This is a genomic window from Gilliamella sp. X-46 (genome assembly GCF_057063525.1).
The window spans coordinates 1-57,671 of the sequence record NZ_JBXSQH010000012.1 but is presented as its reverse complement, the minus strand read 5'-3'; the positions used below and the strand labels follow the sequence as shown (position 1 = coordinate 57,671).

Here is a 57,671-nt window from a genome sequence, read left to right as displayed (position 1 = left end):
ACCTTTATCTTGTAGTACGCCTAGCGGTGTGATTAGTTTATGTAATTCTGGCATGCCAATGGCTTTGGGGCCTTGATAGCGTACAACAACTACGCAGTCTTTATCTAATTTGCCCGCTTTATATTCAGCATCTAAATCGTATTGGCTATTGAAAACAACGGCTGGGGCTTCGATAATTTGGTGCTCTGGCGCGATAGCCGATGTTTTCATTACCGCTCGCCCAAGGTTGCCTGACATGACTTTTAGCCCACCATGTGAGTTAAATGGTTTGTGTATTGAAGCAATGACGTTTTCGTCTAATGATTTGGTTGGACCTTCGCGGAAAACAAGTTGGCCATTTTCTAATATTGGCTCTTTGGTATAGCGGCTTAGGCCGTGTCCTGCAACTGTTTCAACATCTTCATGTAGTAAACCACCTGCCAATAATTCCCTCACTAATAAAGCTGTGCCACCAGCTGCTTGGAAGTAGTTGATGTCGGCTGGACCATTTGGGTAAATTCGGCAAAGTAGTGGTACGGCGGTTGATAGGTCTGATATATCATCCCAATTAATAATAATTCCTGCCGCTTTTGCCATCGCCACTATGTGCATAGTTAAATTGGTTGACCCACCAGTTGCGAGTAATGCAACGAGTCCATTCACGATGACCTTTTCGTCCACCATTTTGCCAACAGGCATGTAGTTACCTGATTGTTGAGTTAGGCGAGTAATTTGTTTGGCTGCTGCGTTGGTTAATTCAAAGCGTAACGCTGTTTCTGGCTGAACAAATGCAGCACCGGGTAAATGTAACCCCATCAATTCAATTACCATTTGGTTACTGTTGGCGGTGCCATAAAAGGTACAAGTTCCGCTTGTGTGATACGAGGCTGATTCTGATTCTAACAAATCTTCACGCGTTGCTTTACCTTCTGAATAAAGCTGGCGAATTCGGACTTTTTCTTTATTCGCTAATCCTGATGGCATGGGTCCTGCAGGTATGAAAATGGCAGGTAAATGTCCAAAGGTTAATGCGCCGACAAATAATCCCGGTACGATTTTGTCGCAAATGCCAAGGTATAAAGCGCCATCAAACATATTGTGTGAAAGACCAACTGCAACAGACATGGCAATGATGTCTCGGCTCATTAATGACAGCTCCATTCCGGGTTCACCTTGGGTAACCCCATCGCACATTGCAGGTACCCCTCCCGCCATTTGTCCAACCGCGCCCACTTCGTGAAGCACTTTGCGGATTTGTTCAGGGTAAAATTCGTAAGGTTTGTGCGCTGAAAGCATGTCGTTGTAAGAGCTGATGATGCCAATGTTGCTTTTTAGTATATTTTTTAGATCGTTTTTGTCATCAATACAACAAGCGGCAAAACCATGGGCCAAATTACTACAAGGCAAACTGGCGCGGGTGACTTTGTTGCTTATTGCCCTTTCTATTTTTTGTAAATAAGCTTCGCGTGATGCTTTTGAACGTTCAATAATTCGTTTTGTTACAGCTTGGACAGTTGAATTCACATTGACCTCTTCTTTGTTTTCTTTGTTCGCTTAAGTTTTATTTTATTTGTTTTTTTTTAGCAATGGCATGTTGCGCGTATTACTTGCTCAGTATCATGCACAACGTCTTTTAATGGTTGTTCAATGTTGATGTTGTAGACATCTTTCTCATCGGCTGTTGGCTCTTCAAGTGTATCAAATTGCGATTGAAGCATGCCTGTTTTTTGGTAGTGGCCTGTGCGTTTCGCTAGGCGTTCAGCGATGACATCGAAACTGCCTTTTAAATAAATAAAATGTACGTTTTCATTTTCACCACGGATAATATCCCGATATTTTCGCTTTAACGCCGAGCAGAGAATAATCGAAACATCGTTAACATTGCTCATGGCAAATGCGGCATTGCTGATTAAGTTAAGCCAAGGCATTCGATCTTCATCATTTAAAGGTGTGCCACTGCGCATTTTTAAAATATTGGCTTTAGGATGTAAAAAATCGCCATCTAAAAACGCGGCATCTAAGTTATAAGCCACTTGTTTGGCTACCGCTGATTTACCACAACCCGATACACCCATTAATACAAAAACTTGTTTGTTTTTTTTCGTCATTGCAGTTCCTTCGTATACTTTTGGCTGTTACGGGTAACATTTTTGCACGTTAATCTTTTTTTGCAATTGAAAAAAGTTTTTTTTGTGATCTGGATCAGATTTTATTTTTAATTCTTAAATAGATAGTGTTTTATCAATTATGATTGATGCCTCGTATTATCCATTTGAGGCTGATGTTTCTTTAGTTTTATATGGCTCATCGAGTATTCCTAAAAAAATGGTTAAGCAATCGATTCCTTTATTTAATCTCCTAATTTTACAAAGGCAATTTTGTTTGATTTAAGTAATAAGAAATAATTTGTACTGCCTAGATTCATAGTAAGCATTGAAATCACAATCAAGTATGGCTTACTATGAACGGTTTTATTCTTTATTTAGTGATATCTCCCATAATTTGTTTAAATGTTGAAAAAGAACAAAACCCCTTCGCATTAGTTGGGCAGTTTGTCATGGTTAGCGTAACTTTTTGTGGTGGATTATTACGATTTAATGGTGATAAATTGCGAATTTGTTCAGTGGATTGGTAAAAGTATTCTATTTTCATTAAATTCTCACCACTACGATTGTCGCGCCATTTTTGAAATACGACTTTACCTCCTATCGGTGTGGTTTCAAATTGATTAGGTAAGTTATAGGATTGAATTTGCATAGCGGAAAATAACGAAGCAATATTGGAATCGTGCCCCACTAAAAGAGTGAATTTAGCTGTCTCTCCATTGTCAGTAAAAGCGTGATTAATATAATTAACTAAATTTGCAGAAACATGTTTTGCCACGGTAGGTGAGCCAAATAGTACGGTATTATAATTCTCTTTAATAGCAACAAGTTGTTTAAACTGTTGCTCATCTTTTATTTTACCCCAAGCAACTTTTTTTAAAGGTGTCCCTTCATAATATTGTAAAATGAAGGCATCGGCAATGGATGTGCCGGTACGCAGTGGCCCAGTAATACCTGGTTCTTTTCCTTTTTCTATTATTAACTCTGTTGGTAAATCAATAAAGTCACACTGTTTGTCAGTGATGCAATTAGTTGATTTTCGATAATCAATTATCTTAGCCATATTTTGATATGCGTTGTTAAGTTTTTTATTTAAACCTGTAATACCATTTACATCCGCATTTTGGTTAATTGAAGCAATAGCAGTTTGCTTAAATTCAACACTATCATCTCTAATTACAGGGGAAAATAAGGGATCCATCTGACCAAGTTTTTCTTTATGAATGATCGGTAAAATACATCCGGGGTAGGCACCAACAATAAAAAATTGCCCTGTTGCAATCGTTCGTTGAAGACTATTTGTATAAATATAAACATCTTTTTCGTTTGGACAGTTATCGGCGGTTAATAATTTATTATCGGCTAACCACTGACTAAAATAGTGGCCAAAATAGCTTTCTAACGCTCCTCCTCGTGTCGTTAAATAACTGGCTGGCGTATCCCACTGTGGCCATTGATTGGGTGTGATTTTTCCTAGAGTACTTGTTGGACTAGCTAACGGAGCACGTAAACCATGGCGACTAAAAACCACGACTTGCTCTAGGGTGTAATCTTCATGATTATCTGTTGCATATGTTGAAAATGATACAATACATGCTAAACCGAATATCCCTTTTAATACTGTTTTTTTCATATGTTTTCCTCTGAATTATATAGATGATGATTTTATTGATGAAATGCTTAATTTTTTCTTTTTTATGATAATTGTTGTCAGCACAATGTTTTATAAGAATAAAAACTGGTTCTCGGTATTCGAGTTTTAATTGGATTATGCAAGAACGGGTTTCTTTATTTTTTGTAAAAAGATAATCCTTGATAAGAAGAAAAGAAATGAAATTTTATGCTATAAGTGATGGTGCTCACAAATTTTACCCTTTATGAGCAAGATAGTTGAAATTTACAGTCATTTAAACTAGAAACATAATGGGGTTTATGCTGAATTAAGTATGGTGAGTGAATTAGGCTTTTTTAATATAGATAATTGTATCGATTATTTTGTTTCGAGCGAAGGTATTGCATTGTTTTTTAATAATGCTTAAAACGCTCGAAACTAAAACTGCCAATAAATTATGATGCATTAGCTGTCTTTTTTACTCGTTCAACAAACATCATCACCACAAAAGCAATAACCGTTAAATAGATGATGTAAGCCCCATAAGTTGCTAACATATCAATTAGTGAACGCCCTCGCATGGCAAAATCACGGAAAAATCGAAATAGCCAAACTAATGGAAATGCGTGGCTAATGTAGTATGTCCAAATTGGCATAATACCCACTGCCATTGTTGATCCTCCCATAATAAACCCAGGCGGAACTAAAAAGATCATTCTGCTCGCGCCTTCGCCCGGATTATTTGTTGTCCAAGAAAGTAAAAAGGCTAACCAACCAAAGGCAAGTCCTGTCATAAATACACTCGGCACAAAAGCAAAATAGTTACCTTCAAAACGTAGTTGCCCAAATATTACTAGTATAGCGGTAATCAGGGTTAATGCGGTTGTGTAAAATAGCGCATAAGGAATCGTTCTTGCTAATAAAGATAAGAAGCCTCTTTCTATGGCCATTTGCCACATACCAGTAACTTTTAATCGGCCAATAATCATCAATGAAGTTAACCCGTAAGTTAATGATGAGAAAAAGTAAACAAAATAAATAATTGTCGAAATTGTCGATGAACTTGCCGGATTAAACAGGTAACGTGTTTTTAGTTGCATGGGTGATAAGGTTGCTTCAATGCCTTCTTTACCAAGCCCTAATGCAGCAATTTTACCAACACTCAGTTCGGCACCTAATTCAGGAATATATTCGTTAAGGCTTTGTAGTACTTTGGCATTTTGTGCATCATTGGTGTCATCAGCAAAATAACCTAGGCGGACGGTTTGATCGCCTTTTTTTAGGCTTTTTTCTAAGCCTTTAGGAATATATAAAACACCTAAATTACGGTCGTGTGAAACTAACGTTATCGGGTTTACTGGCGATCTTATCACTTCCGTTACTTCAATATAAGGTGACGTATTGACTTTACTAATTAATTCGGTCGAATAATTTGATCCGTCAAGATCAATCACCGCAATTTTACCTTCAAATACGGCTCCGTGACTTAATACGATTGAAAATACCAGTGAAATAATTGCCGCTAAGCCAAGTGAAACTTTATAATAAGGGATAAAGTGACCTGACAACATGGCGTCAAGTTCTTCGAGCATAGATTTAATGATGTTTTGCATCATTGATCCACCTCAAGTGTCATTCCGGTTAATAATTTTGGAATCGATTCTATATAAATTCTAACTTGATAAGAGGTTAGATCGGCTTGGCCGCGTTCTCGTGTCATACGTAAATCGGCAAATGATGGCGCAGCGGTGGCAAAGCGGACTTTACCTTTTACTTCTTTATTCAGCGCAATCACATTAGCGGTGACAGTTGTGTCAGGTTGATAATCATTTATCATTTTTTCATTCACATAAATGTCGATATATTTACGGTTTGTCTCTAACAATACTGCGGGGGCGCCGTTTGGTACTATTTCGCCATCTTCAAACATCAGTTTTAATATTTTTCCATCTTCAGGTGCTCTTAACGTTAGTCGTTCATAATTGAGTTGTAACTGTTTTAATTCAGCTTCACCTTGCGCAAGTTGTGCTTTAAGCTGTGCTAATTGATTTTGGCGATTTTGGAGTTTTTGCCGAGCAATTAAGATGGACTTTAATGTCATGCCGGTTGCATTTTGTGTTTGTTCAAATTGGCTTATTTGTTCTGGTGTTGCACCAATCATTAAAGTCGATAATTGACTTTCAATTTGCACAACTTGCATTTTGGCATTAATAAATGCATTACGTGCATTATCAAGTTGTGACTGTGAGTTGCCACCTGTTTTTCGTAATTGGGTTTGGCGATCAAATTCCGTCTTCGCTAAATTTTGAGCAGATTTTGCTGCTTCTAAATTGGCTTGTACTTCTTCAATTTTGCGCCAAGTTGTTAATTCTGAAAGGTTAGTCTCGTTTTCCGTAATTTCAATGGTTGCTTGTTCTTGATTGACTGCTGCTTTTTGGCTATCAACTAAAGCTTGTAAGCGATCGATAGCCAGCTTGGTATCGATATCTTCTAATTGCATTAACCGATCACCTTTTTTTACCATTTGTGACTCTTGCACAAATCGTTGGGTGACTTTTCCGCCGACATTTTGAAAGGCAATATTAATTTCGTCAGCCGTTAATACGCCAGATTTAATGCTTTTGGCAACAGATACCGCATCATTTCTTGAACCTACAAAAATTAAAAATGAGCCAAACATTAGCAGAAGTAAAAAGATAACAGGAATTTTGACATTTTTTTTCATATATAGCTTATTTTCCATTTATTTAGTCAGCTAACTATTTAAGTAAAAAGAATGACTTTAATGATTAAAGTCCGTTATTTTCGTAATAATTTGCGCAACATTGCGATTAAAGACTCTTGCTCTTGCGAGTTTAGCACCTGCGCAAAAGCGCGAATCGATTTAAGGTGGTTGGGTAATGCCTCTTGAATCAGCCTTTCACCTGCATCTGTTAAAGTGATTAGGCGAGAACGTCCATCTTCACCACTTTTTGTCATCGAGATTAAAGGCTCTGGAGATGCCAGCATTCGCTTAACCATGACAGATACCGTCGCCGGTGTTACGCCAATGCGCAAAGCAAGATCGCTGGCACAGGTTTCACCTTCTGAAAACAGTGACATCAATAAGGCAAATTTCCCCTCAGAAACGCCGTAATCTTTATCTAATTGTGCATAGATATTCGCGCGAATGAGATCGGCGGTTGTGATTAAACTTAAAACCAGATCAACACCAGAAACTTCAACAATATCATTATTAAATCTTTGTGCACGTGCTAAGGTTTCACGTGAAGGAAGCTTTCTTGAATTGTAATTCAATTATCATTACTCAATTTATTTAGTCGGCTAATTATAATCGTTTAATTATTGTTGGCAACTTTTTTAACGGTTTTTTGTCGATTTGCTGGGTAATTAAGTCGGGTATTTTGATAGGCATTTTTGATTTTTATCTATTTTTAAACAAGCCTTAACTTCAAATTATGACTTCAACAATCACTCTTACTACTAAAGTGGTAATCCTTGAGGGTAGTTATATTCTGTACCAAGTTTCATACAATGTTATCAAAATAAAATTAAATCATTAAATTAAAATAAAATTGGAGTTTTTTGTATGAGTAAAACCAATCTCGTTATTATTGGTAATGGGATGGTTGGGCATCGTTTTGTTGAAGAGTTAATCGATAAAATGCAGTCCAATCAATTCAATATTACTATTTTTTGTGAAGAGCCGCGTCTTGCCTATGATCGGGTGCATCTTTCTTCTTATTTTTCTGGGCATACTGCCGAAGCGCTTTCTTTGGTTCGCGAAGGATTATACAAAGAGAATAATATTAAGGTTTTACTTAATGAACGGGTTATTTTAATCAATCGTCAGCGTAAGGAGGTGCATTCTCAACAAGGGCGAATTGTTGCTTATGATAAATTGATTATTGCGACTGGATCTTATCCTTGGGTGCCGCCGATTAAAGGTGCTGAGGGCTTGGATTGTTTTGTTTACCGTACGATTGAAGATCTTGATGCTATTCGAGAATGTGCGAAGCGTTGTAAAAAAGGTGCTGTTGTGGGCGGTGGGTTGCTAGGGCTTGAAGCTGCTGGCGCTTTGAAGAACTTAGGTATGGAAACGCACGTGGTTGAGTTTGCCCCAGTGCTTATGGCTGAACAGCTTGATGTGCAAGGCGGAGAACAATTACGTCGTAAAATTGAGGAGATGGGGGTCGGGGTTCACACCAGTAAAAATACCCAAGAAATAATTCATACGCCTGAAGGTAAAATCATGCAATTTGCAGATGGTTCTTCACTTGAAATCGATTTTATTGTTTTTTCAACCGGTATTAGAGCAAACGATAAATTAGCTCAACAATGCGAGTTAGAAATCGGCCCTCGTGGTGGGATTGTAATTAATGATTATTGCCAAACATCAGATTCTAATATTTATGCTATTGGTGAATGCGCTTGTTGGCAAAGCAAGGTTTTTGGTTTGGTTGCACCCGGCTATAAAATGGCTCAGATTGCTTTAGCACATTTAATGGGTCAAGCCGATAAATTTGAAGGCGCCGATATGAGCGCCAAGCTAAAACTGATGGGTGTTGATGTTGGCAGTATTGGTGATGCTAAAGCGAAAACAGTGGGGAGTCGTAGCTATGTTTACTTAGATGAGACAACGCCAGTTTATAAAAAATTGGTTGTTTCGAGTGATAATAAAAAGCTCTTGGGTGCGGTATTGGTCGGCGATACGTCGGATTATAGTAATTTATTACAATTAATGCTTAATGATATGGATCTCCCCGAACACCCAGATACGTTGATACTACCAGCACATGCAGGCGCAAAGCCGACTATGGGTGTTGATGCGCTTCCCGATTCAGCACAAATTTGTTCTTGTTTTGATGTGACTAAAGAAAAAATTATCCATGCGATTAATGCAGGTTGTCATACAGTTGCAGCCATTAAGGCAGAAACAAAAGCCGGAACGGGATGTGGTGGCTGTATCCCACTTGTTACGCAAATTCTTAATTTGGAATTAGCTAAACAAGGGATTGAGGTCAGTGATGCCTTATGTGAACATTTTAAATACTCGCGCCAAGAGTTATATCATTTAATTCGTGTTGAGGGCTTAAAGTCATTTGATGAAGTGATTAAAAAACATGGTAATGGCTACGGTTGTGAGGTTTGTAAACCCACGGTTGGATCGTTATTAGCTTCATGTTGGAATGATTATATTCTTAAAGATAATTTGATTCCTTTGCAAGATAGTAATGATATTTTCTTAGGTAATATTCAAAAAAATGGCACTTATTCTGTGATTCCCCGTAGTGCAGGTGGCGAAATTACACCAGAAGGATTAATTGCCATTGGTCAAATCGCTAAAAAATATCAACTCTATTCTAAAATTACCGGATCACAGCGTATTGGTCTATTTGGCGCACAAAAAGATGATCTGCCGGCTATTTGGAAGGAGCTTGTTGAGGCGGGTTTTGAGAGTGGCTATGCTTATGCTAAAGCGTTAAGAATGGCAAAAACCTGTGTGGGTAGTACTTGGTGTCGATTTGGTGTAGGCGATAGTGTGGGGTTGGGGGTAGAACTTGAAAACCGCTATAAAGGTATTCGTGCACCACATAAATTTAAACTGGGTGTATCTGGTTGTACGCGTGAATGTGCCGAAGCTCAAGGTAAAGATATTGGGGTGATTGCCACTGAAAAGGGATGGAATCTTTATGTCTGTGGTAACGGGGGAATGAAGCCTCGTCACGCCGATTTACTTGCTGCGGATCTCGATAAAAACACACTAATTCAATTTATTGACCGTTTTTTGATGTTCTATATTCGTACTGCAGATAAATTACAACGAACTTCTGTTTGGCTTGAAAATCTAGAAGGTGGTATTGATTATTTACGCAGTGTCATTATAGACGATAAGTTAGGTGTTAATGCAGAGCTAGAAAGTGAGATGGCGCGCTTACGTAAATTAATGGTATGCGAATGGAAAGAAACGGTTGAAAATAATGCAAACCAAATTCGATTTGCGCACTTTATTAACAGCAGCAAACGTGATGAGAATGTCCAAATTGTACCTGAACGCGATCAGCATCGACCAGCTACAGCCGAAGAACGTAAAGTAATGTTAGGGGAATAATATGAGTCAATGGATAACTATTTGTAAACTTGATGATATTTTGCCAGGCACTGGCGTTTGTGCTCTTGTCGGTAATGATCATGTTGCTATCTTCCGTCCTTATAATAATGCTGAGCTTTATGCGATTAGTAATATTGATCCTTTTGCTAAGGCAAGTGTTTTATCTCGTGGCATTATTGCGGAGCATGAAAATCAGTTATGGGTGGCAAGCCCGCTGAAAAAACAACGTTTTCGTTTAAAAGATGGCTATTGTTTTGAAGATGAACAATACTCGATCGCTCATTATGAAGTCATCGTCAATGATGATGGGATGGTACAAGTAAAGTCGCACTAAACCTATTTTTAAAAGGATAAAGTTGTTATGTATACTGAAACGATTAATAAATGTGCAGCCAATGCTGCGCGCATTGTTCGTTTGGCAAAAACGAATCCATTTGGTTTTTGGGTAAGTTCTGCTATGGCTGGGGCTTATGTAGGGCTTGGTATTATTTTAATTTTTACTCTAGGAAATCTCGTTGATCCTGCAATGAGACCGTTAGTTATGGGAGCAACGTTTGGTATTGCATTAACGTTGGTTGTTATAGCCGGATCGGAATTATTTACTGGGCATACCATGTTTTTAACGCTTGGTGTTAAATGCAAAAAAATTACCCATGGCCAAATGTGGTTGGTATTACCGCAAACATGGTTAGGTAATTTATTAGGATCAATTTTTGTAGCTGCATTGTATTGTTATGCTGCAACACCTTTATTATCCACAGATACCAGCTTGGTTCACGCCGCAGCTTTAGCCAAAACATCGGCTACGGCGTCCGCATTATTTTTTAGAGGCGTGTTATGTAACTGGTTAGTTTGTTTAGCAATTTGGATGGCTAATCGAGTTGAAGGCTCGGCAAAATTTATTGCTATCTGGTGGTGTTTATTAGCATTTATCGCTTGTGGTTATGAACACTCGGTTGCAAATATGACCTTATTTGCACTTTCGTGGTTTGGTCATCATAGTGATGCTTACACATTAACAGGAATTGGTTATAATTTGTTATGGGTCTCATTAGGAAATCTTGTTTCTGGTGCGTTATTTATGGGGCTAGGATACTGGTATTCAACGCCGAAAGCAGAGCGCCCAGCATAACGATTTAATTAACGAGATGTTATTACCATAATCAACCTAGGGGGGGAATGATAGTGAATAATTCCCCTTCTTTTAAAAAGCGCTAAATTGTTTAGTCTTCTATTTTGTTTTCATTGCTATTAGTGATACAAAATAACGGTGCGATTAAAAATAGGATAAGCAATAACATTCTATTATTAGAGGCTAGGTGTTGATAAATTTTTAAACAGAGAGTGTTCTATTTTGAGGTGCTATGGATTATTTTCCCCTATTTTGTAAGTTAGAAAACCGTGATTGCTTATTAGTCGGTGGTGGTGAAGTCGCTGAACGTAAAGCGCGATTATTGCTTGAAGCAGGTGCTCGCCTGACGGTAAATGCGCAAACATTTAATGAACAATTTATGTGTTGGCATGAGCAAAAGCAACTTACCCTAGCTCAAGGGGAATTTGATGCTGAATTACTTGATAATAAGTGGTTAGTCATTGCTGCGACAGATTGCCAAGAGACTAATCAAAAAGTAAGTATGGAGGCTGAAAAACGATGTATTTTTTGTAATGTTGTAGATGCTCCTAAAGCGGCAAGTTTTATTATGCCTTCGATTATTGATCGTTCTCCTATTATGGTTGCCGTCTCTTCGGAAGGACATGCCCCTGTTTTGGCCAGATTATTGCGCGAAAAACTAGAATCTATATTACCCCAACATTTAGGTAAATTAGCTAAATATGCCGGTTATTTACGCGATAAAGTTAAACTAACCTACCAAACAATGACAGAGCGACGTCGTTTTTGGGAAAGACTGTTTTCGCATGATAGATTAGCTCAAGCGCTTGCTAATAGTGATTCTGATGATGTTGAAAAACTCACGAATGAGTTATTTGATACATCACTTGATGCTCGTGGTGAAGTCGTTTTAGTTGGCGCTGGGCCTGGTGATGCGGGATTATTGACACTAAAAGGATTACAACAGATCCAACAAGCGGATATTATTGTCTATGATCGATTGGTCTCAGATGACATTATGAATCTTGCTCGTCGAGATGCTAAGCGTGTATTTGTTGGTAAACGCGCAGGATTTCATTGTGTACCGCAAGAGCAAATAAACCAGATTCTTTTACAACAAGCGCAAAAAGGTAAGCGTGTTGTACGCCTAAAAGGCGGAGACCCCTTTATTTTTGGTCGTGGCGGTGAAGAACTTGAAACATTATTTAATGCTGATATTCCTTTTTCTGTCGTCCCGGGAATTACAGCCGCTTCGGGTTGCTCTGCCTATAGCGGAATCCCATTAACGCATCGAGATTATGCCCATAGTGTGCGTTTAATCACTGGTCATTTAAAGGATGGTAGTCATCTTGATTGGCAAAGCCTAGCAGCTGAAAAACAAACGTTAGTGTTTTACATGGGATTGTCACAAGCTGAAAATATTGAAAAACAATTAATTAAGCATGGTATGAATGCAAATACGCCGGTAGCCATTGTTGAAGAAGGCACTACGACAAATCAAAAAGTAGTATCGGGCTTATTATGTGATTTAGCGCAATTATCTTTGCGGGCTGGTAGCCCAAGTTTAATTATTATTGGACCTGTTGTGGCATTACGTGAAAAACTGAGTTGGTTTTCTGAACATTAATTGGAATAGGCAGGTCAGTTTTAGTTGTGCACAATTCTACGATTGTATTTTTTCGCCACTTATAAAAGGTTCAGTTATTCACTTTAAAAAATGGCTAATGAAATGAATCATTAGCCAATGAGTAAAGTATCTATCAATTTAATATGGGCATGATGCCTGCTAAATAATAAGACAAAATATCAGGTCGGGGTATCGACATCATCCCAATCCGCATTTTCAAAGCAAGTTAACCAATTTAATGCATAATGGCGTTCTTGAATAACATCACTTATAATCGATGCGGGGGGGTGCTTATCATTCATTCGAAAATCTGTGGTTATCCAATGTAAGCGGTAGTGCAAATCTAAAGCATCTAACAATTCACTAACAGGTCTTAAGGTCACTGTAGAAATGTCTTGCCCACTATGTTGCATTCCTTCGTCAACTAGCGATGAAACATTACAGATCGTATCAGCAAAAGGGAGCTCAGATTGCCAATTGATTGCCCATTGTAAAGGTAATAATGCTTCGTATTTCCAAGACATATCGATGACATCTTGCTCCGTTGGCTGCTCGCTATAAATAAAGTCACGTTCATTATTTGATAAAGCTGCAAACCCCGTTGGGCAACGCTCTTTAAATTCCATCGGATTAATCGGATCATTTTCTCGAAAGCTTTCGGCTTGAATGCCTGTTAACATTATCGCTAAAGCACGTTTAGCTACTTCTTCAGGTGTTCTAAGTATTACTTCGGATTCGGCAATAACCGGTGGTAAATGTGTCGGCGTATGCAATCCCAATTTGGCTAAATACTGCTCAGTTTTTGTTTTGCGCTTTAATGCTTCTGGTGGGTAAGGGATAACTGCATCTAAATCAATATCACCATCGGGATATTGCAATACTTCTCCATCAGGATTACGAATAGTGCCATCCGGCATCAATATAATGGCATTTGCCTGCCAGCCCCAAGTGGTAAACTCACTGAAATTATCTTCTTCAATCTCAAAGGCAAATTGATGTTTAACTCGTTGGATATGGCGATACAAAGCATAACGATGTGAATTCATCTGCCCATCTCCCGCTTGCATGACATAACCGATAAAACCATCAAGGTGTTTCATCAACTCAGAATCATCTAATCCGCGATGATATAAACGTTCACAAGGGAAATCAATGGCTGGTGGATGAGTGACTGTAGAATAAGCATTAATCAATATTGGCATTTCAAATATTCCTATTTCAGATTTTGTGTGTTTTATGGTTATAAATAGCGGATATCTTTTCGTCCAATTCTATTATAAGTCATCGTATCTTTCTAGCTTTGAATGCCATGCTTCATTTTTGTGTGTTGTGATTACCTTATTAAAGGCAAAGTATGAAGATTTATCTATTTTTATTTTTCAATGAATAATTTTATTCCTTACCTTGTAAATACCATACTGTCATTTCCATTCGGGATTTAAAATTAAGTTTTTTGAATATACTTTTGATATGTACTTTAACTGTGCTTTCTACGATACCAAGTTCTTTGGCGATCAGTTTGTTTGATAATCCTTGAACTAATAAATTAAAAATTTCATTCTCTCTTGGTGTTAACAAGCTGACATCATGTATTTGCTTTGTGGTTGGTTGTACATTATGACGCATGTAATTAAGGATGATATGTGAAATAGCATTATCCATAATGAGCTTGCCGACCGAAATATCTTTTAGTGATGTTAAAAAGTCCTCTGGCTCCATATCTTTTAATAAATAGCCATCAGCACCGGTTTTTAGTGCGGTGATAATATCTTCTTTCGCATCTGATACCGTAAATATAATGATACGGCTAGAGATGTTTCTTTCTCGTAAATAGCGTAATATTTCTAGTCCATTAATATCTTGCATATTGATATCGAGCAGAATAATATCAGGATCAAGCTCTTCTGCTAGTTTTATGCCTTTTATACCAGAGCCTGTTTCACCCACAACTTCAAAATGGTTTACTGTATTAATTAACTGTTTTACACCATTTCTTAACATTGGGTGATCATCAATAAGAAGTATTGAACTGTTTATTTGTTCCATTTTTTTCTCATCTGCAATGGAATGGTTTTGTTCGCTTTGAATGTTACCACAATTTGTGTTCCTTGGTTGGGGTTACTATCTATTGCTAAATTACCATTTAGTATTTCGACTCTATCACGCATAATAATTAGACCATAATGATTATCTTTTTTTAAATCGTTTTGTAAACCAATGCCGTCATCTTTTATGCAAATAGAGATGATTTGGTTATCATCTATTTTTAAACTCACTGTGACATGTGAAGCTTTAGCATGTTTGTATATATTATTAAGCCCTTCCCGAATTACTTGTAATAAATGAAAAGTATATTTACTATTGATAATATTAAGTGGCAAGTGGTATTCAAACTGAATATTGAATTGTAATTTTTGATTAAATTCTTCAATTAATTCTATTAAGCTTGCATAAAAGCCTGTTTGATTAAGGCGTAAGTGAAAAGAGGTAATCAATTCTCTTAACTGAGAATAGCTGATATTGATCTCTTTGCGCATAGTTGCTAATAAATCAATACTGTTTTGAGATGTTAAATCTGACTGCATTTGTAAGCAGCTAAGGTGTATTTTTAAACAAGATAGTGATTGAGCGATGGAGTCATGTAGCTCTCTGGCCATTGCTGAGCGTTCTTTCATTAATAAATATTGCTTTTGTTGTTCTGTTTTTCTTTCTAGCTTCATTGCAGTGGTCATTTGCTCAATTAGTCCCATAATTAAGTTTTCTTGCTCATCGGTTAATATGATCTCTTCTGACTGTAAAGCGAATAATATCCCATATTTTTCGTCATCCTCTTGAAGATACCAATGACGTTGAAAACCATTTTTTTGATCAGGTTTTGATGAGATCAAACATGCACTGCAAGTGGGATTTTGGCAATAGGATAATTTTTGCTCATTATCATAACTGATTTGTTGGTAATGCTTAGGATCATCGGATTCATAAAAGCGAATTTGAAATTGAGTTAATGGGACTAATTCTTCCAGCTCGCGTAATATTTTTAAAAAACGTTCACATAATGGTTCTGAAGTATGTAGTTGCTTGGTTGCTTGATATTGAAAGGAAACGATCTTATTGGTTTGTTGTAGTTTAGCGGTTTTTTCCGCAACTTGTTGTTCTAGCAATAAATATTGTGACTCGATCTGAGTTGACATTTTATTGAAAGCCAGTCCTAATAGATCAAATTCATTCTTTTGGGCTCTAATATCAAAACGTACCTTAAAATTGTGGTTCGAAATAGCTTCGGCCATATCAATTAGTTTTTTCCATGGAGCAAGAAGACAGTAACGTAAATAGTAGATCTGAGCGATAAGAAATAGAGCAATGATAACAATAAATAATTGTTGTATTTGGGAAATATGTTGAATTTTTTTCTCGGTATTTTGATCAATTTTATGCACTAAATCATTAATACGAACAACATAATTTTCAATGTCATTTTTTATATCATCCATTTTTTGTGCTTGCTTTATTTTAGTTGTAAGTCGAGTTTGCCAATCAGTTTCTAACTGATTAAATTCATTAATTAAGCCGTAGCGTTTTAAGAGCATGAGATGCTGCTTGGATGAAGAAATATCCATAAAAATGTTCAAGTGGCTATAGTCTTTTTCATTAATGGGAATCATGGTAAGCAGTTGGTAGTTCTTCATTCTTAGTAAACCTAATTGATTAACCATATATGTCCCACCTTTTGCATCATTGGCTACCTGAATTGAGAACGATAAGGCGACTAAAGCAATAGTGCCTAAAAAAAACATTAATAGCGTTAAACGATTAATAATTGATGCGCTGTAGCCAATTTTTCTTTTCGACATATAAACACTCAACATTATTTTATAATTTTATTTTAGATAAATAGTAATTTATGATTATTGTAGCCTGAAAAGAGTATACCTCTGATCTTTTTTGCAACTTTTTGCGATCTTTTGGCAAACAGCGCTTGCAACGAGGATAAATTTTGCGTAAAATTCACGCCCTATAAGATTAATCGTGCAGACATATATGTTTAATCAAGTAATCGTCTGCTTTTTATTGCGGAGTTAAGTATGTACGCAGTTTTCCAAAGTGGTGGTAAACAACACCGAGTTAGCGAAGGACAAGTCGTTCGCTTGGAAAAAATTGAAGTCGAAACAGGTGCAGAAGTTGTTTTCGATAAAGTTTTAATGGTAGCAAATGGTGAAGACATCAAAGTTGGTGCTCCGTTTGTTGAAGGTGCAACAATTAAAGCAGAAATTGTTGAGCACGGTCGTGGTGACAAAGTGAAAATTGTTAAATTCCGTCGTCGTAAACACTATCGTAAACAACAAGGTCACCGTCAGTGGTTCACTGATGTGAAGATCACTGCAATCGCTTAATAGGAGTATTGAACAATGGCACATAAGAAGGCTGGTGGTTCATCACGTAATGGTCGTGATTCCCAAAGTAAACGTTTAGGTGTTAAACGTTATGGTAGTCAAGAAGTTCTTGCTGGTAATATTTTAGTTCGTCAACGTGGAACTCAATTCCACCCAGGAACTAATGTAGGTTGTGGTCGTGACCATACTCTATTTGCCTTAATCGATGGACAAGTAAAGTTTGAAGTTAAAGGACCTAAAAACCGTCGTTATGTTAGCGTAGTTGCTAATAGCTAATTTAAAAGCGGTTCAAAAGTTATAGAAGCCTCACAGTTATTGTGGGGCTTTTTTCATTTCTTGAAATTTATATAAAATTGATGGCGATATGATAAAACGGCAAAATGTTAAATTAGGTTTTGCACTTGCCATGTTAACTGCAGTGATGTGGGGCATTGTGCCAATTGCAATTAAATATGCGCTAGTGGTTGTTGATCCATTGACATTAGCTTGGTCGCGATTGGCTATTTCTGCTCTTGGTATTACTATCTGGCTGGCTTATAAAAGGCAATTCCCTAATTTAATGATGTTTAAAAAACGTCGTCGCTTTATTTTATTGATGATTGCTGGGTTTGGGTTGTTGGGTAATTTTGCATTATTTGCAAGTGCTGTTCAGTATCTTTCTGCCACAACCTCTCAGGTAGTTGCGCAAACTGGCATTGTGATATTTATGATTTCAAGTGCTTTTATTTTTAAAGAGCGACTAAGACCGACTCAGATTATTGGTATTTTAGTATTACTTACAGGGCTTGCACTATTTTTTAATAAAAATATTGTCGACCTTTTTTCTAATATGTCTGCGTATGGTATTGGTGTTTGGTTTGGCTTATTGGCTTCGGTATCGTGGGCTTGTTATGCACTTGCTCAAAAAGTGCTATTACGAAAATTGCGTGCAGAACAATTACTTTGGTTAATCTACCTTATTTGCACTGTATTTTTGTTACCTTTTACCTCACCAAGTAAAATGGCAAATGCTGATGCAACCCAACTATTTGCTATCATATTTTGTGGTTTGAATACCATTATTGCCTACGGGGCGTTAGTGATGGCAATGGAGCGGTGGCAAGCTGCACAAGTGAGTGCAATAACAACCTTAACACCATTATTTGCACTGATCTTTTCAGATTTGTTCGCATTGATTTGGCCTGAAAAGTTTGCTATGCAATATTTAAATATTTTAGGTTATATTGGCGCAGTGTCTGTTGTTGCGGGCGCAATGTTTGCGACCATTGGGCATTACCTTTGGCATCCAAGAAAAGGCTGGCTAATTAACCGCAATAAAGGGGAAGAATAATGAAATTTGTTGATGAAGCATCAATTCGAGTTGAAGCAGGAGATGGTGGCAACGGTTGTGTGGGTTTTCGCAGAGAAAAGTATATACCCAAAGGTGGCCCTGATGGTGGCGATGGTGGTGATGGTGGTGATGTCTTTTTTATTGCTGATGAGAATTTAAATACACTTGTTGATTTCCAGTTTGAAAAAAATTATCGCGCAGAACGAGGTCAAAATGGACAAGGTTCTGATTGTACAGGAAAACGCGGTCGAGATATTACCGTTAAAGTACCTGTGGGAACACGCATCACGGATAAATATACTGGTGAAATTATTGGTGATTTAACGCATCATCAACAAAAAGTGTTAGTTGCCAAAGGCGGATTTCACGGTTTAGGTAATGCGCGTTTTAAATCTTCAGTGAATCGTGCACCAAGGCAAAAAACCGATGGTACTCCAGGTGAAAAACGTGATGTATTATTAGAGTTATTATTGCTTGCTGATGTTGGCATGTTAGGCTTGCCTAATGCCGGTAAGTCAACATTTATTCGTGCAGTTTCGGCTGCTAAACCGAAAGTTGCCGATTATCCATTTACGACTTTAGTGCCTAGTTTGGGGGTTGTTCGAATGGATAATGAGCAAAGTTTTGTTGTTGCTGATATCCCTGGTTTGATAGAGGGGGCATCAGATGGAGCAGGACTTGGTATTCGTTTTTTAAAACACCTTGAGCGTTGTCGTGTTTTAGTTCATTTAATTGATATGGCACCAGTGGATGAATCAGATCCGATAGAAAATGCTAAAGTAATTATTCAAGAAGTTCAACAATACAGCGAAAAATTAGCGAATAAACCGCGCTGGTTAGTATTTAATAAAATGGATGTATTAGGGCCCGAGGAAAGCGCTAAACGCGCGGCTGAAATTGCTAAGGCGCTTGACTGGCAGGATAAATATTATGTTATTTCTGCCATTAATCAAGAAGGCGTAAAAGCGTTATGCTGGGATTTAATGGAATATATCAATGCTCATCCACGTGAAGCCGAACAAGAAGAATCATCACCTGAAACAGTTGAATTTATGTGGGATGATTATCATCAACAAGCAATGGAAGAAGCTTTTGAGGATGACGATGATTTTGATGATTGGGATGAAAGTGATGAAGAGGGCGTAGAGTTTATTTATCAAAAATAATTAGTATTACGGTCTTTTTATCTGAATTTAGCTATTGTGTAAAATTGTTTTATAAAAGCAGAAAAGCAATCTTCTGCTTATTTTTGTTATTTTTTATCGAGTTGAATATAAAACTAGTTTTATGAAATAAGTGAGTAAGGTATTTATTTTCATTTAATTTAAGAAAGCCTAAAAAATGCTTGCTTTTATTAATGAGAATAATTATCATTATTGTGTACTTTGTTAGAGCCTAAACAGCTTCTGAAAAAGTATGACATTGCTCACATTGCTTCCAATGTTTGCCAGACTAGCATCGCTAAGCTGGCTTTTTTATTTTTGGATTATTCACAACTATTTTAATTTTCAAGTACTAGCTATTTGCTAATTCATTGTTGATGTCAAATAAAATGAGTAATGCTGCGCTGCCACCAAACTCTTTGGGGGCTTGGTGAAAACAAATGATGTGAGGGTGTTGTGCGAGCCACATTGGTGTTTGTTTTTTTAAGATATTCTTTCCATGCCCATACATAATACATGCGCAATGTGCTCTTTCACGCAAACATGCGGCGATAAGGGCTGCAATCTCTTTTTTAGCCTCTTGCTGAGTGAGTCCATGTAAATCTAAAAAAAACTCTGGCTCATAAAATCCACGGCGTAATTTTTTCACTTCATAGGGATCAGCATTTTCTCGACTATAGCTGATAGGATCTTGTTGCAATAGAGGTTGATAATTATCGGAAAAATAAAACTCAGCATGCGTTTTTTCATGTTGTAGTTTTTGTTTTTCCATTATTTTTTTTGAGCGTTTCATCGGTTTATGAATAACGGTATCTTGTTTTAGCTTTTTGGTATTACCAATACTACTTTTAAACAAGTTTATGTCATCTTGGTCTAAATTAAATTTATTTGGCATTAATTTTCACTCTGGGTAAACTTTTTCTTTAAATTCACACAAATCTTCTATAACACAAGAACCACATCTAGGCTTCCTGGCAATGCAAGTATAACGGCCGTGTAATATTAGCCAATGGTGGCAATTTATTTTATATTCTTTTGGTACGACCTTCAGCAATTTTTCTTCAACTGCCTCGACAGTTTTACCTGGTGCAAAACCTGTACGGTTACTTACTCTAAATATATGGGTGTCGACGGCAATGGTTGGCCAACCAAAAGCGGTGTTTAGTACAACATTAGCTGTTTTTCTGCCCACACCTGGTAACTCAATAAGTGAATCGAAATTTTCTGGTACTTCGCCTTGATATTTATCTACTAAAATTTGACATGTTTTTATAATATTTTCAGCTTTACTGTTATAAAGCCCAATGGTACGAATATAACTTTTTAATTGATCAACGCCAAGTGCTAAAATTTGTTGTGCTGTATTGGCTACAGCAAACAGTGGTTTTGTTGCTTTGTTGACACTTACATCTGTTGCTTGAGCAGATAGAACAACAGCAATAAGTAATTCAAATGGCGTTTGGTATACAAGCTCAGTAGTTGGATCTTTAATATGATCTTTTAGCCTGTCTAAAATTTGAATTCGAGTTGATTGTTTCACAAAATAATTAATATCCCAAAATAGTTTGTTTGGTATTATATACTGTATTTGTAGTTTATCTGTAAGTTAAATTTAGTTGTTATAGACGTTTTAGTTTTGGCTATTAACGATATATGTAGATTGTAATTTTACAAAATAACTAATTTTTATTCACTCAAATACATAAATCGTCTGCTTTTTAGCATGGGCTTTTTGTGATAAGCTAGCCCACTATTTTAATTTCATAATACAAGGTTTGTTATAAAAATGTCGTTACCAATGATTGTTACCTTTGCTGTGTACATTTTAGGGATGATTGCGATCGGTTTTTTTGCGTTTCGTGCAACGCAAAACTTTGGTGATTATATTCTAGGTGGACGCCGTATTGGTAGTGTTGTCACAGCACTTTCAGCAGGTGCTTCGGACATGAGTGGTTGGTTATTAATGGGGCTTCCTGGTGCGGTTTTTTTGTTTGGTATATCACAAAGCTGGATTGCCATTGGTTTGATAATTGGCGCGTATCTCAATTGGTTACTGATTGCTGGAAGGTTGCGTGTTTTTACCGAAATCAACCATAATTCTTTAACATTACCCGATTATTTTGCTCGTCGATTTGATGATAAAAGTTCTTTACTTCGCATTATTTCTGCGGTGATTATTCTTATCTTTTTTACTATTTATTGTGCGTCCGGTGTGGTTGCTGGCGCAAAATTATTCGAAAGTACATTTGGTATGAGTTATGGTTGGGCGATGTTAGCAGGTGCTGGTGCAACAATTGCTTATACTTTTATTGGCGGCTTTTTAGCTGTAAGTTGGACTGATACTATTCAAGCAAGTTTAATGATGTTTGCACTTATTTTAACACCCACTATGGTTATGGTGAATGCTGGAGGTTTTTCTGATGCGATGACATATATTGAATCGCTTAATCCTAATTACACCAACTTATTTGCTCACATGGATTTTATCGCTATTATTTCATTGTTAGGTTGGGGACTTGGTTATTTTGGTCAACCACATATTTTAGCCAGATTTATGGCGGCTGATTCACATGAAGTTATGAAAAATGCACGTCGAATTAGTATGACTTGGATGGTTTTATGTTTAGCCGGAGCCATTACGGTTGGCTTTTTTGGTATTGCTTTTTTTTCCAATCATCCAGAATTTGTCTATTTGGTTAATAATGGCAAACATGAACGCATTTTTATTGAGCTTTCAAAGTTATTATTTAATCCTTGGATTGCAGGTGTATTGCTTGCAGCTATATTAGCAGCGGTAATGAGCACATTAAGTTGCCAACTATTAGTCTGTTCAAGCGCTATAACGGAAGATTTCTACCGCGCCTTTTTTAGACCAAAAGCAAAGCAAAAAGAACTTGTTTGGGTTGGGCGTATAATGGTGTTATTAGTTTCAGTTATTGCGATTTTATTAGCCATTAATCCAAATAACAGCGTACTTGATTTGGTCAGCCATGCTTGGGCTGGATTTGGTGCAGCATTTGGTCCAATTATTGTTTTTTCTGTATTTTGGTCACGCATGACACGTAATGGCGCATTAGCTGGTATGATAATTGGTGCAGTAACCGTATTGCTTTGGATTAATTTTAATTGGTTTAATCTATACTCTCTTATTCCTGGTTTTTTATTTGCTTCAATTGCGATTGTCGTGTTTAGCTTATGCGATAAAAAACCTAATGAAATAGTAGAAGATCATTTTAAACAAGCGTATAAACGTTATCATAATAAAACAGTATAAATTTCATTAAAGTAGAATATAAACGTAATAAATTTTAATAGGTAAAATATATGACAAAAAATGTGATCAAACAACTGCAAGAGCGTGGACTGATTGCGCAGCTTACTGATGAAAAAGCACTAATAGAACAAATTGAACAAAATCCTATTGCGCTTTATTGTGGTTTTGATCCAACAGCCGATAGCTTACATCTTGGGCATTTGGTACCGTTGCTTTGTTTAAAGCGTTTTCAATTAGCTGGACATAAACCTGTAGCTTTAGTCGGTGGAGCAACAGGATTAATTGGTGATCCAAGTTTTAAAGCCGTTGAGCGAAAACTCAATACTGAAGAGACAGTTGTTGAGTGGAGTGAAAAAATTAAACAACAAGTTTCACCATTTTTAGATTTTAATTGTGGTGAAAATGCGGCAATTGTTGCTAATAACTACGATTGGTTTAGTGGTATGAATGTGCTGACGTTTTTACGTGATGTTGGTAAGTATTTTTCAGTTAATTCCATGATCAACAAAGAGTCAGTAAAACAGCGTATTGATCGTGATGAAGTGGGTATCTCATTTACTGAGTTTTCTTATAGTCTATTACAGTCGTATGATTTTGCTTGTTTAAATAAATCGCATGATGTTGTTTTACAAATAGGTGGATCTGATCAGTGGGGAAATATTACCGCGGGTATAGATTTGACGCGTCGATTACATCAAAAACAGGTTTATGGTCTAACCGTGCCATTAATCACTAAATCAGATGGGACTAAATTTGGTAAAACTGAAAGTGGTGCCGTATGGCTTGATCCTAAAAAGACAAGTCCGTATAAATTTTATCAATTCTGGATTAATACTGCAGATGCGGATGTTTATCGATTCTTAAAATTCTTTACATTTATGCCGTTAAGTGAAATTGACGCATTGGAAGAAGAAGATAAAAATAGTGGTGTTGCGCCAAGAGCTCAATATGTACTTGCAGAACAAGTTACTCGTCTAGTTCATGGTGAAGATGGACTCATTGCAGCAAAACGTATTACAGAAAGCTTATTTTCTGGTAAGTTAACGGATTTATCTGAGGCAGATTTTGAGCAGTTAGCCCAAGATGGTATGCCGACGTTAGTTGTTGAAAGTGACGTTGATTTACAGCAAGCAATCGTTAATGCGCAGTTTGCACCGTCAAGAGGTCAAGCAAGAACGATGATTGAATCTAATGCCATTTCAGTTAATGGTGAGCGAAACACGACAACAGATTACCGTTTTGCTGATAGAGATAAACTTTTTAATCGTTATACTTTACTTCGTCGTGGTAAAAAATATTACTGTCTGCTAATTTGGAATTAATTTTATGAAAAATATTTTATCGATTCAGTCACATGTAGTCTTTGGTCATGCTGGAAATAGCGCAGCAGAATTTCCTATGCGTCGATTAGGTGTAAATGTTTGGCCTTTAAACACTGTACAATTTTCTAATCATACTCAATATCGTCAATGGACTGGAACGGTAATGTCTGCATCTCATTTAACTGAGATTGTTGATGGAATCAATGAAATTGATGAATTGAAGCGTTGTGATGCGGTATTAAGTGGCTATATGGGATCACCGGAACAAGGTAATGCCATTATCGAGATTGTTAAAAAGGTAAAAGCCGTTAATCCAAATGCGATTTATCTTTGCGATCCGGTAATGGGACATCCTGAAAAAGGTTGCTTTGTTGCACCAGGTGTCTCAGATGTTTTATGTAATACCGCTTTACCAATGGCAGATATGATGGCACCTAACATTTTAGAACTTGAAGAGATTAATGGTAAACAACGTATTAATAATGTTGCCGAAGCTATATTAGCTTGTCGGGAATTATGTAAAAAAGGTCCGCAAACTATTTTAGTTAAACATTTAAGCCGTGCTGGATATAAAAAAGATCGTTTTGAAATGTTGCTTGTGACTAAAGACGAAGCATGGCATATTGACCGACCTCTCGTTGATTTTGGTGTAAGGCAGCCGGTTGGTGTTGGTGATATGACAAGTGGACTATTTTTAACAAATATTTTACTTGGAAAACCATTGGTTGAGGCCTTTGAACATACTACTTCAGCCGTATATGCTGTTATGCTTGAAACCTTAAAGCAAGATGAATATGAACTACAATTAGTTGCTGCTCAGAATGAAATAGAAAAGCCTACACAGTGGTTTAATGCGAAAAAAATTGATTAATTATTAAAATATGTAAAAATATGTAAAGATAAAATTAACTAACGATTAGCATTGAGTTTATGAGGGGATAATGGACGATATTTCATTAGGAGTAATGCTCGCGGATTTGCGAGAACAAATGGGATTAACTCAAGATGATATTGCCAATAAAATTCATGTGCGAAAAACGGTGATTGATTATATCGAAAAGGACCAATTGCCTCATGCCCCCCTTGTTTTTGTCAAAGGCTATATTCGTTCTTATGCAGAAATTGTTGGCTTATCAGTAGATCAGTATCAACCTTATCTCGATCAATTAACCAAACAATCTAAGTCCCAACAAAAAAAAATTCAAACGCAAACGTTTGTAACGAGAAAAACAAGAAAGGCTCCTCTTATTTTTATTGGTATATTTATTCTTCTTGGTGCACTTGGTATAACTTTATATTATGTTAATAAAGACAATAAAAACCATTTTGTTGAAGTAAGTCATTATATTTCACCATCTCCTTCCAATCATGTTAATAGTTAGCAAATTTTCTTATTCTCATACAGACATTTGCTTTAAATCTTGTTAAGATTGCCAGCTAGTTATTTTGTTATATAATCAGGCATGTTATGAGTCATCAAGATTCACCTATTATTAGACGAGAATCTACTCGAATTTATGTTGGCAAAGTGCCCATCGGTGGAGGAGCGCCTATTGCTGTCCAATCGATGACAAATACTCGTACTACAGATGTAGAAAAAACGGTAGCTCAAATTCAAGCACTTGAACGTGTTGGCGTGGATATTGTGCGTGTTTCTATTCCAACAATGGATGCGGCCGAAGCGTTTAAATTAATTAAACAGCAAGCCAAAGTACCACTCATTGCCGATATTCATTTTGATTATCGTATTGCTTTAAAAGTGGCTGAATATGGGGTTGATTGTTTAAGAATTAATCCTGGCAATATAGGTAATGAATCAAGGATCCGTGCGGTTGTTGATTGTGCCAAAGATAGAAATATTCCAATACGCATTGGTGTTAACTCAGGATCACTTGAAAAAGATATCCAAGAAAAATATGGTGAACCGACACCACAAGCGATTGTCGAATCAGCTATGCGCCATGTTGATATACTTGATCGGCTTGATTTTGATCAATTTAAAGTTAGTGTTAAAGCCTCAGATGTGTTTACTGCAGTTGAAGCTTATCGATTGTTAGCTAAACAAATTAAGCAGCCATTGCACTTAGGCATAACTGAGGCCGGTGGCGTGCGGAGTGGTGCGATTAAATCGGCAATTGGGTTAGGTTTATTGTTATCAGAAGGTATTGGCGATACACTTCGAGTATCTTTAGCTGCTGACCCAACTGAAGAAGTGAAAGTTGGATTTGATATTTTAAAATCGTTACGTATACGGTCTCGTGGTATTAACTTTATTGCGTGCCCAACCTGCTCCCGTCAAGAGTTTGATGTGATTAATACTGTCAATACGCTAGAACAGCGGTTAGAAGATATTATCACACCAATGGATGTGTCTATTATAGGGTGTGTCGTTAACGGCCCTGGTGAGGCGTTAGCTTCAACCATGGGTGTTGCTGGTGGTCATAATAAAAGCGGTTTTTATGAAGATGGTGTTCGCATTGGCCGTATTGATAATGAACAAATGATTGATGAACTAGAAGCTAAAATTCGTGCTAAAGCATTAGTCTTGAAAAACAGAATTGCAGTAACTGAATTATAATTTTATTAAATAGCGAATAAATAAATGACAGAGAAAAAAATCCAATCTATACGAGGGATGAATGATTTACTCCCAACAGACAGTGCAAGTTGGCAACAGATCGAAAAAATTGTCAAAGGTGTTTTAAACAGCTATGGCTATAACGAAATTAGAACGCCAATTGTTGAAGATACTGCGCTATTTAAACGAGCTGTTGGTGAAGTCACCGATATTGTTGAAAAAGAGATGTATACTTTCAACGATCGTAATGACGAAAGTATTACCCTACGCCCAGAAATTACTGCCGGTTGTGTTCGTGCTGGCATTGAACATGGTCTTTTTTACAATCAAGAACAGCGCCTTTGGTACTTAGGGCCCGCTTTTCGCTATGAAAAACCACAAAAAGGGCGTTATCGTCAATTCCATCAATTTGGTGTTGAAGTTTTTGGACTTGAAGGGCCAAATATTGATGCTGAACTTATCCTTTTAACTGCACGTTTTTGGAAAGCTTTAGGTATTGAAAAACACACTTCTTTAGAACTCAACTCTATTGGTTCACTAGAAGCAAGAGCTAATTATCGAAATGCTTTAGTTGCTTTTCTTGAGCAACATAAAGACAAATTGGATGAAGACTGCTTGCGTAGAATGTATACTAATCCATTACGTGTTCTTGATTCAAAAAATCCAGTTGTACAAGAGCTACTTAATCGGGCACCAAAATTGTTTGATTATTTAGATGAAGAATCTAAACAACATTTTGAAGGTTTATGCCGTTTATTGGATAATGCTGGAATAAAATATAATATTAATCAAAGATTAGTCCGTGGTTTAGATTACTATAATCGTACGGTTTTTGAATGGGTAACCAGTAGTTTAGGTGCGCAGGGTACCGTGTGTGGTGGTGGTCGTTATGATGGGTTAGTTAGTCAACTGGGTGGACAACCAACCCCAGCAGTTGGTTTTGCAATGGGTGTTGAGCGTTTAGTTTTATTGGTTCAAGCAGTTAATCCATCTATAAATTGTGATAATTCGATAGATGTTTATATGATTTCATCTGGCGATGAAAAGACCATTTCAGCTGCACAAAATATTGCAGAGCAGTTACGAGATGGTTTACCTAACTGGAGAATCATGACAAATTACGGTAGTAGCAATTTTAAGAAACAATTTACCAAGGCTGATAAATTAGGTGCTAAAATAGCTGTCATTATTGGTGAAAATGAACTAGCTAATCAGTCTGTAACGATTAAAAATTTACAAACAGGCGAACAAGTTGAAGTTGCACAAAAAGAAGTCGTCCAAACTTGTTTGTCGATAAAGTAAAAGAAATAGGAGAAAAACGTGAGTTATCAGTTATCGAGTGAAGAACAACTTGAAGAGATAAAGGGCTTTTTTGCTAAAACATGGAAAATTATGGTTGCGGTCCTTGTGATCGGATTATTGGCTTTTTATGGCTGGCGTTATTGGCAATCATATAAAGCTGAAAAGGCGATAGAATATTCAGATAAGTATGAACAACTAATTGCTCAATTAGATAATACTAAAACAGATTCTGTTAATGAACTCGTCTCTTTTGCTAAAGACAACGACACAATTTACGGTGTGTTTGCTAATTTACGTGCGGCTAAATTTTATGTTGAAGCCTTAAAAGACTACTCTGGTGCACAAGTATTATTGGTTGATGCATTAAAGAAAACCAGCTCAGAACCAATTAAAACAATTATCAACATTCGTATTGCACGTTTACAGTATCAACAAGGTCAATATCAAGAAAGCTTAACAACACTAAATCGTGTTGCTAATGAAAATTGGAGCGCAGTAATTAATGATCTCCGTGGCGATATATTGGTTAAAATGACGCGTTATGTTGAAGCGATTGATGCTTATAACGTGGCTTTAACTTCTTCCCCAACTCAAGATTTAGAAGAAAGCATTAAAATGAAGCTGAATCAAGCTGAATATTTAAAAGCAAAGCAACAAGCAGAACAAGAAGCCCAAGCAACCAAAGAAAAGGCAGAACAAGAAGTTCAAGCAGCTAAACAAAAAGCCGATCAAGAGGCGAAAGCAAAACAAGCTGAAACAGAAGGAAGTAACAATTAATTTATCCTGCTATAAGGGTTATACTATGAAGTTATCAAAATATCTTTTTACTGGTGTTTTTATGTTTTCACTTGCCGGGTGTTCTTTATTCGGCGGGGAAGAAGAAATAGTTCAAGTTTCCCCGTCCCCAACGGTAAACAACCAATTTCCTATTCAACAAGTGTGGCGAAATAGCACTGCAGGCAATACTCATATCTATTCATTATTAGGTCCGATTAATTATGATAATGCTATTTATGCAGCAAGTCGTAGTGGCCAAGTTAAAGCCATTGATTTATCGAGTGGTAACACATTGTGGGATGTAAACTTATCACAAAGTACACTTTTTAGCAGTAAAACAGCACTATTTTCTGGTGGTGTAAGTGCTGATGATAAATATGTCTATGTGGGCAGTGAGCGTGCTGTTGTGTATGCATTAGATCGTCATGACGGTAAAACAGTGTGGGAAAAAACAGTAAAAGGCGAGGTGCTTGCTCGACCTGTACCATCTGAAGACAAATTAATCATCCATACTGCAAGTGGTATTCTTCAAGGTCTTAATCGTGATACAGGCGACAATTTGTGGGATGTAGCCTTCGAAGTTCCCGCACTGTCGCTAAGAGGCAACTCTACACCGACTATCGCTCATGGTGCAGCTATTGTTGGCGATGATAATGGTCGAGTAAATGCTTACTACATTAATGACGGTCAATTAATTTGGCAACAACGTATTTCACAACCATCGGGCTCTACTGAAATTGCAAAATTAAATGATGTTGATTCTACACCTGTAGTTGAAGGTAATTTAGTTTATTCCGTTGGTTATAATGGCAGCGTCGTTGCGCTTAATTTAAGTAACGGTCAACCAGTTTGGCATAAAGAGCTTGGCTCTATTCATAGCTTTGCTGTTGATACTAATCGATTATTTGTTATTGACCAAAACGACAACGTTCAAGCTATTGCTAAGAATGGTGGCAGTGAACTTTGGACACAATCAAACTTTGCGCATCGTCAGTTAACCGATCCTGTTATTTATCAAGGTTATGTTGTGTTTGGTGATTTTGAAGGTTACTTATATTGGTTAAATGCTGAAAATGGTGAACTTGTAGCAAAAACACAAGTGAGTAGTAGTGGATTAATATCTAAACCATTAGTAGTAGACAATAAAATTATTGTTCAAGCTAAAAATGGTGATATTTACGCTTTTACAAAAAATTAATATACAAAATTATAGTAAGTTAGAGAAGAAACATGGTACCTGTTGTAGCACTTGTTGGTCGTCCAAATGTTGGGAAGTCGACTTTATTTAATCGGTTAACGCGAACCCGAGATGCATTAGTGGCGGACTTTCCTGGATTGACGCGTGATCGCAAGTATGGACGTGCAGAAATCAAGGGCCATGAGTATATTTTGATTGATACTGGCGGTATTGATGGTACTGAAGATGGCGTTGAGAGCTTTATGGCAGAGCAATCCCTACAAGCCATAGAAGAGGCCGATATTGTTCTTTTCTTAGTTGACGCCAGAGCAGGAGCAATGCCAGCTGATCATGCTATCGCCAAGCACTTACGTTCTCGCCAAAAAGCCACTTTTTTAGTTGCTAACAAAATTGATGGTATCGATGCTGATAGTGCGATTTCTGATTTTTATGGTTTAGGATTAGGCGAAATTTACCCCATTGCAGCCAGTCATGGTCGAGGTGTAAGCTCATTAATTGAAACTGTATTAGATCCTATTTTTCAGTTTGATGATGAACAAAATAGCGATTTTGATGGCGAGGAACAATCTAACGACTTATCTCAATGTTATGATGATTCCGAGGTTGATGATACAGAATCATTAATCAATCAGCCTATCAAAGTAGCTATAGTTGGACGCCCAAATGTAGGTAAGTCCACACTAACTAATCGTATTTTAGGGGAAGATCGCGTTGTTGTATATGATATGCCTGGTACAACGCGCGATAGTATCTACATACCGATGACACGGGATGAACGTGAATATATTCTGATTGATACCGCTGGTGTGCGTAAACGTGGAAAGGTCACCGAAACGGTTGAAAAATTCTCCGTTATCAAAACGTTACAAGCAATTGAAGATGCTAATGTGGTTATCTTAGTTATTGATGCTAGAGAGGGAGTTTCGGACCAAGACTTATCGTTACTTGGTTTTATTATAAATAGTGGACGCTCACTTGTTATTGCGGTTAATAAATGGGATGGTTTGTCACAAGATATCAAAGAACGAGTTAAAACGACACTAGATGATAGGTTAGACTTTATTGATTTTGCGCGAGTACACTTTATCTCTGCACTTCATGGTAGTGGTGTTGGTAACTTATTTGACTCCATTCAAGAAGCGTATGATTGTGCAACACGTCGTGTTAATACGGCATTATTAACTAAGATTATGCAAATGGCACAAGATGACCATCAGCCGCCTTTGGTGCGTGGGCGTCGTGTTAAATTAAAATATGCACATGCCGGGGGTTATAATCCACCCATTGTCGTTATTCATGGTAATCAAGTTGAAGATTTACCAGATTCCTATAAGCGTTACTTGATGAACTATTTTAGACGTTCGCTAAAAATTATGGGCTCACCAATTCGAATTCAATTTAAAGAAGGGGCTAACCCATTTGAAGGACGAAAAAATAGTTTAACCGCATCGCAACAGCGGAAACGACGCCGATTGATGAAACATGTTAGAGGACGAAAATAGTTTATGTCAAAACCGAAGACACTTGAACAGGGGCAAGAAGGCATTTGCCCACAATGCCATCATCAAATGCGAATTGTTTCACCACAACATTGTGAATGCGATCAGTGTCAGCAGCGTTATCTTGAACAATATATTTGCCCAATCTGTCAGCAACATGCTCAAATGATTAAAGGATGTGGGGCTATTAATTATATTTGTCATACTGATGGTTTGATTTCCAGCAGTAAGGTGATATTTCATTATTTACCAGAATAGAAGACTTTATCTATATTCAAGCCATAAGAGGTTATTTTATGCGAATTATTTTATTAGGTGCACCGGGAGCGGGAAAGGGAACTCAAGCACAATTTATTATGCAAAAATATGGGATCCCTCAAATTTCAACTGGTGATATGTTACGTGCAGCAGTAAAAGCGGGTACAGCGCTTGGTTTGCAAGCAAAAGAATTAATGGATGCGGGTAAATTGGTTACTGATGAACTTGTTATTGCATTAGTGAAAGAGCGTATTGCGCAAAGCGATTGTGCTAATGGCTTTTTATTAGATGGTTTTCCTCGAACTGTTCCTCAGGCTGATGCTATGAAAGCTGCTGGTATTGATGTCGACTATGTGCTTGAATTTGATGTACCTGATGCAGTGATTATTGACCGCATGAGCGGACGTCGCATTCATGCTCCTTCAGGCCGTGTTTATCATATCCGTCATAATCCACCGAAAGTTGAAAATGTGGATGATGTGACAGGTGAACCATTAACCACTCGTAAAGATGATAGTGAAGATATTGTGCGTAAACGCCTTGTCGAATATCACGATTTAACTAAACCACTGATAAATTATTATCAGCATGAAGCAAAAGAAGGGCGTACACACTATTTCCGTGTAGATGGGACCCAGCCTGTTGCTGAAGTAACAAAAGAATTAGCTAAAATTTTAGGATAATTGATTATCAAGTTAAATAGCAAGATATTTAAATCTATCTTGCTTTTTCTGTTAGTTATATTATTGAGTCGCTTTAAGGGCTTGTTCTAGGTCTGCGATAATATCGTCAATATGTTCAATGCCAATTGATAAACGAATCATTTCTTGGCTGACTCCCGCTTTTTTCAGTTCTTCATCATTAAGTTGACGGTGTGTTGTTGATGCCGGATGACAAGCTAATGATCGTGTATCTCCAATATTCACCAAGCGAATAATCAGCTTTAAAGCGTCAATAAATTTTGCTCCTGCTTGTTTACCACCCTTTATACCAAATGATAAAATTCCTGCAGGTAAACCATTATCCATCTGTTTTACTGCTAAGTGATGTTCTGGATGACTATCAAGACCTGCGTAATTCACCCAGCTAACTTGTGGATGAGATTCTAGGTATTTGGCAACTTTAAGTGTATTTTGGCAGTGTCGCTCTATTCGTAAAGATAACGTTTCGAGACCTTGTAACAATAAAAAAGCATTGAATGGTGATAATGCTGCACCCATGTTTCGTAGTGGAATGACACGACATCGAGCAATATAGGCAGCGTCGCCAAATGTTTCAGTATATGAAACACCATGATAAGATGGATCAGGTTGATTTAACATTGGATATTTGTCAGCATACTTTTTCCATGGAAATTTACCTGAGTCAACAATCATTCCACCTAAGCTATTACCATGCCCACCAATGTATTTAGTTAAAGAATGAACTACAATATCGGCACCAAATTCAAATGGACGGCAAAGCGCAGGGCTTGCAACAGTATTATCAACAATTAAAGGGATGCCATGACGATGTGCAATAGTTGCGAGTGCTGTTAAATCAACAATATTGCCAGCAGGGTTACCAATACTTTCACAATATATTGCTTTAGTTTTATCATCAATTTGTTTTTCAATTGCTTCAAGATCATCATGTGGAGCAAATTTTGTTGTAATACCAAAATTTGGTAAAGTGTGAGCAAGTAAATTATAAGTACCGCCATATAATTTTGACACCGAAACAATATTTTCACCACTAAAAGTAATGGCTTGAATAGCATAAGTGATGGCTGCCATGCCTGATGCTACAGACAATGCGCCAATACCGCCTTCAAGTGTAGCGACACGAGTTTCAAGTACGGCATTAGTTGGATTAGTAATTCGTGTATAAATATTACCTGCTACTTTTAAATCGAATAGATCGGCGCCATGCTGAGTATCATCAAAGGCGTAAGAAGTTGTTTGATAAATTGGTACAGCGACTGAGTGAGTTGTTGGTTCAGGATTATAGCCTGCGTGGAGAACAGCTGTTTCTGGTTTCATATTAGAGCCTCTTAATTATAACAATAAGGCTCTATTTTGTGCAAAAAATATCAAAAAAGTAAAGTATTATAAAACCATTCTTACAATATCGATTTCGCCCAATTCTTTATAAAGGTTCTCGATTTGATCAATATGGGTAGCATTGATTGTAATTGAAACCGAATGATAATTACCTTTGCTACTCGGTTTGATTGATGGTGTATAATCACCCGGAGCGTGCCGCTGGATGACGGATACAACTTTGTCGACAAGTTCAGGCTTGGCTTCCCCCATGACTTTATAGGTAAAAGAACATGGGAACTCTAATAATTCATTTAATTTTGTTGATTGCATAATCTTAATTTTCTCAGTTACTGGTTCAATATATCGGTATCAAGAATGATTAATATATATAGGCGGTTTAGCATTCTTCAAGTAACGAATAATAAACATCGCTTTTTTAAGTATATATTTTGATCTATGATAAGGAAATTCTAATATAGTGAAATAAACGTATCTTGCTATTTACCAATAAGGCTAAACATCATGTCATCTAATTCCAACCATAAAGAACCTTTCGGCACATTATTAGGTTATGCACCAGGCGGCGTTGCTATTTATTCATCTGATTATGAAACTTTGGATAAAAAACAATATCCAAATGATGCATCATTCCGTAGCTATTGTGGATATGAGTATATGGGATATAAATGGCAATGTGTTGAATTTGCAAGGCGATTTTTATTTTTAAATTATGGGATCGTATTTACCGATGTAGGAATGGCGCATGAAATTTTTTCGCTACGCTTTTTAAGACAAGTAGTTAACGAGGCTATTTTACCTTTGCAAGCATTTGCCAATGGCAGCAAAAAAATGCCAGAAGCAGGCTCTTTATTGATATGGGATGATGGTGGTGTATTTGATAGAACGGGTCATGTTGCGGTTATCACTGAAGTATTTGAAGACAAAGTACGGGTTGCAGAACAAAATGTCATCCATACACGATTACCTATTGGACAGCAATGGACGCGTGAACTTCAGATGTCCGTAACGAATGAAGGTTACCAATTACATGATACGTTTGATGATACTAAGATCTTAGGATGGATGATCCAAACTGATGATACAGAACACAGCTTGCCACAACCGACAGTTCCTAATCCATTATTGACTATTCATAGTGCTCACCTTAAAAATGAAGGGCAATTTGACAAAAAATGGCTCAATGAGTTAAATCCATTAGAAAATGCCTATGTATTAGCTGCAGGTCATGCCATTAGCCATGATGATCATTATCGCTATTTCACGATTTCGGAAAGTGCTGAACAAGAATTAATTCGAGCCACTAATGAGTTACATCTAATGTATTTGCATGCGACTGACAAGGTTTTAAAAAATAATGATCTACTAAGGAACTTCAATATTCCCGAAATACTGTGGCCAAGGTTAAGACTTTCATGGCATCAACGGCGTTACCAAATGATAACAGGGCGATTAGATTTTTGTATGGATGAACGTGGCTTAAAAGTGTATGAATATAACGCTGATTCAGCCTCGTGTCATACCGAAGCGGGAGAGATTTTACAAAAATGGGCGGATCAAGCTGGGTTAAATATAGGTATTAATCCTAGCTGTGGTTTACTCAATTCTTTAGCTGACTGTTGGCGGCATAGTGATGCTCAACCTTTTGTTCATATCATGCAAGATAATGATAGTGAAGAAAATTATCATGCATTATTTATGCAAACAGCCCTTACTCAAGCAAGGTTTGACAGTAAAATTTTGAGGGGACTCAATGGGCTAAAATGGGATAAACGAGGTCAACTAGTGGATGATGAAGATCGCCAAGTTACTTGCGTTTGGAAAACATGGGCTTGGGAAACTGTATTAGAGCAACTTCGTGAAGAAAGCGAGGCGCAAATTGCCGGCTTGCCGATCCGTACTTGGCATCCAGACAATACGGTCAGGTTAATTGATGTATTATTGCGACCAGAAGTATCGGTTTTTGAGCCATTATGGACGGTGATCCCAAGTAATAAAGCCATTTTGCCAGTATTATGGTCATTGTTTCCAAATCATCGCTATTTATTAGAATCATCGTTCGAACTTAATGAAAGCCTAATTAAAAAAGGTTATGCCGTAAAACCAATAGCAGGACGTCGTGGAAGTGATATTGAATTAGTAAGTAATCAAGAACAGATCCTTGATAAAACCGTTGGACGTTTTGCTAAGCAAGAAAATATTTATCAAGAATTATGGTGCTTGCCAAAAGTCGAAGATCGCTATCTACAGTTATGTACTTTTACAGTTGGTGGTCATTATGGTGGTACTTGTTTACGTTCAGATCCTACATTAGTGATAAAAGGCGAAAGCGATATGCAACCATTACGCGTATTAACAGATCAAGATTTTTTAAAATAATTTTTTGAAAACTTTCAGGAAAGTATGTGTTTTAGTATAAATTTATAACAGGATAGCAGAGTCATAATTAACTTGAAAAGTTTTATAAAACAGATTGTTATATATTTTTATTTATAGTTTATATAAATCGTTTTATTTATAGTGACACTTATCAAAAATATGACTAAAAATTTATAATATCCATAATGATATCAATTACAATAATAGTGTTTTCTGTTAAACTTATTTTTGTTGTGTACAAATTCTAAGAAATAAAGTGATAGGAAGAAATAGAAAGGAACATATGGCAAATACATTACTTCGAAGTGGTGATATCAAAGATTTCAAAGTGTTGGGGCATGATGGTAAAGCTGCCTACTTAGTTGCTACTCAAATCCGTGAAATGTTTAGAGTGAAATTAGGAAGACAATATGCTGATTATTTAGCTATTCCTCAACGCAATGATCAGGGCAATATTATTGATTGGTATATTCCTTTTGATTCAAATCAGCCTGATGGACAATATGATATTGTTCCTTGGACTTCAGCTAGTGAATCTGAGCAACAGTCAGCGCTGGCTTTACTAAAAGAATTTGAACATAAAGTGATGAATTTTGGCAAACAACTAGCCAGTAATCCTAATTTAGAAGGTGATCAACTGCTTTTTAGCCGTCTTATTTATGATCCCAAAAATAATGTTGATAGTGCCGAACCTAATTTGATGGCAATACGTTTCCCAAGTAATCAATTTGTTTATATTGTTAACGGTAAACCAGTGATTACTTTCTGGGGATTTGTGTATCCGAACATCTCTCAGGGTAATTCTCCATTCTATAGTTTAGAGCCGGTAGCAAAAGTTTCACAAACAGCAGCCGTTACTTCTGACACGCCTATTGATAATAAACCATGGTGGAAGCGTTGGTGGATATGGTTGCTGGGATTATTACCGTTATTGCTGCTTTTGTTAGCCTTATTTTTGCTACGTGGTTGTTGGTTAAAACCTGAGATATCGATTAATCCGAATGTATCTTTAAATAATAACAATATTAGTCAACCTGAAAAGGATGACAAGCAGGATAAAAAAGCGACAGAACCAGAATTAAAAACTGAGCCAAGAGGTGTGGTTGTTGATAATCGGTTGGGTGTCATGGGTAACGCCATACCAAATGGTACCATTTTAGACAATACAACCAATACTCCGAATAATCCCGATCTAGCAAGTGATTCGGTTGATCATTCTGTAGCACCAGATAATGCAAATGAGGGGAATAATACTTCAAATCCAGATGCGCAAGATAATAAAAACGATCAAGTGACTCCGCCTGATACTGGTAATACAAATGATAAAGATGATAAATCAACGCCTACCGATCCTGATAAAAAAGATGACACAGAAGCTCAAAATGGACAAAATGGGCAAGATAAAAATAGCGCCAACCAAACTCCTTCACCATCAGATAAAGATAATAAAGCGAATTCTAACGCTGCGGTTGATCAAACAAATAATTTAGCTTTACCAGCAGATGCAATCAAGCAAGGATCCACAAAATTCTTAGATGGTCAATGGTCTGCCAATGGCGGTATTCAAGATAAAGCCACAGGTAAACCGTTGCAATTAAGTTATAACTTTAAAGATGGTAATGGCGAAGTCACTATAACGCGTAGCGATGGTGTGAAATGTACGGGTAATGTTGGCACTGATATTAAAAATGCTAATCTAGGTATAGCAGGTAATACAGAGGCTGTTTGTAGTGATAACACCAAATATCAATTGCCAAAAATTCAATGTACACCAGGCAAAGATAATAAAGCTGATTGCCAAGGAATTTATAATAATGGGACTTCATTCCCGATAACGATGAAAAAACAATAAAGGTTGTATATGCTTCCAGAATTACGCAATTATGGTCAAGAAGTGACACTAATTATGAATAGTGGCATTCAGTTTCTTGATTTTGCACTTAAAATCGATTGGAAAGATAATCAATGGCGCAGTAAAGTTAATGGGGCTTTTATTGACCCATCAGAAAGTGGCGCACTCATCAGGTTGATTGAAGATGTGGAAAGTGGTCAATTTTTTACACCTGATAATCCAACATTTGCTGTCAAACCAACACAAGAAATTAGTGTTGATCAGTCGTTAAAATTATACGATGGTATTTGGTTACCTGTACCTGTTTTGCGTTCAATACCGCCAGAACGCTTTGATCAAGGGCCGCATAATTGGAGTCGAGTTCGAATTGTTAGTATTCCTGAAGGTGAAGATCCTGATGGCAATACACATCGAATTACGTTTGCTTTTGATACAAAAGTATTTGCTAACTTACAAGATGTGGCTTACCTTGCTCCAACCGAAAATGATGTGATGACTGGTGCAGTCTTTAGTTTAGCACATCGTTCAGATCAGGTTTCATGGTATTTAGAGCTTAAATGGATAACCAGCTGGTTAATTGATCTCTTTCAAGAGTTAGCACCACAATCTGAACGGTTAAAGATCCATAAAGATGATCTTAATAAAGAAATTAAAAGTAAATCTTATTATGGACACTACCTAAATATCATCCATTTACTTGCCGATTCATTGCAATTACCGACAATTAAAATTGTGTCAAACAATAAAGATGATGTGGTGAAATCAATTCCTGTCGATATGATTTTAGATGTGGGTAACTCACGCACTTGTGGGATTCTAATTGAAGATCATGCTCAAGATAAAGATAGCTTAAATCATCGTTATGAGCTTGAAATCCGTGATTTAACTCAGCCTGAGCATATCTATAATGAACCGTTTGAAAGCCGAGTAGAATTTGCCCAAACTTTTTTTGGCAAGGAACATTTTTCTTTGCAAAGTGGACGACGCGATACTTTTCGTTGGCCAAGTATTGTTCGTGTTGGTCAAGAAGCAAGCCGACTTGCTAGTCGGCGTGAAGGCAATGAAGGTGCAACGGGACTTTCAAGCCCAAAACGTTATTTGTGGGATCAAGATAAATATGAACAAGGGTGGCGTTTTAACTCTCATTATGTAAAAAGTGATCATGAACCATTTGCAACAGCAGAGCCTTTTTCTAGTTTAATTAATGAATATGGTGAAGCGTTGCATATTCTTAGCAATGATATTCAAGACGAGTATGATCGCAAAATGCCGGTTTTCCACCCAAAATACTCTCGTAGCTCCTTGATGACGTTTATGTTATGTGAAGTATTAATGCATGCATTAATGCAAATGAATAGTGTTGCTCAGCGCAATAAACTAGAGCATGCGAAAACACCACGTAATTTGCGTTCAATCATTTTAACGATTCCACCAGCCATGCCAAAACCTGAACAAGCAATATTTAAAAGTTGCGTATATCAAGCGATTGGTTTGGTTTGGAAAAGCCTTGGTTGGGATAGTTCAGATGACAATATTGATTTCAATAATCCTGAGCAATTAAAAAGTGTTTGGCCAAATATTCCTGAAGTTTATATCCAATGGGATGAAGCGACTTGTGGCCAAGTTGTGTATCTTTTTAACGAAACACAAAATAATTATAATGGGCGATGTGAAGAGTTTATTGCATCAATGATCCGTCCAGATAAAACCAATAAGCAAAAGCTAACTATTGCAACGGTTGATATTGGTGGCGGCACGACAGATTTAGTGATTAACGATTATCAATTAGACTATGGCATTAACGGACAAGCCAATAGTAGTAATGCTTATATTGTGCCAACACAGCGTTTTCGTGATGGATTCAAAGTGGCTGGTGATGATATTTTGCTCGATATTATCCAAGATACCGTTATAACAGCTTTAACAAATGGTTTGAAACAAGCTGGAATTGCAGACCCTAACCCAATTTTGTCTACAATTATTGGCTCTCAGCAACTATCAATTCAAGATGCGGTATTACGCCAGCAACTTACCTTACAGTTATTTACACCAATTGGGTTACAAATATTAAAATCGTACGAACTTTATGACCCATTACACGCTGAGCAACATGTCTATCGCTCTACTTTTGGTGAATTATTACAATATAATATGATGACCGATAACGTGCTTAATTTTATTAATGAACCCATTAAGCGCGCATTAAATAATCCTGATTTTTCAGTACTTGACTTAAGTATTGAGATTAATCTTAAACGTATTCATTATTTGTTTATTCGGGGCGATTATTACAATATTTGTAAAACGTTTGATGCGTTATCCGAAATTATTAGTTGTTATCAGTGTGATGTTCTTTTGTTAACTGGTCGTCCTTCGCGTTTACCGGGTATCCAAAGTTATTTCAGATCACGCTTATCCATGCCTGCTGGACGAATTTTACCTTTGCATGGTTATTATACTGGTGGTTGGTATCCTTTCCACAAACAAGAAAGAATTGATGATCCTAAAACAACGGCAGCCGTGGGGGCGATGCTGTGCTTTTTAAGCAAGAATTTACGATTACCTAATTTCTATTTTAGATCTTCTAATATAGATTTATATTCAACCGTTAAGTACATTGGACTTTTAGATAATCTTAATATGATTAAAAAAGAAAATGTCTATTACCAAGATATTGATCTGGATAATCCTGATTATGATTTTCCTGATCTCTCATTTGAAATTCGAGGCACTACAAGACTTGGCTTTAGGCAACTTGAAGTTGACCGTTGGCCGGCATCGCCTATCTATATTTTAACGATTGAAAACAGTGAGGTAGCTAAGCGATTAAGTGCTGAAGGCGTCGTGCTAGAAGTGACTCTGGGCATAAAAAATAAACAAAAAACGGTCGAAAATTTTTATATTAAAGATGTAAAAGCTTCTGATGGGCGAGCCTGTAATAAAAATCAGGATATTAAACTCAGTTTAAATACCATGGTTAACTCGGGGTTAATAAGTACGCAATATTGGCTTGATAGTGGAATGATAAAACGATGAAAAACTTAAACGAACAACTGCCTAAATCTTGGGATCAGGTCTATCAAGCATCTGCAAAGGCCATTGAGTGGGTGAATCAAACACGTCATTCATCTAAACGTTTAAATAGCGAAGCGGATAACTTAATTTTGGATTTGCGGCGGTTACGTAACAGCGCAAAACGATTGGGAGATGTGTCAACGAAATCTGTTGCAGTTGGTTTTTTTGGATTATCACAGGCCGGTAAATCTTACTTAATTTCAGCACTTGCAGCCGGTGAAAATGGTAAGCTTGAAACGGTTGTCGATAATGAAGTGTTAGATTTTATTGACCATGTTAATCCCGTAGGTAGTGGCAAAGAGGCGACGGGGCTTGTCACTCGCTTTAGCCGTATTGCCAAAGGTGGCATACCTAACTATCCATTAGAATTAAAATTGTTTAAAGAGATCGAAATTGTCAAAATCTTGATAAATGCTTATTTTAAAGATTTTGATCAGCAAAAAGTATCTAATAAAATTGAGTTTGCACCGTTAAATCAGACAATTCAACGCTTGGAAAATCAGAAACAAACCAATTATGTCGGTGGTATTAGCGAGGATGATATTGTTGATCTTTACGATTATTTATCTGAAAACTTTGGTAACTCGCTTGAAGAATTAAAAGGCGGATATTGGGAAAAAGCAACGCACCTTATTCCTTATTTATCAGTAGCAGAGCGTGGCGAGCTGTTTTCTGTCTTATGGGGGGGAATTACTGAACTGACGATAATTTACACTCAATTAGCCACCACATTATCAAGTTTACACCATGCTGAAACTGTGTATGCGCCGCTTTCAGTATTAGTGAAAGATAATAATGGCACCAAGTCGCAAATTGACAGTATTATGAATGTCGATATTCTTGAGCGATTAAATACCGACAAAGATTCATCGATTACCATAACGCCGTTAAATAGTGAACCAACATCAATATCTTTAGCGCAATTGGCTTTTTTAACCGCCGAATTAATTTTCCCATTAGTCAATAAAACCAGAGTGCCAACTTTTGAAAATGTGGATTTACTTGATTTTCCTGGATATCGAGGTCGTTTAAATTTGATATCGATTTCAGATGTGAAGGAAGGCAACCCTATTGCTCAGCTTTTATTACGGGGTAAAGTTGCTTATCTTTTTGAAAAATATACTGATAGCCAAGAAATGAACGTGCTAGTTGTTTGCACGCCGTCAGATAAACAATCTGATGTTAATGATGTTGGTCCAGTACTTGAGCGTTGGATCGATAAAACCCAAGGTGAAACTGCTGAAAAAAGAGCGACGAAAAAAGCAGGATTATTATGGGCAATTACCATGTTTGATAAACGCATTGGTACCTCATTAACTCTATCAGAAGACAATCTTAAAAATAGCTGGGGTAAAGGTGGATTACTTCAGCAAACTATTTTAGAACGCTTTGGTAGTTACGATTGGTTAAGTAACTGGTCTAACGAGCATCAATTTAATAATGTTTTTCTTGTCCGCAAACCGGGATTTGATGTACCGTTTTTAAATGTCGAGCCGAACACTTGCCAAGAGCAATCTTATAATGAAAATTATCAAGATAAAATGAATTTATTAAGAAATACATTTGTGCAAAATAGTGATATCAAACAGTACGTGTTCCAGCCAGAAGAAGCATGGGATGCCATGTTAAAACTTAATGATGGTGGTATAGGGCGAATTAGCCAATACTTAGAACAAGTTGCTATTACCGAAGTCAAACAGCAACGAATTGTTGAACAACTTAATGAAAAAATTGAATATATTATTAATATGCGTTTTGATACTTGGTATCAAGCGGACAATGATGAAGAACTAGCCAAGAAAAAACAAATTATTGCTGATGTTGTTAAAGAGTTACAGAGCAAAGCACTATTATTAGGCGAGCTACTTAAAGCGTTTGAATTGCCGGATCAAACCATTAGAGCGCTTTATCATTCCAATACTGTCGAAAATGAAACTCAGCAAGCTGGCAATGATAATTTATTAGATAATTTATCCAATGATTTTGGTTTAACTGCTGATTTTGAACTATTTTCTGATGTTAATTCATCATCAACCACCAAACAAACCACAATATTACCTACCGAATCAAAGTTTGCAAAAACAGTTTTTTCGGCATGGTTAGAGCATTTAAGAAATATTGTGCTAGATAAGCATATCTTGCAGTTTTTCGGTATCAATCAAAAATCGCTCTCTTTTATGGTAGAAGAACTGATTACTGCTGCAAATCGAATAAAACTTGAAGCAAGTTTAAGCGAACGCATTTTGAATAATGAAAACACAGGTAGTAAACGCGATGATCTAGAGTCTAGACAAGTCAGCACTATTCATACCTTACTGGCAGACTTTATTGCTTGGCTTGGTTTTATTCAAGGGCAAACAAGTGATATACCAATGAGCAAAGTTAATCAGGGGAAACCAATATTTTCTTCACCACTAAGCGAATTTAATGTGCAATCATCGCATTTGTTACCAAAGCTGGACGACAACACTAAAAATTATTCTCAGTATGCAATATTTGATTGGTTTATTGCCTTTGCTATGCTTGCGCAAGAAAATGTAGGGCATCATGCAGGACGCGAAATTAGCCAGGAACAAAATAGCCGATTGGGCGAAATTCTTGCTTTTTTCAAGCAATCGCGGATTAATTAAAAATAACAAAGTATAGTAGGAAAGTCTTTTTGAGCGAAAAGACCTTTCCTATTCAATAGCTCAGATAAACAATACTCACATATTTGAGTATAAAAATAGAGGATATCATGGCATTAAGAATAGAATTAGATGGTTATAAACCCGGTATTGCGAAGTTTTTAGCTCAAAAATGGAGTGGTAGTTCTGACATTGATATGCTTATACAACGAAATCAAGACGGCTATTATTTATCGGGTTTGAATCAATGGAGCCCTGAAAAAAACTGGCACTCCGTTGAAAATATGTCTGTTGATAATGGACAACTAACAGGACAAATTGGTGAATGGCTGGTCGACTCTTTATTATCACAAGAAAGTCAGATTCGATTTCTTATACAAATTCGTGATAAGCAAAATGAGAATTATGTTGATGGGGGCGTTGTAAGTATTGCTGATTCGGTTCTTGCATCAACCGCATTAAACTTGCAAACCGCATTACCAAATGACGAGCAAACTATAGCGCAGCCAGATCCTGTTAGTGATTCTATTATTGAAGATCAAACACCATTAATTGAAGAATCTAGCATTGACGCTGAAAATGAAACGTTAGCCGAACCTATCGAACCAGAACCAGAAATAATACCAGTGGAACCAGTTAAATCGAAAAGTCGCCTAGGGTTAATTGTGGCTATTATTATCGGTTGTATAGTACTAATTGGACTTGGCATGGCTGCATGGTATTTTTTATTTTACAAAAATCAATCACAACCAACACCACCAACTCCAGCAGTGCAAATTAGTGGTCAATGTAGTTTGAACAACGCCTCTACTGATGATTTAACCTTTATTCAACAATGTTTACAGACCAAGCCAGAGACGGATGCTATTATTCAAATCATTACTGAAGCTAAAAAAACTGAAAAATGTAATATTGCTCAGCGGTTATATGCAAATCAGGCTCAAACTAATCCTAAAATTGCGATGTTATATGCAAAAGAGTATGACGAAAAATATTATGAAGCAAATAATTGCTTTAAAGCAGATAAAGAAACGGCTATTTATTGGTATGAAACGTCTTTGACCAATGATGCAAATAATACGTTCGTTAAAGATCGTTTAACCGAATTACAAAAATAATGAGGAGCAAGAATGAATAAGCTAGCTATCTCGAAACTCATTGGCACACTAGGTCTAACATGCCTACCTTTGGTAGGGTTTGCAACTGAGCCACTTAAACAGGCTGGAAAAACAACCCTATACCAACGAGTACTAAGTACCCCAACGTGTGAATTAAAAAACAATATTACCGATGCTACAGGCAAATCCTTGCCTGCATTTTCCCGTTATTATGTTTATGAACGCAAAAATGACAATAATCAAGAGTGGCTTAGTGTTGGTCCAGATTCTTATGGAAAAACCATTGGTTGGATTAATAATTCATGTGCGATAGCTTGGAATATGCAAATGACATTGGTTTTTACAAATCCAGTTGATCGTGATCCTTTGCTCTTTTTTAAAGACAAGGCTGCATTAACGGCGATTGTTGATGCAGACAAACCTGAAGCTTTATTAAAACCTATTCGTGATGCATTAAAAGCAAATAAACCCGCTTTAGAAGTAGTGGCTCAAGAGCCGAAAGAGTTCGTTGATTTTAAAAGTAACTTCTATTTATTACCTATTTTACAAGGTGAAGAAGTGATGAATGGGCAAGGGTTTTATGAGCGAGTATTAGAAGTGGCCTCAGTCAGTAAACAAGAATCATTGATAAAAAATAACACAAAACCAACAACTACCCAAACGACTGATGATAGTGCTAACCAAGTAGCTCCTTTTAAAGCCGCCATAGTGTTTGTTATTGACTCGACTATTTCTATGGATCCTTATATTTCAAGGACTAAGGAAGCGGTAGAGCGAGTTTATCAACATATTGAAAAAGAAAATTTGCAAAAACAAGTTAAGTTTGGATTGGTTTCATTTCGGTCAAGTTTAAAGGCATCAGATAAGCTTGAATTTGTGAGCAAAATTTTTGCGGATCCTAATAAAGTTAAAGATAAGGAAGACTTTAAACAACTGAGTTCTTCGCTTAAACAAGCTACCGTTTCTACCTCGTATTTTGCTGAAGATTCTTATGCTGGTGTCGCTCAAGCATTAAATGATATTAATTGGAATAGTTTTGGTGCGCGTTATATGATTTTGATAACCGATGCGAGTGCAATTCCTGGTGATGATAAGCTCTCTAGTACAGGCATGGATGCGGCGCAATTAAGACTTGAAGCTCAGCATAAAGGTGTTGCGATTTATGCATTACATTTAAAAACGCCAAGTGGTGCAAAAGATCACCAAATTGCGGCCGCACAATATTCAGACTTAACGTATAACGATTTTATTCATAAATCACTTTATTACCCAGTGAATGCAGGTGATGTAAATGAGTTTGGTCACAAAGTTGACTTGCTAGCAAAAGCATTGTCTGAACAAGTTAAACTTGCTTATAAAGGTGAAGCCTCTGTTGGTAATGCCATCAATGCAAAAGACGATAACTCAGACATGTTAAAAGATGCATTGCTACTAAGCAAGGCCATGCAACTGGCTTATTTGGGCGATGTGAAAGGCACTCAAGCGCCGTCAGTTTTTAAAGCATGGATTGCCGATAAAGATTTTGTCAAACCGACTATTCCAACAGCAGAGCCACGTATATTATTAACAAAATCGCAACTAAGTGATTTGAGCGATGTGGTTAGCAAAATTGCTAATGCGGCTAATGATGGATTGATTTCTGCCGATGATATGTTCTCCCAGCTTCGTTCTGTTGCGGCTGCAATGGGGCAAGATCCAAGTAAATTAAAATCTGATTCTGTCACAAAAATTGCTGACTTAGGTTTGCTGGGGGAATATTTAGATAATATCCCTTATAAAAGTGATGTCACTGGACTTGATCAAGATACATGGAAAAGTATGAGTGGGCTTGAACAAGAAAAATTTATCCGTAATTTAAACAGTAAAATTCGCTATTATCAAAAATGTAATGCGGATGTCGATCGTTGGATTTCATTAGCTGACGGCAGTGATCCTCGCGAAAATGTTTATCCTATACCATTAGAAATGTTGCCGTAAAATGTTAAATATTAAGCAATTATCGATTTCACGCTCAACAGGCAAATCCTTTTTTAGCGTTTGCCTGCCTACGCTTACTGTCCAAGCGGGTGAAGTTATTGTGATTCAAGGTGATAGTGGTGCGGGTAAAAGCACTTTACTTGAAATGGTGGGAATGATTTTAAAACCAGACCAAATTGATGGTTATAACTTAATTGTTGATAATTATGATATTGATATCGCAACGCTAATCAAGCAAGATAAAATCGAAGAACTTGCTGATATTCGCGCTCAATATTTAGGCTTTATGCTGCAAACCGGTGGATTACTGCCATTTTTGACGATTCGTGACAACATTTTATTATCGTTGAAGTTATTACAAAAAAAAGTGGATAATAGCCGGTTTGGTTATCTAGTGGAAAAACTCAATATCGTTCATTTGCTCAATAAATATCCTAAACAGTTATCAATTGGTGAAAGGCAACGGGCTTCTTTTATTCGTTCTATTATTCATAAACCAGCGTTGTTACTTGCCGATGAACCGACTTCGGCATTGGATCCCTATAATGCAAATTTACTGTTTGATTTAATTATTGAACAAGCTCAGCAAGATAAAATTGCGGCCATGATTGTCACACATGACTGGCAACGCATAGCTAATAAAAAATTATTTACTTTATCGGCCAAGTTAACCTCGCCACAATCATCAGAATTTTCACCGTTACAAGATAAGGCGTAAAAAATGACTAAAGCAATATCAAAATGGTTACTTGTTACTCGTTTATCGTTAGCGGATTTATGGTATGACAAAAAAGTATCATTTTGTATTATTGCCTCAGTAATATCAGTGATTACCCCCTTGTTATTGTTATTTAGTTTAAAGTACGGGGTTGTTTCGCAGCTTCGAGAACAATTACTCAGTGATCCGCAAAATTTAGAAGTAAAAATTGTGGGGAATTTGCAACTTAAAGATGAAATGTTTGAGTGGATAAAACAGCAACCTGAAACAGCTTTTGTGATTCCACTCACGCGTTCATTAAATACGCAAGCTGATTTAATGAAAGATGCTAGCCATTTCGTCAATAATGCCGAAATTATTCCCACGGCTAAAGATGATCCAATAACAAAAAATTTGTCATTACCTAATAATAAAAAACAAATTTTATTAAGTTCATTATCAGCCGAAAAAATGCAAGTCACGATGGGAAGTCGTGTGAAAATGGTGATCACAAGGCAGCTTGATGGAAAACTTGAAAAAGGAATGACGGAATTAGAGGTAGTTGGCATTATTCCCGAAAATCGTTATAGTCGTGCAGCGGCTTTTGTTTCTTTAGATTTACTGATTGATATGGAAAACTATTATGATGGATATCAAAGTGATGTTTTTGTGACTTCTACTGGACAATTAAATCCACCTAATCATACGTCGTTTGCGCGAGCCCGTATTTATGCAGACTCACTGGATAATGTTGCTCCATTAGCATTTAAATTACGAGAAAAACATATCGAAACACGTACCGAGGCTAATGCAATTGAAAACATGCAAGCGATTGATCGAGTGCTTAATTTTATTTTTAGCGTTATTGCCATTACGGCAGTATTGGGATGTATTTTATCATTTACCGGGTCATTTTTATCGAATATTGAACGTAAACGCAAAGATATTGCTTTTATGCGATTACTTGGATTTCGCTCGAAAGGCATTATGCTTTATTTAATTAACCAAGCAATGATTTTGAGCTGTTTCGCTTTTATAATCTCTTGTGGACTGTTTGCGGTAGGAAATTGTGCTTTTAATTTAGTTTTAGGTAAAAATTTACTTTCACAATCCGTTGTGAGTCAATTACAATTTTATCATCTTATTATTGCATTTTTAGTGACTTTATTTATTTCAGCGGGCATTGTGGTTATAGGAGGGCGACGTGCTATTCAAATTCAACCAGCAGAAAGCTTACGTGAAGCATAATTATACCCGATTAGCTTGTTGGGGATTGGCTACAATTAGCTTACTGCCGGCATTAAGCTTTGCTGAACCTTGGGACAGTAAATTTTATAATCCCAAGCCTGCAAAAGATGATGTGATTTTACCGATGCCATGTGACGGTAGTTTAGTGATGAAAAAGGTATTTACCCCTACCAATAAACCGCTAGATGATGTCAAAGTCATTTTAGGAAGCAATCAAAAAGAGCTCGGTTTTGCCGAGTATGCCACGCCCAATTATATTGCTGGTAGCTTTTCTGACTCAGGTAAAGAGCGCTATTATTTGATAGGTAAATATGAGATTACCGCATTGCAATATCAATCCGTCATGAATGATACTTGCCCAACTCCTAAAGTGAATCTTTCCTTTCCTATCACGGATATTAGCTGGTTTGATGCGATTGCTTTTACAGATAAATATAATCGTTGGTTAATTGAAAACCAGTCAAAAATAAAATCAATTAATTTACCTAATGGCTATGTCCGTTTACCCAATAATACGGAATGGGAATATGCCGCGCGTGGTGGCTCAAAAGTGACAGAATCGGAATTTAGAGAATCACGATTCCCTATGACTAAAAATCTCGAAAGTTATGCGTGGTTTTCTGGTGCCAAGTCTGCTAATGGTAAATTGCAACTTATTGGTAGGTTAGATCCTAATCCCCTAGATCTGTATGATATTTTAGGTAATGCGAGCGAAATGATGTTTGATTCGTTTAGAATGAATAAACTTGATCGCTACCATGGCCAACAAGGCGGAATGATTGTTCGTGGGGGCAGCTATTTAACGCCCGAATCTTCAACTACCAGTGCTTTTCGTACTGAAAAGCCTTTCTATGATGATGAAAGTGCTTATAAAAGTAAAGATGTTGGATTTCGCTTAGTTTATACAACTGAAGTGATGAATTCGAACGATAAAATCAAAGAGCTAGACAAAGAATGGAGTCAATTAGGTAGTGAAACGGACAGCGCAAAAAATGGTAATGTTGTCAGCGAGCTTGAAAAAATTACTAAACAAGTTGACGATGAAAAAACAAAAAAAGAATTAAATCAACTCAATGCTCTTTTACGTAGCGCTAATCAAGCTCGTGATGAGCAACGAGATCGTTCTATACAATCGGCATTACAATTAGGTGCATTTTTGTGTGCTAATGTTTCAGATTTGAATGGCAAGTTTGAGTATAATGATAATTTATATAAAACAATGATTAATGAAGTTTGTGATCCAAAAGAAACAGATACTTTGGATGATGACAATATGTGCTCAAAAGTGAAGCTAGATAATTTAAAACAGGTTGTTGATGAGTCTAAAAGTGCTCGGGACTTTATATTGAAATATTATTCCGATACGATTGTTAATACGGCGTCAAATTATGAGAAAAATACGATTAATGATCAAGTTAAATCAACACAATTTATTCTAGAAAATAGCGGCAAAGCGAATATGAGCGATTATTTAAAACTCTATTTCAAACATATTAATCAATATATTGAATCGGGAAAGATCGAGCGAACAGCTTGGCTACAAACGTGTAATGAGATAAAAGGAAAAAAATGATGAATAAAATTATAGTAACGCTGACTTTATGTATATCCCTTATTTTAACAGGGTGTCAAGGCTCAGGAGGAGTAAGTTCTAGAAATGTTGACCCAGCATTAACAAAAAGTAATACGGCTAAATTTTTTAGCAAATCAGCTTGGCAATCTTGTGCTATCGGTGCCGGTTTAGGCGGTATTGGCTGTATGTTAGCAGGTGGAAAAACAGGGGTATGTCTTGCGTCTGCAGCGGTTGGTTGTGGTGTTATGATGGGGGCTAACTATTATCTAGACAGTAAGCGAGCTGAATATGCTGATGATGAGACGCGTTTAGATGTTTATATTCAAGACGTTCAAAAGAACACCTATGAAGTACAAGCGGTGACTGAAACAGCTAAAGCGGTATTAGATAAGAATTTAGCAACACTTAATGTATTAAATAATCAAATAAAAAATGACACGCTAAATAAAAAACAGGCACAAAATGATTTAACACAAATTGATGCAAATATTGCTTATTTAAGAGACAAATTAAAACGCATGAAACAAGTTGAAAATGATTGGGTTTCAATATCTTCTGAAGAACGACAATCAGGTGTTAGAGTATCAAGACTGGATCAACAAATCAGTCAATTACATAAACAAATTGCAGTACTTGAAAATCAAATTAATCTTGTGACTAAACAACGTTCAGCAGTTAAGGTTAGCTAATTATGAAAAAAAGATATCTTCTATTACTTAGTCCATTTATTTTTTTAGCTGGTTGTTCAACAACGCCAGAACAGTGCGATCCGACTAATACCAACATTGGAATAATGGATAAGATCAGCTGTAATTATTCAGGCAATTATCAGGCTCGAATTGATCAGAAAAAACAAATTCTAGAAAATGAAGTAAGAGCTAATCAGCAGTTTAAAGAGATTTATGCCACCATCGAGAAGCAAAAAAATGCCACCTCGTTAAGCATTAAACAGAAAAAGGCACAGCAGCAAAAGTTGAAAACGGATTTGACTAAACTGACCAATGAAGTAAAACAAAAAGCCAAAGGTCGTGACGACTTGCAGGCTCAAGTAAAAGATATTGAACAGCAACTAAATAAGGTCAACAATTCAAATAGTTCTGAACTTGAAAAACAAGTTGAGCTTGAAAAGTTAAATAAAAAGCTGCAACAATTGCAAAAAGCACTGAATATATAAATATATTTTTATGAAATCAATGTTTAAATAAAACAGAAGCTAAATAAAAGGGAATGAATTAGCAATGCAGCGAATAACAAGAATTATTTTTGATCATAACCATTCTGAAAAGATGCCTTTATTTGATCAATATAATTCTTTGTTAGCATTGCTAAAACCGCATTTAACTGAACGTACTTTTTCGATTTTAGCTATACCAAGGTTGATTGATGATAATCAATACATTGGATGGTACAGCCCTTTAGAAGGGCAGCCTATCTTATTGAGTGAAATTAGCGATCAATCACATAAAGCTAAGATAGAAAAAACGTTACAAAATCGTATTAACGATATTGAAGCTACGGTTAAGTTAATGTCATTAACAGCTGAGCAGCAGGCATTTATTTCATCATGGTTACCTAGAATTAAAAGTTTAGGTAACTATATTTATGTGATTAATGATGACCCAGTTATTGTCAATACCTTTGAAGATCCCATTTTACCTGCACCAGTTCCAGTTATTCCACCAAAATCATTTTGGCGTTGGTGGCATTTTTTACTTTTAGCCTTATTAATCCTTGGTTTATTGGGTATTCTTTGGTATTTATTTTGTCCATATGGAAAAGAAAAGCCAGTGATTGCTGATGTGGAACCTGTCATTACTCAGCCTGTTGAAGAAAAGAAACCCGATCCAGTTGTTGAGCCACCTAAAGAGGAACAACCCGTTGTAAAATCGGAACCTGAACCGATACCAGAGCCAGCACCTAAAAATTGTATTACTCGTGAAGAAATTGCCAATAATACTGACAAGCCTAAAATGGTTATGATATTTGACAATTCAGCATCAATGTCATTGACATTGATGGAGTCTCAAGCCTCCATTAATCAATACTTAAATTCTGATTGGTATTCAATGACCGAACAAGAAGCTGATGCATACGAAAAACGTATGACACGTTTACCTAATCGTTTATCAAGTAGTAAAAAGGTTGCATTATCGACGGTTGATAAAATACAACCCGATGTTAATATTGCGTTAGTTACCCTTTCTGCTTGCCCTGCTGCACAAACTACCTCTTTTTATCATTATGAAAATAGAGGTAAGCTAAAAAATAAAATTAATCAGTTAAATCCATTAGAAAATAACAGTGCAACGCCTTTATATAGTGGTGTAAAACAAGCTAGTAAAATGCTTGATGGCGTAAACCATGATGATTACATCTTAGTAATTAGTGATGGCGAAGATAATTGCACCAAAGCGAATATTTGCACTTTAGCCAGCAAGATCGCAGCTCAACAACCCCGTCTAAAGATAAATATTGTCGATATTGCTGGACAACATAAAATTGACTGTGTAGCGGAAAAAACAGGAGGTAAGGTTTATATCGCTCAAAATCCAACACAGATAGTTAAACAAATGAATAATGCCGTTTCGAATATGAATATTAGTAAACCGATATGTGAATAATTATTTACAAATAATACTAGATAATTGAATATCTCGTTTTTGGTATCGTAAAAACGTTTCAAGTTACTGCAATTTTAGTATAAGAATAATAGTCAACTGCAAGGAATTAAATCAATAATGCAACGAATAACGCGGATAGCCTTTGATTATAATAACCCAGAGAAGATATCTCTATTAGAACAGTATCATTCCTTACTATTATTATTAAAATCACATTTAACCGATCGTACTTTTTCGATTTTAGCATCACCAAAGCTAATTGATAACAATCAATACTTAGGGTGGTATACCAACCTTGAAGGGCAACCACTTTTACTTGATAGTATTGCTGACAAATCGTATAAAAATAAGATAACCAAAACGTTACAAACACGTATTAATGATATTGAAAATGCTGTTAAGCTAATGCCATTAAGCGGTGAAGAGCGAAGTTTAGTTTCAGCATGGCTTCCAAGAATTAAAAGTTTAGGTAACCAAATTTATGTGATTAATGATGAACCGGTTATTGTTAATACCTTTGAAGAACCGGTTTTACCTGCAGCAGTCCCAGTTATTCCACCAAAGCCATTTTGGCGTTGGTGGCATTTTCTACTTTTAGCCCTATTGCTTATTGGTTTACTTGGTATTCTGTGGTATTTATTTTGCCCATTTGGTAAACAAAAGTCAGCGGTTCGCCATCCAATGGCAGTTGTTGTAGTAAAGAAACCTGAACCCAAACCTGAACCTAAACCAGAACCTAAATCGACCCCTGAGCCTGTTAGTGAGCCAAAAGAAACTGTGCCAGAAGAACCTACGCCAACAGTAATCTCTGAGCCAAAACCAAAACCAAAACCAAAACCGGTGCCACCACCAGCACCAAAGGTAAAAAATCCACCTAACTGTGTAACCAAAGAAGAGATGAACAAAGATCCTAATCCATCTAAAATGGCAATAGTATTTGATAATTCACCATCGATGACAGTGACATTGGATGAATCGCCATCAGAGGTTGAGCGATACTTTGGATATTTGTGGGATGGTTATGGCCGTAATATGTCAGAGGAAGAAAAAATCAAATACGAAAAGCGTATGACGCGCTTACCAACTCGCTTATCAGGTAGTAAAAGTGTAGCAACTTCTAGCATTGACAGCATACAACCGAACATTGATATATCGCTAGTAAGCTTAACAAATTGCCCAGCAGCCGATGTTTCGCCATTTTATAAGTACACTAATCGCGTGTCACTAAAGCATAAAATTAACCAATTAACACCCTCTACAACAAGCGGGGCTGGAACACCTTTATATAGTGGTCTAGAAAAAGCCAGTAAAATACTAGATGGTATAAAACGTGATGATTATATTCTTATTATTAGTGATGGCGAAGACAGTTGTACAAGAAATAATATTTGTACTTTGGCTAACTATATTGCTGCACAAAAACCACGATTAAAAATTAACATTGTTGATATTGCTGGCGAACATAAAATAGATTGCATTGCTAATGCCACCGGAGGAAAAGTCTACATAGCCCAAAGTCCACAAGATATGATTAAACAAATGAACAATGCGGTCTCAAGTTTAAAAATCAACAGGCCAATATGCCAATAAAAACAAAATAGGGAGGGATAACTACTGTAGGTTACCCTCCCAAACAATCCTTATCATCAACAAATTTGGCTAAAATTTATTGAAAATTACATTGATTTTATTTAATTTAAAAAAAGCTTCAAACCATAAAGTAATATCCATCAAATCAAAGTATAATTAAAGCTAGTCTTAACAACTCTTTGCAAACTACTTGAGTTTAAATCTCTTTCAAATGCGATTAAAAAAATAAAATAGGAATTTATTTCTAAAAATGGATAGCTCACTATTTAATTGATTATTTTTTATTTTAAAATCTAATAAATATTGACTAATCTTTTAATTTTTATCTATTTAATTTTATTATTGTTTTTTAATATTTCCTTACTATTCTTTGCAAAAAATCCCATCCGGATTTTATGTTTAACGGCTATACTTATATATCAACTAGATTTATTTGACATCCTATTAATATTATTAACAGCGTTGTTGCTATTGGTTTTTTCATTGTAGTACAGCGTTATTGTTCTAGTTTTAAAACGCATGGAGCATCAATACTAAAAACTTGGTACGCCCAATAAGGATTGTTGGGCGTGCTAACCACATTCTATTAGCAGCATATTCTCAAGATAGAAAAAGACAAACACAATATCCTTTAGGTAGGAAAGCTAGTTTTTATAAAGGGGCATTTTCATAAAAAAATAACCCACAAGACATCAACAAAATCTCAACCTTATCAAGTTAACAAAACTTTACAAATATTTAACAAAAAAACTAGCGCATAATTAATCAACCGGTTATAATTTAAGCGCTTTAAAAGCAAGGGAAAGCTCGTCAGTCGAGCGGTTAATTATAAAAAGTGTAAATAAAACAAAAAATTACTTGACAGGATAATCGAAATGCGTTACCATGTATGGCACATGGCACATGGCACATGGCCTGCCAAACCTATGCCTTAAATCTTTTTCAATTTCATCGTAGTCTAAATCAGACACAGTTCTTATTTTCATCACCGAAGTCATTTCGCGTAGCGAAATCGACGCCGTCATCGAGGTTTTTTCAGGCGATGTTTTCGGCGGGTTCTTCGGCAAAATTATCGTCGATATCCAAGTGGTTATTAAGACCGCCATTACTATCCAAACCGCCATTATGGTTTAGACCTTTATTGTTATCTAAATCGGCATTATTCTTTGCGTCATTGTTGTTATTGTCATATACGCAGGGGGTAGAGGCGTTAACGGCACATACATCAAGGGTTATAGAGGGGAGTGCGCCGTATTTAACGTTCGACGGTGGTCGGACAAAGGCAACTAATACGGACACTTTTTTTGCAATAGAGTTGCCGAATGGTAGAACTATCACGCCTTCAACTAACACATCGAGTTCGACAAATCCGATAATGGTTCCTGCTGGAATAACATTTAATGATATTCATATGGTAATACCGTCGGGTGCAACATATACCACTTTAAGTCGTCTAATGAGCCAAATGAGTTGGGGAGATGATGATGGTGATGGTCAGGGTACAAATGGTGTTACTGCAACAGGTATTATAACGTTATCAATAAAGGATAAAGATGGCACAACTGTTAGTCGTGATGATACATTAAGTAAATGTAGTGCCCCTTATAAGGTAACCTTAAGTAGTGCAGGGGGAAGTATAACTACCTGGTATGGTGTGCCGAACAGTAACAATTTTAGTGGAGGTGCTGTGACGTATTACATCGAACCGAATTCTTCTGGTAGTTGTTACTTTGTCCAGTACGCAAGGCCAAATCTTATTTATGGCGGAGGCAAGTACGCAGGTCCATCTGGCATGTGGGATTCTACTAAGGGTTTTTTAACTCAGTCTAATGATTCATCATCTTACGACCGAAACTTTCCAACTACGGGTGCGGATGGATTGTCCTTTGATTTACTTATAGATGGAGTTGATGCAAGTCAGTTGACGTGGTCTCCGGTCACTCGTGGTGGAATAACGGCTACGGTGACAAGTGTAACAGCTAATAATAATTGGATTCCTAGTGTTGATAGAGGAAAAATTGTCGCACGAGTTAAGTTAAGTGGTCCTAGGGCTGATAGTACTCAGATAAATTCAGATAATCCTAGTCCTCTAGAGGCCCCCCTTTTGCCACAGACATTTGAGTTGGTGGGTAGGGATAGTCGTGGCAATGTGGCGGTTAAATATGGATTTGTGTTACAGAAGTGGTTCGTCCATCGCGGTGGTAGACAGGCTAGTCGGTCTGGCCAATACAATTGGTGTAGTCGTTTGGGTTATCGTTTGCCAAAATTAAGGGATTTAACCACTGCAACCAGTATTGTAAGTAATGGAGGTTACAGTCGTCGCATAGGTGCTGGGCTTTTCTCTGAGTGGGGCCACATGGGCTACTATGGTGTGGGCTTCACCCCCTACCTCTACTGGACAAACGACATGTCAGTCCGCACTGCCCATCCGGAGGACGGCCAAGTCTACGGCTCCAATAGTACCGACAACTCTTTTTTCGCTGTTTGCGCCACCATACCTTAGCTTTTATTTCTTAGTCTTTAATTCTTAGGCCGCGGGGGCGGTTATGGTGCCTGAGAGGACAATCTAACAAAGAATAAAGCCCCCGCGTCAGTTGGGACATTTTCTCTTAGGGTTGTGCTGTTGCGGCGAAGCCACAATCGCGCCGCCCCCGCCGCCGGCGCTGAAAGCGTGGTCGGCAATCCTAGTGATTACGCTGTAGCTATTTTATTCACCCAAGCTCAAAACGTCCTAAACCTCTGCGCAATTTATTCTATTCACCAAAACAAAAAAAGGCCTAATTTTCCGTCCAAAATCAGTCAGAAAAGGTATTGATTTTATTAAAGTTTTTTCTGGCTGTTTTTTATCCAAAAAACCTCACCAAAACCATTCCCCAAAACACGCCACCAAAAGCTCAACCTTATACGCTTAACAAAACTTTACAAATATTTAACAAAAAACCTAGCGCATTATTACTCAACCGGTTATAATTTAAGCGCTTTAAAAGCAAGGGAGTGCTCATTAGTTGAGCGGTCAATTATAAAAAATTCAAATAAAACAAAAATTTACTTGACAGGATAATCGAAATGCGCTATCATAATCGGCATCTGGCATCTGGCATCTGGCCTGCCAAACCTACGCCCTAAATCTTTTTCAATATCATCGTAGTCAAAATCAGACTCCATTCTTATTTTTATCACCGAAATCATCTAGCTTAGTGAACTCGCCGAGTTTATCGGTAGGGTTGTTGTCGA

The 57,671-nt window shown here is 36.8% G+C and carries 46 protein-coding genes (1 of these 46 running past the window's edge); 33 read left to right on the top strand and 13 right to left on the bottom strand.

All coding sequences use genetic code 11. From position 1 onward, the window contains the following. The 6 genes from edd to ACYIAJ_RS08370 all read right to left on the bottom strand — a co-directional run. Nucleotides 1-1,503, bottom strand: the 5' portion of a protein-coding gene (gene edd, locus ACYIAJ_RS08395; RefSeq protein WP_483564650.1) for a phosphogluconate dehydratase. The gene continues 303 nt to the left of window position 1, outside the view; 1,503 of the gene's 1,806 nt are visible here — the first part of the coding sequence; the start codon lies at nt 1,501-1,503; its stop codon lies off the left edge, out of view. 56 nt (nt 1,504-1,559) lie between these two features. Continuing rightward, nucleotides 1,560-2,087: a gluconokinase, GntK/IdnK-type gene (locus ACYIAJ_RS08390; protein ID WP_483564649.1), complete on the bottom strand. Its 528-nt coding sequence runs from the start codon at nt 2,085-2,087 to the stop codon at nt 1,560-1,562. A 370-nt stretch (nt 2,088-2,457) separates the two neighbouring features. Further along, complete coding sequence (gene agp, locus ACYIAJ_RS08385) at nt 2,458-3,717, bottom strand: bifunctional glucose-1-phosphatase/inositol phosphatase (RefSeq protein ID WP_483564648.1); 1,260 nt, start codon at nt 3,715-3,717, stop codon at nt 2,458-2,460. A gap of 434 nt (nt 3,718-4,151) precedes the next feature. After that, nucleotides 4,152-5,312 (bottom strand): ABC transporter permease, encoded by a 1,161-nt coding sequence (locus tag ACYIAJ_RS08380; RefSeq protein WP_483564647.1) that lies wholly within the window; start codon nt 5,310-5,312, stop codon nt 4,152-4,154. After that, nucleotides 5,309-6,421 (bottom strand): HlyD family secretion protein, encoded by a 1,113-nt coding sequence (locus ACYIAJ_RS08375; protein WP_483564646.1) that lies wholly within the window; start codon nt 6,419-6,421, stop codon nt 5,309-5,311. Before ACYIAJ_RS08375 ends, ACYIAJ_RS08380 begins: the two co-directional genes overlap by 4 nt. 74 nt (nt 6,422-6,495) lie before the next feature. After that, nucleotides 6,496-6,993 (bottom strand): MarR family winged helix-turn-helix transcriptional regulator, encoded by a 498-nt coding sequence (locus ACYIAJ_RS08370; protein ID WP_483560553.1) that lies wholly within the window; start codon nt 6,991-6,993, stop codon nt 6,496-6,498. A 292-nt stretch (nt 6,994-7,285) separates the two neighbouring features. Between ACYIAJ_RS08370 and nirB the strand changes: the two genes are divergently transcribed. From nirB to cysG, 4 genes are all read left to right on the top strand, one after another. Further along, nucleotides 7,286-9,808, top strand: coding sequence for a nitrite reductase large subunit NirB (gene nirB, locus ACYIAJ_RS08365; protein WP_483564645.1), 2,523 nt, complete (start codon nt 7,286-7,288; stop codon nt 9,806-9,808). 1 nt (nt 9,809) lies between these two features. Further along, nucleotides 9,810-10,142 (top strand): nitrite reductase small subunit NirD, encoded by a 333-nt coding sequence (gene nirD / locus ACYIAJ_RS08360; RefSeq protein WP_174797938.1) that lies wholly within the window; start codon nt 9,810-9,812, stop codon nt 10,140-10,142. A gap of 27 nt (nt 10,143-10,169) precedes the next feature. Further along, nucleotides 10,170-10,940: a nitrite transporter NirC gene (nirC, locus tag ACYIAJ_RS08355; protein WP_174797939.1), complete on the top strand. Its 771-nt coding sequence runs from the start codon at nt 10,170-10,172 to the stop codon at nt 10,938-10,940. A 232-nt stretch (nt 10,941-11,172) separates the two neighbouring features. Then, entirely contained in the window at nt 11,173-12,546 is a 1,374-nt protein-coding gene (gene cysG, locus ACYIAJ_RS08350) for a siroheme synthase CysG (RefSeq protein ID WP_483564644.1), read from the top strand. A 179-nt stretch (nt 12,547-12,725) separates the two neighbouring features. On the opposite strand, the gene ACYIAJ_RS08345 is transcribed toward cysG, so the two are convergent. The 3 genes from ACYIAJ_RS08345 to narX form a co-directional block, all read right to left on the bottom strand. Then, on the bottom strand, nt 12,726-13,748 hold the full coding sequence (locus tag ACYIAJ_RS08345) for a DUF4272 domain-containing protein (RefSeq protein WP_483564643.1): 1,023 nt from the start codon (nt 13,746-13,748) through the stop codon (nt 12,726-12,728). 190 nt (nt 13,749-13,938) lie between these two features. Beyond that, the gene (gene narL, locus ACYIAJ_RS08340) at nt 13,939-14,592 is read right to left on the bottom strand and encodes a two-component system response regulator NarL (protein ID WP_483564642.1); all 654 of its coding nucleotides are present in this window, start codon (nt 14,590-14,592) and stop codon (nt 13,939-13,941) included. Further along, nucleotides 14,580-16,397, bottom strand: coding sequence for a nitrate/nitrite two-component system sensor histidine kinase NarX (gene narX / locus ACYIAJ_RS08335; RefSeq protein ID WP_483564641.1), 1,818 nt, complete (start codon nt 16,395-16,397; stop codon nt 14,580-14,582). The genes narL and narX overlap by 13 nt, the downstream gene beginning before the upstream one ends. Nucleotides 16,398-16,628: 231 nt before the next feature. Here narX and rplU point away from each other — a divergent pair, with 231 nt between their 5' ends. From rplU to cgtA, 4 genes are all read left to right on the top strand, one after another. After that, entirely contained in the window at nt 16,629-16,937 is a 309-nt protein-coding gene (gene rplU / locus ACYIAJ_RS08330) for a 50S ribosomal protein L21 (RefSeq protein WP_025314436.1), read from the top strand. Nucleotides 16,938-16,952: 15 nt separating this feature from the next. Further along, entirely contained in the window at nt 16,953-17,213 is a 261-nt protein-coding gene (gene rpmA / locus ACYIAJ_RS08325; protein WP_034915250.1) for a 50S ribosomal protein L27, read from the top strand. Nucleotides 17,214-17,301: 88 nt separating this feature from the next. Further along, complete coding sequence (locus tag ACYIAJ_RS08320; RefSeq protein ID WP_483564640.1) at nt 17,302-18,267, top strand: DMT family transporter; 966 nt, start codon at nt 17,302-17,304, stop codon at nt 18,265-18,267. Next, nucleotides 18,267-19,433, top strand: coding sequence for an Obg family GTPase CgtA (cgtA, locus tag ACYIAJ_RS08315; RefSeq protein WP_483564639.1), 1,167 nt, complete (start codon nt 18,267-18,269; stop codon nt 19,431-19,433). Before ACYIAJ_RS08320 ends, cgtA begins: the two co-directional genes overlap by 1 nt. Nucleotides 19,434-19,782: 349 nt before the next feature. Here the strand turns inward: cgtA and smrB are convergent, their stop codons facing one another. Then, nucleotides 19,783-20,325 (bottom strand): endonuclease SmrB, encoded by a 543-nt coding sequence (gene smrB, locus ACYIAJ_RS08310; protein ID WP_483560545.1) that lies wholly within the window; start codon nt 20,323-20,325, stop codon nt 19,783-19,785. A 6-nt stretch (nt 20,326-20,331) separates the two neighbouring features. Further along, entirely contained in the window at nt 20,332-20,970 is a 639-nt protein-coding gene (gene nth / locus ACYIAJ_RS08305; protein ID WP_065638617.1) for an endonuclease III, read from the bottom strand. A 240-nt stretch (nt 20,971-21,210) separates the two neighbouring features. On the opposite strand from nth, the gene putP reads away from it, so the two are divergent. The 11 genes from putP to adk all read left to right on the top strand — a co-directional run bounded on the left by putP (nt 21,211) and on the right by adk (nt 32,321). Continuing rightward, nucleotides 21,211-22,704, top strand: coding sequence for a sodium/proline symporter PutP (gene putP, locus ACYIAJ_RS08300; RefSeq protein ID WP_483560560.1), 1,494 nt, complete (start codon nt 21,211-21,213; stop codon nt 22,702-22,704). A 50-nt stretch (nt 22,705-22,754) separates the two neighbouring features. Beyond that, complete coding sequence (tyrS, locus tag ACYIAJ_RS08295) at nt 22,755-24,026, top strand: tyrosine--tRNA ligase (protein WP_483560543.1); 1,272 nt, start codon at nt 22,755-22,757, stop codon at nt 24,024-24,026. Between the two features lie 4 nt (nt 24,027-24,030). Further along, complete coding sequence (pdxY, locus tag ACYIAJ_RS08290; protein ID WP_483564638.1) at nt 24,031-24,897, top strand: pyridoxal kinase PdxY; 867 nt, start codon at nt 24,031-24,033, stop codon at nt 24,895-24,897. A 70-nt stretch (nt 24,898-24,967) separates the two neighbouring features. After that, on the top strand, nt 24,968-25,408 hold the full coding sequence (locus ACYIAJ_RS08285; RefSeq protein ID WP_483564637.1) for a helix-turn-helix domain-containing protein: 441 nt from the start codon (nt 24,968-24,970) through the stop codon (nt 25,406-25,408). 86 nt (nt 25,409-25,494) lie between these two features. Further along, on the top strand, nt 25,495-26,604 hold the full coding sequence (ispG, locus tag ACYIAJ_RS08280; protein ID WP_483564636.1) for a flavodoxin-dependent (E)-4-hydroxy-3-methylbut-2-enyl-diphosphate synthase: 1,110 nt from the start codon (nt 25,495-25,497) through the stop codon (nt 26,602-26,604). A gap of 24 nt (nt 26,605-26,628) precedes the next feature. Continuing rightward, nucleotides 26,629-27,906 carry a histidine--tRNA ligase gene (gene hisS, locus ACYIAJ_RS08275; RefSeq protein WP_483560539.1) on the top strand — a complete coding sequence of 426 codons (1,278 nt, stop codon included), beginning with the start codon at nt 26,629-26,631 and terminating at the stop codon, nt 27,904-27,906. Nucleotides 27,907-27,924: 18 nt separating this feature from the next. Next, nucleotides 27,925-28,683 (top strand): YfgM family protein, encoded by a 759-nt coding sequence (locus tag ACYIAJ_RS08270; protein ID WP_483564635.1) that lies wholly within the window; start codon nt 27,925-27,927, stop codon nt 28,681-28,683. A gap of 25 nt (nt 28,684-28,708) precedes the next feature. Further along, entirely contained in the window at nt 28,709-29,881 is a 1,173-nt protein-coding gene (bamB, locus tag ACYIAJ_RS08265) for an outer membrane protein assembly factor BamB (protein WP_483560537.1), read from the top strand. A gap of 32 nt (nt 29,882-29,913) precedes the next feature. Next, a complete protein-coding gene (gene der / locus ACYIAJ_RS08260; RefSeq protein WP_483560536.1) occupies nt 29,914-31,383 on the top strand; it encodes a ribosome biogenesis GTPase Der in 1,470 nt (489 codons plus the stop codon). A 3-nt stretch (nt 31,384-31,386) separates the two neighbouring features. Continuing rightward, a complete protein-coding gene (locus tag ACYIAJ_RS08255; protein WP_483564634.1) occupies nt 31,387-31,638 on the top strand; it encodes a YfgJ family double zinc ribbon protein in 252 nt (83 codons plus the stop codon). A gap of 38 nt (nt 31,639-31,676) precedes the next feature. Next, complete coding sequence (gene adk, locus ACYIAJ_RS08250) at nt 31,677-32,321, top strand: adenylate kinase (RefSeq protein WP_483560534.1); 645 nt, start codon at nt 31,677-31,679, stop codon at nt 32,319-32,321. Between the two features lie 60 nt (nt 32,322-32,381). Here the strand turns inward: adk and ACYIAJ_RS08245 are convergent, their stop codons facing one another. Together ACYIAJ_RS08245 and ybeD are read right to left on the bottom strand one after the other, a co-directional pair. Continuing rightward, nucleotides 32,382-33,659 carry a bifunctional O-acetylhomoserine aminocarboxypropyltransferase/cysteine synthase gene (locus ACYIAJ_RS08245; protein WP_483560533.1) on the bottom strand — a complete coding sequence of 426 codons (1,278 nt, stop codon included), beginning with the start codon at nt 33,657-33,659 and terminating at the stop codon, nt 32,382-32,384. A 66-nt stretch (nt 33,660-33,725) separates the two neighbouring features. Next, nucleotides 33,726-33,992 carry a DUF493 family protein YbeD gene (gene ybeD, locus ACYIAJ_RS08240; protein ID WP_065636438.1) on the bottom strand — a complete coding sequence of 89 codons (267 nt, stop codon included), beginning with the start codon at nt 33,990-33,992 and terminating at the stop codon, nt 33,726-33,728. A gap of 192 nt (nt 33,993-34,184) precedes the next feature. Between ybeD and gss the strand changes: the two genes are divergently transcribed. From gss to ACYIAJ_RS08170, 14 genes are all read left to right on the top strand, one after another. After that, on the top strand, nt 34,185-36,059 hold the full coding sequence (gene gss, locus ACYIAJ_RS08235) for a bifunctional glutathionylspermidine amidase/synthase (RefSeq protein ID WP_483564633.1): 1,875 nt from the start codon (nt 34,185-34,187) through the stop codon (nt 36,057-36,059). A 283-nt stretch (nt 36,060-36,342) separates the two neighbouring features. Then, a complete protein-coding gene (locus ACYIAJ_RS08230; protein WP_483564632.1) occupies nt 36,343-37,911 on the top strand; it encodes an SrfA family protein in 1,569 nt (522 codons plus the stop codon). A gap of 9 nt (nt 37,912-37,920) precedes the next feature. Beyond that, on the top strand, nt 37,921-40,947 hold the full coding sequence (locus ACYIAJ_RS08225) for a virulence factor SrfB (RefSeq protein ID WP_483564631.1): 3,027 nt from the start codon (nt 37,921-37,923) through the stop codon (nt 40,945-40,947). Beyond that, nucleotides 40,944-43,616, top strand: coding sequence for a putative virulence factor (locus ACYIAJ_RS08220; protein WP_483560529.1), 2,673 nt, complete (start codon nt 40,944-40,946; stop codon nt 43,614-43,616). Before ACYIAJ_RS08225 ends, ACYIAJ_RS08220 begins: the two co-directional genes overlap by 4 nt. Before the next feature lie 107 nt (nt 43,617-43,723). Next, nucleotides 43,724-44,731: a hypothetical protein gene (locus ACYIAJ_RS08215; protein ID WP_483560528.1), complete on the top strand. Its 1,008-nt coding sequence runs from the start codon at nt 43,724-43,726 to the stop codon at nt 44,729-44,731. Nucleotides 44,732-44,743: 12 nt separating this feature from the next. After that, nucleotides 44,744-46,708: a vWA domain-containing protein gene (locus ACYIAJ_RS08210; protein ID WP_483560527.1), complete on the top strand. Its 1,965-nt coding sequence runs from the start codon at nt 44,744-44,746 to the stop codon at nt 46,706-46,708. 1 nt (nt 46,709) lies between these two features. Beyond that, a complete protein-coding gene (locus ACYIAJ_RS08205) occupies nt 46,710-47,426 on the top strand; it encodes an ABC transporter ATP-binding protein (protein ID WP_483564630.1) in 717 nt (238 codons plus the stop codon). A gap of 3 nt (nt 47,427-47,429) precedes the next feature. Next, the gene (locus tag ACYIAJ_RS08200; RefSeq protein ID WP_483560525.1) at nt 47,430-48,653 is read left to right on the top strand and encodes an ABC transporter permease; all 1,224 of its coding nucleotides are present in this window, start codon (nt 47,430-47,432) and stop codon (nt 48,651-48,653) included. Then, nucleotides 48,643-50,226: an SUMF1/EgtB/PvdO family nonheme iron enzyme gene (locus ACYIAJ_RS08195; protein ID WP_483564629.1), complete on the top strand. Its 1,584-nt coding sequence runs from the start codon at nt 48,643-48,645 to the stop codon at nt 50,224-50,226. The genes ACYIAJ_RS08200 and ACYIAJ_RS08195 overlap by 11 nt, the downstream gene beginning before the upstream one ends. Further along, complete coding sequence (locus tag ACYIAJ_RS08190) at nt 50,226-50,915, top strand: hypothetical protein (RefSeq protein ID WP_483560523.1); 690 nt, start codon at nt 50,226-50,228, stop codon at nt 50,913-50,915. The genes ACYIAJ_RS08195 and ACYIAJ_RS08190 overlap by 1 nt, the downstream gene beginning before the upstream one ends. A 2-nt stretch (nt 50,916-50,917) precedes the next feature. Beyond that, complete coding sequence (locus ACYIAJ_RS08185; RefSeq protein ID WP_483560522.1) at nt 50,918-51,400, top strand: hypothetical protein; 483 nt, start codon at nt 50,918-50,920, stop codon at nt 51,398-51,400. A 64-nt stretch (nt 51,401-51,464) separates the two neighbouring features. Next, complete coding sequence (locus tag ACYIAJ_RS08180; RefSeq protein WP_483564628.1) at nt 51,465-52,847, top strand: vWA domain-containing protein; 1,383 nt, start codon at nt 51,465-51,467, stop codon at nt 52,845-52,847. 117 nt (nt 52,848-52,964) lie between these two features. Then, nucleotides 52,965-54,437: a vWA domain-containing protein gene (locus ACYIAJ_RS08175; RefSeq protein ID WP_483564627.1), complete on the top strand. Its 1,473-nt coding sequence runs from the start codon at nt 52,965-52,967 to the stop codon at nt 54,435-54,437. A gap of 889 nt (nt 54,438-55,326) precedes the next feature. Continuing rightward, nucleotides 55,327-56,940 carry a hypothetical protein gene (locus tag ACYIAJ_RS08170; protein ID WP_483564626.1) on the top strand — a complete coding sequence of 538 codons (1,614 nt, stop codon included), beginning with the start codon at nt 55,327-55,329 and terminating at the stop codon, nt 56,938-56,940. Nucleotides 56,941-57,671: the final 731 nt, after the last annotated feature.

What these genes read in the sequence shown, in the direction of transcription:
- ACYIAJ_RS08390 (WP_483564649.1), bottom strand. Translation starts at nt 2,087, where the DNA reads ATGACGAAAAAAAACAAACAAGTTTTTGTATTAATGGGTGTATCGGGT.
- agp (WP_483564648.1), bottom strand. Translation starts at nt 3,717, where the DNA reads ATGAAAAAAACAGTATTAAAAGGGATATTCGGTTTAGCATGTATTGTA.
- ACYIAJ_RS08380 (WP_483564647.1), bottom strand. Translation starts at nt 5,312, where the DNA reads ATGATGCAAAACATCATTAAATCTATGCTCGAAGAACTTGACGCCATG.
- ACYIAJ_RS08375 (WP_483564646.1), bottom strand. Translation starts at nt 6,421, where the DNA reads ATGAAAAAAAATGTCAAAATTCCTGTTATCTTTTTACTTCTGCTAATG.
- nirB (WP_483564645.1), top strand. Translation starts at nt 7,286, where the DNA reads ATGAGTAAAACCAATCTCGTTATTATTGGTAATGGGATGGTTGGGCAT.
- nirD (WP_174797938.1), top strand. Translation starts at nt 9,810, where the DNA reads ATGAGTCAATGGATAACTATTTGTAAACTTGATGATATTTTGCCAGGC.
- nirC (WP_174797939.1), top strand. Translation starts at nt 10,170, where the DNA reads ATGTATACTGAAACGATTAATAAATGTGCAGCCAATGCTGCGCGCATT.
- cysG (WP_483564644.1), top strand. Translation starts at nt 11,173, where the DNA reads ATGGATTATTTTCCCCTATTTTGTAAGTTAGAAAACCGTGATTGCTTA.
- ACYIAJ_RS08345 (WP_483564643.1), bottom strand. Translation starts at nt 13,748, where the DNA reads ATGCCAATATTGATTAATGCTTATTCTACAGTCACTCATCCACCAGCC.
- narL (WP_483564642.1), bottom strand. Translation starts at nt 14,592, where the DNA reads ATGGAACAAATAAACAGTTCAATACTTCTTATTGATGATCACCCAATG.
- narX (WP_483564641.1), bottom strand. Translation starts at nt 16,397, where the DNA reads ATGTCGAAAAGAAAAATTGGCTACAGCGCATCAATTATTAATCGTTTA.
- rplU (WP_025314436.1), top strand. Translation starts at nt 16,629, where the DNA reads ATGTACGCAGTTTTCCAAAGTGGTGGTAAACAACACCGAGTTAGCGAA.
- rpmA (WP_034915250.1), top strand. Translation starts at nt 16,953, where the DNA reads ATGGCACATAAGAAGGCTGGTGGTTCATCACGTAATGGTCGTGATTCC.
- ACYIAJ_RS08320 (WP_483564640.1), top strand. Translation starts at nt 17,302, where the DNA reads ATGATAAAACGGCAAAATGTTAAATTAGGTTTTGCACTTGCCATGTTA.
- cgtA (WP_483564639.1), top strand. Translation starts at nt 18,267, where the DNA reads ATGAAATTTGTTGATGAAGCATCAATTCGAGTTGAAGCAGGAGATGGT.
- smrB (WP_483560545.1), bottom strand. Translation starts at nt 20,325, where the DNA reads ATGCCAAATAAATTTAATTTAGACCAAGATGACATAAACTTGTTTAAA.
- tyrS (WP_483560543.1), top strand. Translation starts at nt 22,755, where the DNA reads ATGACAAAAAATGTGATCAAACAACTGCAAGAGCGTGGACTGATTGCG.
- pdxY (WP_483564638.1), top strand. Translation starts at nt 24,031, where the DNA reads ATGAAAAATATTTTATCGATTCAGTCACATGTAGTCTTTGGTCATGCT.
- ACYIAJ_RS08285 (WP_483564637.1), top strand. Translation starts at nt 24,968, where the DNA reads ATGGACGATATTTCATTAGGAGTAATGCTCGCGGATTTGCGAGAACAA.
- ispG (WP_483564636.1), top strand. Translation starts at nt 25,495, where the DNA reads ATGAGTCATCAAGATTCACCTATTATTAGACGAGAATCTACTCGAATT.
- hisS (WP_483560539.1), top strand. Translation starts at nt 26,629, where the DNA reads ATGACAGAGAAAAAAATCCAATCTATACGAGGGATGAATGATTTACTC.
- bamB (WP_483560537.1), top strand. Translation starts at nt 28,709, where the DNA reads ATGAAGTTATCAAAATATCTTTTTACTGGTGTTTTTATGTTTTCACTT.
- der (WP_483560536.1), top strand. Translation starts at nt 29,914, where the DNA reads ATGGTACCTGTTGTAGCACTTGTTGGTCGTCCAAATGTTGGGAAGTCG.
- ACYIAJ_RS08255 (WP_483564634.1), top strand. Translation starts at nt 31,387, where the DNA reads ATGTCAAAACCGAAGACACTTGAACAGGGGCAAGAAGGCATTTGCCCA.
- adk (WP_483560534.1), top strand. Translation starts at nt 31,677, where the DNA reads ATGCGAATTATTTTATTAGGTGCACCGGGAGCGGGAAAGGGAACTCAA.
- ACYIAJ_RS08245 (WP_483560533.1), bottom strand. Translation starts at nt 33,659, where the DNA reads ATGAAACCAGAAACAGCTGTTCTCCACGCAGGCTATAATCCTGAACCA.
- ybeD (WP_065636438.1), bottom strand. Translation starts at nt 33,992, where the DNA reads ATGCAATCAACAAAATTAAATGAATTATTAGAGTTCCCATGTTCTTTT.
- gss (WP_483564633.1), top strand. Translation starts at nt 34,185, where the DNA reads ATGTCATCTAATTCCAACCATAAAGAACCTTTCGGCACATTATTAGGT.
- ACYIAJ_RS08230 (WP_483564632.1), top strand. Translation starts at nt 36,343, where the DNA reads ATGGCAAATACATTACTTCGAAGTGGTGATATCAAAGATTTCAAAGTG.
- ACYIAJ_RS08225 (WP_483564631.1), top strand. Translation starts at nt 37,921, where the DNA reads ATGCTTCCAGAATTACGCAATTATGGTCAAGAAGTGACACTAATTATG.
- ACYIAJ_RS08220 (WP_483560529.1), top strand. Translation starts at nt 40,944, where the DNA reads ATGAAAAACTTAAACGAACAACTGCCTAAATCTTGGGATCAGGTCTAT.
- ACYIAJ_RS08215 (WP_483560528.1), top strand. Translation starts at nt 43,724, where the DNA reads ATGGCATTAAGAATAGAATTAGATGGTTATAAACCCGGTATTGCGAAG.
- ACYIAJ_RS08210 (WP_483560527.1), top strand. Translation starts at nt 44,744, where the DNA reads ATGAATAAGCTAGCTATCTCGAAACTCATTGGCACACTAGGTCTAACA.
- ACYIAJ_RS08205 (WP_483564630.1), top strand. Translation starts at nt 46,710, where the DNA reads ATGTTAAATATTAAGCAATTATCGATTTCACGCTCAACAGGCAAATCC.
- ACYIAJ_RS08200 (WP_483560525.1), top strand. Translation starts at nt 47,430, where the DNA reads ATGACTAAAGCAATATCAAAATGGTTACTTGTTACTCGTTTATCGTTA.
- ACYIAJ_RS08190 (WP_483560523.1), top strand. Translation starts at nt 50,226, where the DNA reads ATGAATAAAATTATAGTAACGCTGACTTTATGTATATCCCTTATTTTA.
- ACYIAJ_RS08185 (WP_483560522.1), top strand. Translation starts at nt 50,918, where the DNA reads ATGAAAAAAAGATATCTTCTATTACTTAGTCCATTTATTTTTTTAGCT.
- ACYIAJ_RS08180 (WP_483564628.1), top strand. Translation starts at nt 51,465, where the DNA reads ATGCAGCGAATAACAAGAATTATTTTTGATCATAACCATTCTGAAAAG.
- ACYIAJ_RS08175 (WP_483564627.1), top strand. Translation starts at nt 52,965, where the DNA reads ATGCAACGAATAACGCGGATAGCCTTTGATTATAATAACCCAGAGAAG.
- ACYIAJ_RS08170 (WP_483564626.1), top strand. Translation starts at nt 55,327, where the DNA reads ATGGCACATGGCACATGGCACATGGCCTGCCAAACCTATGCCTTAAAT.